Annotated in this window: 43 protein-coding genes and 3 tRNA genes; 35 read left to right on the forward strand and 11 right to left on the reverse strand. The window is 23.7% G+C overall.

Translation table 4 applies throughout. The features are described from left to right. The first annotated feature begins 181 nt into the window (after positions 1-181). The 7 genes from dcm (at position 182) to ACXX87_RS01615 (ending at position 4,343) form a co-directional block, all read left to right on the forward strand. The gene (gene dcm, locus ACXX87_RS01585) at positions 182-1,702 is read left to right on the forward strand and encodes a DNA (cytosine-5-)-methyltransferase (RefSeq protein ID WP_458573143.1); all 1,521 of its coding nucleotides are present in this window, start codon (positions 182-184) and stop codon (positions 1,700-1,702) included. Further along, on the forward strand, positions 1,699-1,956 hold the full coding sequence (locus ACXX87_RS01590) for a DNA-methyltransferase (RefSeq protein WP_458573161.1): 258 nt from the start codon (positions 1,699-1,701) through the stop codon (positions 1,954-1,956). The genes dcm and ACXX87_RS01590 overlap by 4 nt, the downstream gene beginning before the upstream one ends. Before the next feature lie 6 nt (positions 1,957-1,962). Further along, positions 1,963-2,036, forward strand: a tRNA-Trp gene (locus ACXX87_RS01595). 26 nt (positions 2,037-2,062) lie between these two features. Then, a complete protein-coding gene (locus ACXX87_RS01600; RefSeq protein ID WP_458559475.1) occupies positions 2,063-3,466 on the forward strand; it encodes a hypothetical protein in 1,404 nt (467 codons plus the stop codon). Beyond that, positions 3,450-3,947: a redoxin domain-containing protein gene (locus ACXX87_RS01605; RefSeq protein ID WP_458557732.1), complete on the forward strand. Its 498-nt coding sequence runs from the start codon at positions 3,450-3,452 to the stop codon at positions 3,945-3,947. Before ACXX87_RS01600 ends, ACXX87_RS01605 begins: the two co-directional genes overlap by 17 nt. Positions 3,948-4,178: 231 nt before the next feature. Continuing rightward, positions 4,179-4,265 (forward strand) — tRNA-Leu (locus ACXX87_RS01610). Between the two features lie 2 nt (positions 4,266-4,267). Next, positions 4,268-4,343: transfer RNA gene (locus ACXX87_RS01615), tRNA-Lys, on the forward strand. A gap of 130 nt (positions 4,344-4,473) precedes the next feature. Here ACXX87_RS01615 and ACXX87_RS01620 read toward each other — a convergent pair. Together ACXX87_RS01620 and ACXX87_RS01625 are read right to left on the reverse strand one after the other, a co-directional pair. Next, positions 4,474-4,764 carry a YneF family protein gene (locus ACXX87_RS01620; protein ID WP_458560670.1) on the reverse strand — a complete coding sequence of 97 codons (291 nt, stop codon included), beginning with the start codon at positions 4,762-4,764 and terminating at the stop codon, positions 4,474-4,476. Between the two features lie 103 nt (positions 4,765-4,867). Beyond that, on the reverse strand, positions 4,868-5,200 hold the full coding sequence (locus ACXX87_RS01625; protein ID WP_458573144.1) for a hypothetical protein: 333 nt from the start codon (positions 5,198-5,200) through the stop codon (positions 4,868-4,870). A gap of 66 nt (positions 5,201-5,266) precedes the next feature. On the opposite strand from ACXX87_RS01625, the gene efp reads away from it, so the two are divergent. The 4 genes from efp (at position 5,267) to ACXX87_RS01645 (ending at position 8,919) form a co-directional block, all read left to right on the forward strand. After that, positions 5,267-5,830, forward strand: a complete 564-nt coding sequence (efp, locus tag ACXX87_RS01630; RefSeq protein ID WP_436358442.1) for an elongation factor P — start codon at positions 5,267-5,269, stop codon at positions 5,828-5,830. 2 nt (positions 5,831-5,832) lie between these two features. After that, positions 5,833-6,147 carry an MMB_0454 family protein gene (locus tag ACXX87_RS01635; protein WP_436358441.1) on the forward strand — a complete coding sequence of 105 codons (315 nt, stop codon included), beginning with the start codon at positions 5,833-5,835 and terminating at the stop codon, positions 6,145-6,147. 15 nt (positions 6,148-6,162) lie between these two features. Beyond that, positions 6,163-8,019 carry a transketolase gene (locus ACXX87_RS01640; protein ID WP_458573145.1) on the forward strand — a complete coding sequence of 619 codons (1,857 nt, stop codon included), beginning with the start codon at positions 6,163-6,165 and terminating at the stop codon, positions 8,017-8,019. A gap of 309 nt (positions 8,020-8,328) precedes the next feature. Then, complete coding sequence (locus tag ACXX87_RS01645) at positions 8,329-8,919, forward strand: hypothetical protein (protein ID WP_458559473.1); 591 nt, start codon at positions 8,329-8,331, stop codon at positions 8,917-8,919. Between the two features lie 30 nt (positions 8,920-8,949). On the opposite strand, the gene ACXX87_RS01650 is transcribed toward ACXX87_RS01645, so the two are convergent. Then, positions 8,950-9,792: a MurR/RpiR family transcriptional regulator gene (locus ACXX87_RS01650; protein ID WP_436358435.1), complete on the reverse strand. Its 843-nt coding sequence runs from the start codon at positions 9,790-9,792 to the stop codon at positions 8,950-8,952. Positions 9,793-9,901: 109 nt separating this feature from the next. On the opposite strand from ACXX87_RS01650, the gene ACXX87_RS01655 reads away from it, so the two are divergent. Genes ACXX87_RS01655 through ACXX87_RS01690 form a run of 8 tightly spaced genes read left to right on the forward strand, consistent with a single transcriptional unit; the run spans position 9,902 to position 16,350 of the window. Continuing rightward, positions 9,902-10,549 (forward strand): hypothetical protein, encoded by a 648-nt coding sequence (locus ACXX87_RS01655; RefSeq protein WP_458573146.1) that lies wholly within the window; start codon positions 9,902-9,904, stop codon positions 10,547-10,549. Next, positions 10,539-11,171, forward strand: coding sequence for a hypothetical protein (locus tag ACXX87_RS01660; protein WP_458573147.1), 633 nt, complete (start codon positions 10,539-10,541; stop codon positions 11,169-11,171). The genes ACXX87_RS01655 and ACXX87_RS01660 overlap by 11 nt, the downstream gene beginning before the upstream one ends. Beyond that, positions 11,171-11,842, forward strand: coding sequence for a hypothetical protein (locus ACXX87_RS01665; RefSeq protein WP_458573148.1), 672 nt, complete (start codon positions 11,171-11,173; stop codon positions 11,840-11,842). The genes ACXX87_RS01660 and ACXX87_RS01665 overlap by 1 nt, the downstream gene beginning before the upstream one ends. Further along, entirely contained in the window at positions 11,835-12,137 is a 303-nt protein-coding gene (locus tag ACXX87_RS01670; RefSeq protein ID WP_436358431.1) for a hypothetical protein, read from the forward strand. Before ACXX87_RS01665 ends, ACXX87_RS01670 begins: the two co-directional genes overlap by 8 nt. A 13-nt stretch (positions 12,138-12,150) precedes the next feature. Next, complete coding sequence (locus tag ACXX87_RS01675; RefSeq protein ID WP_436358430.1) at positions 12,151-12,597, forward strand: PTS sugar transporter subunit IIA; 447 nt, start codon at positions 12,151-12,153, stop codon at positions 12,595-12,597. Further along, positions 12,597-12,869, forward strand: a complete 273-nt coding sequence (locus ACXX87_RS01680; protein WP_436358429.1) for a PTS sugar transporter subunit IIB — start codon at positions 12,597-12,599, stop codon at positions 12,867-12,869. The genes ACXX87_RS01675 and ACXX87_RS01680 overlap by 1 nt, the downstream gene beginning before the upstream one ends. An 18-nt stretch (positions 12,870-12,887) precedes the next feature. Continuing rightward, positions 12,888-14,417 (forward strand): PTS ascorbate transporter subunit IIC, encoded by a 1,530-nt coding sequence (locus ACXX87_RS01685; protein ID WP_436358428.1) that lies wholly within the window; start codon positions 12,888-12,890, stop codon positions 14,415-14,417. After that, on the forward strand, positions 14,410-16,350 hold the full coding sequence (locus ACXX87_RS01690; protein WP_458561055.1) for a transketolase-like TK C-terminal-containing protein: 1,941 nt from the start codon (positions 14,410-14,412) through the stop codon (positions 16,348-16,350). Before ACXX87_RS01685 ends, ACXX87_RS01690 begins: the two co-directional genes overlap by 8 nt. Positions 16,351-16,397: 47 nt before the next feature. Here the strand turns inward: ACXX87_RS01690 and ACXX87_RS01695 are convergent, their stop codons facing one another. Further along, positions 16,398-18,557 carry a phenylalanine--tRNA ligase subunit beta gene (locus ACXX87_RS01695; protein WP_458561056.1) on the reverse strand — a complete coding sequence of 720 codons (2,160 nt, stop codon included), beginning with the start codon at positions 18,555-18,557 and terminating at the stop codon, positions 16,398-16,400. Continuing rightward, complete coding sequence (pheS, locus tag ACXX87_RS01700) at positions 18,557-19,504, reverse strand: phenylalanine--tRNA ligase subunit alpha (protein ID WP_458573149.1); 948 nt, start codon at positions 19,502-19,504, stop codon at positions 18,557-18,559. The genes ACXX87_RS01695 and pheS overlap by 1 nt, the downstream gene beginning before the upstream one ends. A gap of 90 nt (positions 19,505-19,594) precedes the next feature. Here pheS and ACXX87_RS01705 point away from each other — a divergent pair, with 90 nt between their 5' ends. Both ACXX87_RS01705 and ACXX87_RS01710 read left to right on the forward strand, forming a co-directional pair. Next, positions 19,595-20,431 (forward strand): hypothetical protein, encoded by an 837-nt coding sequence (locus ACXX87_RS01705; RefSeq protein ID WP_458573150.1) that lies wholly within the window; start codon positions 19,595-19,597, stop codon positions 20,429-20,431. Between the two features lie 227 nt (positions 20,432-20,658). Next, positions 20,659-24,585 (forward strand): MGA_1079 family surface serine endopeptidase, encoded by a 3,927-nt coding sequence (locus ACXX87_RS01710; protein WP_458573151.1) that lies wholly within the window; start codon positions 20,659-20,661, stop codon positions 24,583-24,585. 109 nt (positions 24,586-24,694) lie between these two features. Here the strand turns inward: ACXX87_RS01710 and ACXX87_RS01715 are convergent, their stop codons facing one another. Then, entirely contained in the window at positions 24,695-24,928 is a 234-nt protein-coding gene (locus ACXX87_RS01715; protein ID WP_458573152.1) for a hypothetical protein, read from the reverse strand. 26 nt (positions 24,929-24,954) lie between these two features. After that, entirely contained in the window at positions 24,955-25,887 is a 933-nt protein-coding gene (locus ACXX87_RS01720; RefSeq protein WP_458573153.1) for a hypothetical protein, read from the reverse strand. 37 nt (positions 25,888-25,924) lie between these two features. On the opposite strand from ACXX87_RS01720, the gene ACXX87_RS01725 reads away from it, so the two are divergent. The 6 genes from ACXX87_RS01725 to ACXX87_RS01750 all read left to right on the forward strand — a co-directional run bounded on the left by ACXX87_RS01725 (position 25,925) and on the right by ACXX87_RS01750 (position 36,122). Beyond that, entirely contained in the window at positions 25,925-26,410 is a 486-nt protein-coding gene (locus ACXX87_RS01725; RefSeq protein WP_458573154.1) for a hypothetical protein, read from the forward strand. A 17-nt stretch (positions 26,411-26,427) separates the two neighbouring features. Then, positions 26,428-26,637 (forward strand): R.Pab1 family restriction endonuclease, encoded by a 210-nt coding sequence (locus ACXX87_RS01730; protein ID WP_458573155.1) that lies wholly within the window; start codon positions 26,428-26,430, stop codon positions 26,635-26,637. Between the two features lie 107 nt (positions 26,638-26,744). Further along, complete coding sequence (gene ffh / locus ACXX87_RS01735; protein WP_458560580.1) at positions 26,745-28,079, forward strand: signal recognition particle protein; 1,335 nt, start codon at positions 26,745-26,747, stop codon at positions 28,077-28,079. A 15-nt stretch (positions 28,080-28,094) separates the two neighbouring features. Continuing rightward, positions 28,095-29,819 carry a Na/Pi cotransporter family protein gene (locus ACXX87_RS01740; RefSeq protein ID WP_458573156.1) on the forward strand — a complete coding sequence of 575 codons (1,725 nt, stop codon included), beginning with the start codon at positions 28,095-28,097 and terminating at the stop codon, positions 29,817-29,819. 8 nt (positions 29,820-29,827) lie between these two features. Continuing rightward, the gene (locus tag ACXX87_RS01745) at positions 29,828-31,135 is read left to right on the forward strand and encodes a discoidin domain-containing protein (RefSeq protein WP_458573157.1); all 1,308 of its coding nucleotides are present in this window, start codon (positions 29,828-29,830) and stop codon (positions 31,133-31,135) included. Between the two features lie 7 nt (positions 31,136-31,142). After that, a complete protein-coding gene (locus tag ACXX87_RS01750; RefSeq protein ID WP_458573158.1) occupies positions 31,143-36,122 on the forward strand; it encodes an MGA_1079 family surface serine endopeptidase in 4,980 nt (1,659 codons plus the stop codon). A 60-nt stretch (positions 36,123-36,182) separates the two neighbouring features. On the opposite strand, the gene ACXX87_RS01755 is transcribed toward ACXX87_RS01750, so the two are convergent. After that, complete coding sequence (locus ACXX87_RS01755; RefSeq protein ID WP_436358417.1) at positions 36,183-37,169, reverse strand: hypothetical protein; 987 nt, start codon at positions 37,167-37,169, stop codon at positions 36,183-36,185. Between the two features lie 382 nt (positions 37,170-37,551). Further along, entirely contained in the window at positions 37,552-38,175 is a 624-nt protein-coding gene (locus ACXX87_RS01760) for a hypothetical protein (protein WP_436358416.1), read from the reverse strand. 129 nt (positions 38,176-38,304) lie between these two features. Between ACXX87_RS01760 and ACXX87_RS01765 the strand changes: the two genes are divergently transcribed. Both ACXX87_RS01765 and ACXX87_RS01770 read left to right on the forward strand, forming a co-directional pair. After that, complete coding sequence (locus ACXX87_RS01765; protein ID WP_436358415.1) at positions 38,305-40,065, forward strand: site-specific DNA-methyltransferase; 1,761 nt, start codon at positions 38,305-38,307, stop codon at positions 40,063-40,065. A 2-nt stretch (positions 40,066-40,067) separates the two neighbouring features. Further along, the gene (locus ACXX87_RS01770; protein ID WP_436358414.1) at positions 40,068-42,353 is read left to right on the forward strand and encodes a DEAD/DEAH box helicase; all 2,286 of its coding nucleotides are present in this window, start codon (positions 40,068-40,070) and stop codon (positions 42,351-42,353) included. A gap of 15 nt (positions 42,354-42,368) precedes the next feature. Here the strand turns inward: ACXX87_RS01770 and ACXX87_RS01775 are convergent, their stop codons facing one another. Then, on the reverse strand, positions 42,369-43,289 hold the full coding sequence (locus ACXX87_RS01775; protein WP_436358412.1) for an aromatic motif membrane protein: 921 nt from the start codon (positions 43,287-43,289) through the stop codon (positions 42,369-42,371). Next, the gene (locus ACXX87_RS01780) at positions 43,279-45,141 is read right to left on the reverse strand and encodes an aromatic motif membrane protein (RefSeq protein ID WP_436358411.1); all 1,863 of its coding nucleotides are present in this window, start codon (positions 45,139-45,141) and stop codon (positions 43,279-43,281) included. Before ACXX87_RS01780 ends, ACXX87_RS01775 begins: the two co-directional genes overlap by 11 nt. Before the next feature lie 253 nt (positions 45,142-45,394). On the opposite strand from ACXX87_RS01780, the gene ACXX87_RS01785 reads away from it, so the two are divergent. The 6 genes from ACXX87_RS01785 (at position 45,395) to rplL (ending at position 51,205) form a co-directional block, all read left to right on the forward strand. After that, positions 45,395-47,194 carry a hypothetical protein gene (locus tag ACXX87_RS01785; protein WP_458573159.1) on the forward strand — a complete coding sequence of 600 codons (1,800 nt, stop codon included), beginning with the start codon at positions 45,395-45,397 and terminating at the stop codon, positions 47,192-47,194. After that, the gene (locus ACXX87_RS01790) at positions 47,194-47,904 is read left to right on the forward strand and encodes an ABC transporter ATP-binding protein (protein WP_458573160.1); all 711 of its coding nucleotides are present in this window, start codon (positions 47,194-47,196) and stop codon (positions 47,902-47,904) included. Before ACXX87_RS01785 ends, ACXX87_RS01790 begins: the two co-directional genes overlap by 1 nt. Continuing rightward, positions 47,876-48,382 carry a hypothetical protein gene (locus tag ACXX87_RS01795; RefSeq protein WP_458557673.1) on the forward strand — a complete coding sequence of 169 codons (507 nt, stop codon included), beginning with the start codon at positions 47,876-47,878 and terminating at the stop codon, positions 48,380-48,382. The genes ACXX87_RS01790 and ACXX87_RS01795 overlap by 29 nt, the downstream gene beginning before the upstream one ends. Before the next feature lie 123 nt (positions 48,383-48,505). Then, entirely contained in the window at positions 48,506-50,182 is a 1,677-nt protein-coding gene (locus tag ACXX87_RS01800; protein WP_458572740.1) for a hypothetical protein, read from the forward strand. Between the two features lie 143 nt (positions 50,183-50,325). Beyond that, positions 50,326-50,835 carry a 50S ribosomal protein L10 gene (gene rplJ / locus ACXX87_RS01805; protein ID WP_436358406.1) on the forward strand — a complete coding sequence of 170 codons (510 nt, stop codon included), beginning with the start codon at positions 50,326-50,328 and terminating at the stop codon, positions 50,833-50,835. A 1-nt stretch (position 50,836) separates the two neighbouring features. Next, positions 50,837-51,205 (forward strand): 50S ribosomal protein L7/L12, encoded by a 369-nt coding sequence (gene rplL, locus ACXX87_RS01810; RefSeq protein WP_436358405.1) that lies wholly within the window; start codon positions 50,837-50,839, stop codon positions 51,203-51,205.

Consider the following 51,205-nt stretch of genomic DNA (forward strand, 5'->3'; position numbering starts at 1 on the left):
AGGTATTTAATTTAATTTGAGAAGTAATTTGCTATTCAGTTTTGAAAGAACTATTCGCTCCTGATTAGGAGTTTTTTTATTATTTAAATACTTAAATAATAAACTTTTTAATGAAAAAATTTTTATTAAAAAAAGCAAAAAAATGTTTATAATTTAATGGTAGCAACGTAGAAGGAGAGGGATGGAATTTAAAATTTTAGATTTATTTTCAGGTGCTGGTGGTTTTTCATCAGGTTTTGAACAACATAAAGATTTTAAAACTAGTATTGCTGTAGATTTTGATCAAAATGCCTTAAAAACCTTTAAATTTAACTTTCCTAACACTAAAATAATTTGTGGTGATTTAACTTCAAAAGAAGTAAAGTCGCAAATTATTGAAACTGCTAAACAAGAAAAAATAAATATGATAATAGGTGGACCACCTTGTCAAGGTTTTAGTTTAAAAGGAAAACTTAAAGGTTTAGATGATCCAAGGAATTTTTTATTTTTAGAATATTATAATTTAGTCAAAGAATTAAAACCAGAAGTTTTTGTTATTGAAAATGTTAAAAACCTTTTAAATACATTAGATGGTTATTTCATTAAGCAAATATATGACAAATTTACTAATCTTGGTTATCAAATTAATTATGGAATTTTAAATGCTAAAGACTTTGGAGTACCGCAAAAAAGAGAAAGAGCAATTATTATTGGTTCTTTATCTAAAAACATTAATTTGCCTATTAAAAATACAGAAAAAATAGTTACTGTTAAAGACGCTATTTCTGATTTAAATTATTTAGAATCTTCAGAAGGTTCTTTTGAAAGTAAATATTTATTCAAGTCTCAAAGTGAATACCAACAGATGTTAAGAGGAAATAAATTATTTAATCATCAAGCAACAAATCATTCACAAATTGCTTTAGAAAAGTTAAAAATGATACCTTCAGAAGGTGATAAAAATCACCTTCCAAAAGAGCTATGAGGAAAGCAAAAATTTAGTACAACTTGATCAAGATTAAAATGAAATGAAGTAAGTCCTACTATTGATACAAGATTTGATACCCCTTCTAATGGAAAAAATTCTCATCCTGTTTTACATAGATCAATAACTCCAAGAGAAGCAGCAAGATTACAAAGTTTTCACGATAGTTTTGTTTTTTTAGGACCAAAAACCAGTGTTTGCAAACAAATAGGAAATGCTGTGCCACCACTACTTGCAAAAGAAATAGCAAAGCAAATTGCAGATGCTTACAATAATGATGAAAATACAGTAAAAACAGAATTATTCAATGCTGATGCAATTAAAATTATTGATAAATTAATAGAGAGCAAAAAGAAGGCTGATCATATTATTTGTGATCCACCTTATAATATTTCAAAAGAAAATAATTTTTCAACTCTAAACTCACCAAGAAAAGGAATTTTATTTGGACAATGAGATCAAAATTTTGATTTATTTAGTTGAATTCCAAAGTATGTCCAACTTTTAGATGATAACGGTTCAATAATTATTTTTTGTTCTTATAAATATATAAGTTTTATAATAAAAGAACTAGAAAATAATAAAATAGAAATTAAAGATGTTTTAGTTTGACAAAAAAGCAATCCAATGCCAAGAAATATAAATAGAAGATATGTGCAAGATATGGAATTTGCAATATGAGGTGTTAAACAAAAAGCAAAATGAATATTTAATAAACCAAAAAAAAATCATATTTAAGATCACTTTTTGAATTTCCTGTTGTTTCAGGAAAAGAGAAAGTTGATCATCCTACTCAAAAAAGTTTAAAATTAATGGAAGAAATTATCAAAATTCATACAAATGAAGGGGATTTAATTTTAGATCCTTTTATGGGTAGTGGAACTACAGGAGTTGCCGCATTAAAATTAAAAAGAAATTTTATTGGAATAGAAAAAGATGAAAAATATTTTAAAATAGCAAAAGAAAGAATTGAAAAAATAAACATAAAATAATTTTATGGAGGTTTAGTATAATGGCAGTACAATGGATTCCAAACCCATTGGTAAGGGTTCGATTCCTTTAACCTCCGCCATATGTAAAAACACCAAATGGAGTAAAATGGAAAAAGAAAAAAACATATTTAATTATTTAATAAAAAATACGTCAAAATTTAATTTATCAAGTACAAATTTCTTTGAATTTTTAGATTTAAATGGAGCTAAAAAACTGATTTATGCTTTTGAAAAATTAATTTTTCAAGAAAATAAAAAACAAAAAATTTTTATTGCAAATCAAAATAGCGAAAAAGCAGATAAAATTAGTGAAATTTTTATTTCTTTATTTGAATTTAAAGATACTAATCAAATTACAACATTAAGAAAAAAAGATTCTATTTTTTTTCCTTTGTTTGCTTTTGCTTCTAGAAAAGTAGGTTTTGATTATTCTATTTATATTAGCGAAAATCCTTTAAGCAAAGAAATAAGTATTAGCTTTTATAAAGGAAATATGCAGTTTTTGAGCAAAGAGGAAATTGAAAAAATGAAATTTTATTTTGAATATGAAACAAATTTAGAATTTGAGAACATTCAAAAAAATAATAGTTTTTCAATTTTGAAAATTGACAATATTGTTGAAAATTTTGCAACCACTTTAATTAATGATTTTATGCTACGAAAAAATGATTCTAAAATTCTTAATATAGGTTTTTTAAATAAAAATAATGACATTAAATTATTACAACAAAAGATAGTTGGAAAAATGGATTTAAAATTTAATTATTCTCCTTTTAGCATAATTAAAAGTAAAATGATTAATAAACTTTACTTTAATTTATTTAAAAAATCTGATGTTTTAATAGATTATGAAAATGACTTTAATAACATTATTTTTTATGTTAAAAATAAAAATAAATATATAAAAATAAGTGATATTGAACTATTTATTACTATATGTCATTTTTTAAATACTGAATTAAATACTACCAAAATTTTAATGAATAATGAATTATTTAAAATAATAGATTTAGAAGTAATTAAACAGAGACTTTTAAATAAAGAGGGCAGTAACTTAATTAATGTCAATTTGGATTCTAAAATGAATATTACTATAGAACAAAAAACTTCTTTAGTTTTTGACAATCCTTTTAAAAACCTTATTTTGTTTTTAAATTTTCTAAATTATTGCAAAACACAAAATTTAAATTTTGAAAAAATACGTGACTTTTTAAAGAAAATTTATAAATACAACGAATTAGAATTTAATTCCTTAACAAGTAAAATTAATCTAGAAAAAACAAAAAATATTTTCTTTGAAAAAGGATATAAACTGATTTTTGAACATCAAAATGATTCTATGCAAACATTTTATTGTTATTTTGAAAACAAAATGAGTGAAAAAATTTGATTTTTTTATAATTTTTCTTTTTGTAATGCAAAAATTATGTATGAATCCAAAAAAAATGTAAAATATAATTATTTTATGCATAAATTAATAAAAAGGATTAAAAATGACAACAAAATTTAAACAAAAAGAATATAGATTATTAAATAATGGAAAATCCCTTGAAAAAGGAGATGTAATTTCTTTTAAAGCAACTAACACAATGTTTGAAGATGTAGAAATCAAAAATTTTGATAAATTAACAATTATCTCTATTTTCCCTTCTTTAAACACTAGAGTTTGTGATGAACAAACAAAAGAAATTTCTAAATTAGCATCAGAATTTAAAGAAGTAAGATTTATTTCTATTTCACTTGATTTACCAAGTGCTATTGCTGAGTGAAAATCAGTAAATTTATTACCTAATATTGAAATCTATTCAGACTACAAACATAGAGAATTTGGACTAAAATACGGATTTTTAATTGATCAAGTATTTTTACTAAATCGTGGTTATATAGTGTTAAACAATCAAAATAAAGTTATAGATTTTTCATACAACACAGATGTACATGAACAAATAAATTTTGAAAAAATTAGAGAAATTATCAACGAAAATATTTAAATTCAAAATATTAACTTTAAACCGCACCAAGCGGTTTTTATTTTCTTCTATCATTGTAAAAATTTCACTTTTTTCTTAAAATATTTAAAATTTTTATTATAATTTATATACTTTTATGATAATTACTAAATAATAAATAATATCAAATAAAAAATTTTAAAAAAATCTCAAAAAAATTTGGTTTTTTTAAAAAAAATAGTATAATTATAAAAGTATGTTAATACGAGACAAGCTCGAGTGGCGGAATAGGTAGACGCAAGGGACTTAAAATCCCTCGGTGGCAACACCGTGCTGGTTCAAGTCCAGTTTCGAGCACCAGTGCGCCCTTAGCTCAGCAGGTAGAGCAAATGGCTTTTAACCATTGGGTCAGAGGTTCGAATCCTCTAGGGCGTACCATTTCAATATATTGTCCAAAGAAAATACCTTTATGGGTATTTTTTTATTTTTTAATTTATGAAAATAATTAACTAAAATAAAGGAAAAATAGATGTTTTCAAAAAAATGAAAAAAAACTTAGTTTCCTAAGTTAGTTATTTTTAGCATTTTTCATTGAACGCATAACAGCTTTAATTTGTGTTTCAGAAGCTTTTCTTCCCATTTGTAGGAACATAGCTCTAATCATTTTTTCAGTAATTGGAGGATTTTCTTTTATTTGTTTTTCAAACATTTTCTTAGATACTAAAACTCCGATGATACCACCAACAATAAATAAAATTACTGCAACAGCAATAACAATACCTATTCAACCACCAAGACCTACTCCCCCAGCTGTTTCCACAACTTTTACATTAGTTGCTTCATTAAAAATCTTTAACATAAATTTCCTCCTATGATTTTTCTCCTTATATTATACCAATCAATTAATAATTTTCGGTGAAAACTATTAATTTTATTAATTATTATTATATTGCTTTTTTGTTTTATAAAACAACGGTTCCTCCAATAATTCAGGAAACTCCGATAATACAAAAAACAAGACCAAAAAATAACGGACTAACTAATTTTATTTTTTCTCAAACTGGTAAATACATCCCAGTGCTTTCATAGTCGATGTTTTTTACACTCTTTATGTTGTTTTTTTCTCTATATTTAATTAATTGCTTTTCTTTGTACTCTTGTGCTTTTCTTTTTGTTCTTGGATAATAAAAAAATAAAATAATTCCAAGAACAATAAAAAGAGATCCAAATAAAATGGTTGCTCATAAAGGTAAACCATCTAATTTTTTATTTTCTAGTGATCCTATTTGATTCATAATATTAAATTATAAAACTTTTTAAAAATATATTATAATTAAAATAATATTTAATTAGGAGGAATAATGTTTAATGTTAATGATTTTAAACCAGGGATAACTTATCAAGAAGATGGTGAACTTTTTATTGTTTTAGAGTCCCAACACTCAAAACAAGGTAGAGGTCAAGCAACAGTTAAAGCAAAAGTAAAAAACTTAAGAACAGGAGCTACAACAATTAAATCCTACACAGGTGGAGATAAAGTTGAAAAAGCTCATATAGAAAAAACAGGTATGAATTATCTATATAACGACGGAAACGAAATTATTTTAATGGATGAAGAAACCTATGAACAAATTGGAATTGATGTTTCTAAACTTCAATGAGAATTAAACTTTTTAAAAGACGGATTAAAAGTTATTGTTAGAAAATTCGAACAAGAAATTTTAGATATTGAATTACCTATCAATATTGAATTAAAAGTAATTGAAGCTCCAGAAGCTGTTAAAGGAAATACTACAACAAACCCACAAAAAAAAGTTATTGTGGAAACAGGTTTTGAAGTTGAAACACCTATGTTTATTAAAGAAGGTGAAATTATTATTGTTTCAAGTGAAACAGGAAAATACGTTGGAAGAGCTGGTAAATAAATATGAATTATGTTATTGTTAATTACGGTCTTAATCAAATTTATACTGTTTATGAACAATCATTTTTACAAACAGTAAAATCTGTATTTTCTAAAACTGATTTTGTAAAACTAGATGGTGATGTTAAGATAAAATTTAACAATTCCAATACCAATATTAGTATAGAAGCTCAATTTTACATTTATGAAAACAAACATGAATTTAGCGATATTATCAATAACTTAATTAACTCTTTAAGAGAATCAATTAAGTTACTTATAGGGATAGATGCTGAAAATATTTCATTGTTTTATAAAGGAAAAATAAATAAAAAATAAAATTAAAGGATAAAAATGAACTACAATAAAAATTTAGATCAACTTTCCATTAATACTTTAAAAATTAATGGAACAGCAGCAATAAATAAAGCAAATTCAGGTCACCCAGGGATTGTTTTAGGTGCTGCAACAATTATGCACACTTTATTTTCAAGACATTTAGTTTTTAACCCAATGTCTCCAGAATGAATTAATAGAGATAGATTTATCTTATCAGCAGGACACGGTTCAGCATTATTATATGCTCAATTAAGAGTTTTAGGATTAATTAAAAAAGAAGATTTAATGAACTTTAGACAAATGGATTCTTTAACACCAGGTCACCCAGAATTTGGACATACAATAGGAGTTGAAGCAACAACTGGACCACTTGGTCAAGGAATTGGAATGGGAGTAGGACTTGCACTTGCAGAAAGTCATTTAAATTCTAAATTTTCTGAAATTAACCACTATACATATGTTTTATGTGGTGATGGAGACCTTCAAGAAGGAGTTGCTAATGAAGCTTTATCTCTTGCAGGAAAATGAGAATTAAACAAATTAATTATTTTACACGATTCAAATGATGTGCAACTTGATACAAAAGTTGAAGCAGTAAATGCAGATGATTTAAGACTAAAAATGGAATCACTTGGATTTTTCTACCAACAAGTAAAAAATGATGTAGAAAAAATTTCTAAAGCAATTGAAAAAGCAAAATCATCTAAAAAACCTTCATTTATAGAAGTAAAAACAATCATTGGTGAAGGTGCAACAAAACAAGGAACAAGCGATGTGCACGGTGCTCCACTTGGTAAAGACTTTGAAAACCTAAAAACCAAATTAAACTGAACAATGGATGATTTTGAATTACCACAAGAAGTTGAACAATATTACAGAGAAACTCTGTTTAAACGTGGAGAAGATGCACAAAATTCTTTTGTAGAATCAGAAGAATTAAAAAATTATTTAGAAAATGCTAATAAAGAAATTTCTATTAATTTAACATTAAAAGAAAATGATGCTACTAGAAATTCTTCAGGTGCTGTTATTAAATATTTAAACGAAAATACACAACACTGAATTGGTGGATCAGCAGACTTAGTTGCTTCTACAAAAGTTGGTGGAGCTGATGGGGTATTTTCAGTTGAAAACAGACAAGGAAGAAACCTATTATTTGGAGTTAGAGAATTTGCAATGGGAGCAATTGCAAACGGACTCGCACTTCACTCAGTTCTAAAACCTTTCGTTTCAACATTCTTTGTATTTTCAGATTATGTAAAACCAGCAATGAGACTTTCAGCATTAATGAAATTGCCTGTAACTTATGTATTTACACACGATTCAGTGTTTGTTGGGGAAGATGGACCAACTCACCAACCAATTGAACAATTAGCTATGCTTAGATCATTGCCTGGAATTAAAGTTTTAAGACCTGCTGATGAAAAAGAAGTAATTGCTTCATATGAATTAGCAATTAATTCAGTAAATAAACCACACGTTATAGTTCTAACAAGACAAAACATTACTTCACTTGCTTCAACAAATAAAGACTTATTTAAACAAGGAAGTTACTTTGTGAATAAAACAAATTCTAAATACGCTTTAGTTGCAACAGGAAGTGAACTAGCAACAGCACTAAAAATTGGTAAAGAATTTGATTTAAACGTTATTTCAGCATCTAACTGAGATAATAAAGTGCTTTGAAACCCTATGAACACTATTTCTATTGAAGCGGCTTCTACTTTTGGATGAGCTAAATTAGCAAGACACAATATTGGACATGATGATTTTGGTTATTCAGCTCCAGGTGATCTAGTTTATAAAAAAATAAAACTTGATTATGAATCAGTAAAACAATACGTTTTAAAACACTTTAAATTAAATAAATAAAGAAGGTGTATTACAAAAACAACAAATTTACAACCAAATACACCATCAACTGATTCCAAGTATTTTACTAAATCAAAAATTTTTAAAATTACAATTTCCGATATAGTTTTAAGTGGAATTTTAATTGCTATTTATTTAATAATTACTTCTATTTTAAGATTAACGATTTTTACAAGTAAATTAAACATTAGTTTTGAAATACCTTTTAGTATTATTTTAGGTTTAGTTTTTGGACCTTTTAAAGGTGCTTTTCTTGCAATAATTGCAGATACTTTTACTTTGCTAATAGTTGGAAGTATAGCAACTTGAATGATTGAATATGCAATTGTACCACCACTTATCGCTATAGTTTCTTGATCTTTGTTATATATTTACCAATTAAAAAATAAATGAAGTTTTATAGTTATAATCACTTCATTTGCTTTGGTAATAGTTACAATGCTTTTAATTTACTTTTTAGAAGTTTTAAATACTACCAAAAATGTTAGAATTGAAAATATTAATAAAGACTGAAGAAGTTTTTTTACAAAAGAAATAGTATTAACTTTTATTTCTATTTTTTCAATAGTAAGTATTGCAGTTTTTAGTTTCTTTATTTTTAAATATTTTAAGACTAAAAAAGAAATTTATTACCTTTTAACCTTTATTTTCGCAACTATTTGCATTATAATAATCATTTTCCGTTGACTTTGAGGACCGATTGCTTTTATTAATTATTACAATCGTTTTATCGCTGTTAAAACAAATAAAGGAAGAGAAATTAGTGGATATTTCTACTTCTATCTTACTCCAATAATTTTAAAAGGTTTAATTACAATTCCAATTTATACAACAATATTAACGTTATTAGTTCCTATCTTATTAAAACTCAAAAAGAAATACGATCAACCAAAATATTAATAATAAAACTCATTCGTTTGAATGAGTTTTTTATCTTTCTTTCTTTAAAAAATCTTGTCAAGAATTTAAAACATTATTAGTGTTTATTAATTTTTGTTTGTATTTTTGATTTGAATTGGTGATGTAATCAAAAAAGTAATCTAAAATAACAAGGTGAGAAATTTTTGAAGCAATAGGAACTAATTTATCTAAATTATTGATTTTGGCATAAGTTATTTTTATATCAATTAATTCAGAAAATATTTTTTCAATATTCGAAGTAATAACTATTGTTTTTGCTCCAAATTCTTTTGCTTTTTTAAGAGCAAAATAAATTTCATTATTTCTAAAATTATTACTCAAACAAATGATTGCATCATCTTTTTCAAGAGTTCCTAGTAATGGAAACATAGTGTGAAAATCTAGTTCAAAAGTTGCATCAAATCCTATCTTCTTTAGATTTGCACAAAATTCAGAAAGAATTTTTCCACTTGAACCTAGTCCAAATAATAGCACCTTTTTTGCTTTATTTAAATAGTTAGTAGCAAGTTTGATTTTATATATATTTTCTTTTTGCACAGCAGAATTTATTGCATATTGTTGAGTTTTGTAAATATTAAGAAAGTTCTTTTCAGTTTTTAAGAATTTGGTAGAAATATCTAAAATATCTAACTCTTTTATTCTTTTGTTAATAAAAATGGTTAGTGCTCTATAGTTGTTAAAACCATATTTCTTGGCAAATCTTGAAATAGAAGCCTCGGAGCAATAAATTATCTGTGATAATTCTTGCTGAGTTAGGTCAAATTCCTTTTCATGGAATAAATTAATAAACTCAAGAATCTTTAATTCTACGTTAGTTAAAGAGTTAATTTTGGTCAAAATATTGTTAGTCATATTAATAATATTTTAATATATTAAATAATAAATGAAAGAAACTTTCAAAAATTTATTTTTTTCTTTCATTTATAATAAAATTATTTATGGATAATATAAAGGAGATTTTATGAAATATTCACAAAGTGTTTGTGCTATAAATAGTTTTGAATCACTTAAAATATTAGATGAACTTTCAAATTCTGGTATGACTCATATTCATATTGATTTTATGGATAGTTTTTATGTTCCAAGTTTCGGTTTTTCTTTTGAACAAGCAAAATTTTTAATTGAAAGATTCAAACATATAAATTTTGATGCTCATTTAATGGCGAAAAAACCTTTAAGATTAATTGAAAAATTAATCCAAGTAGGATTCAAAACAATTTTTATGCCAGCAAATGAAATATCACTCGAAGATTTTGTAGATGCTACTAAAAATTATCCAAATATTTGCTTTGGAATAATGTTAGAAGCAAATAATAATCCAGAAGACTTTAGAAATATAATATTAAATTCAAAAAAAATTCTTTTGATGACTATTGATAAAATAGGTGGTACTGGACAAAAATTAAATAATTTATTATTTTCAAAAGTTAATACAATTAAACAAATAAATAAATCAATTGAAATTTATTCAGATGGTGGTTTAAGAGTGACAAATAGTGATGAATTTTATCAAAATAATATAGATGTAGCTGTTGGTGGTTCTATAATATATTCTTTTGATAGTGCTAATAAATTTATGAAATGATGAATAGAGAAATATGATTCTTAATATAGCAGTGATTGTTTTAGGTTCACTTCTGGGTTTTATACTTTTAATAGTCATTATTTGACGTTTATACGAGAAAATTAAAGGTAAAACAAGAAATTTTAACTCTTCTAAAATTGGAAATACTTCTAAAAAAACGCTTGAAAAACTTTTAATTTTTGATTCGTTAAATGATTCATTAACTTTAAGTAATATTCTAGTAAAAAATAATTTTTCTAAAAAAGGTTATTCCCTTTTTAGTGGAGTTGTTCTTACAAAAGAAAAAATTTATTTAATTTCTGATTATGTTTCACTTGACAACTATGAAAAAATTTTAATTGATGAAAAAGGTGTTTTTTTACAAAAAAATAATAAATCATTTAAAAAAGATCTTTGAGAAACCTATTGATTAAATGAGTCATCAAGATGACTTGAGAAAAGATTCAAAGATAAATACGAAATTTTAATTCTTGTTGATGAAAATGTTAATAGTGATTTAATTGAAAATAAAACAAAATACAGATTTATAGATATTTATTCATTAAATAAAGAAATAGAAACTCAAAGTCAAACTCTAATGAACCCGAAAAAGGTAAGTGAAATATTTTTAAAAAACAATTTATTTAAAAAGGAAGATTCAAAGTAATGAAATTTAATATTTTAGGGATTTTTCTTTTAGTTTGTATTTTGATTATTCAAATTTTTATTGTTTTTGTTTATAAAATAAATTTAAAAATAAAATATCAAAAAATTGGTTTAAATTTAGTAGAAAAACCAACAGTAATTGTTCAGAAAAATTTAAGTACTAAATTCAATAAAACATTTAATTTAAGTTTAAATATCAGTTGATTTAAAACTCAAATTAACATAAAAAAATCCTTGTTCTTTATCTCTAAAGAAAACTTAGGTTCAAATATTTTTTCACTTGTTAATCTACTTCACTTTAATTTTTATTCTTCAAATATAAAGAAAAATACAGAAAAAACAACTCTTGTCTTTAAATATTTAATGATTTTATTATTTAGTGCGAGTTGAATTTTACTTACTATGGATTTATGAATTTGATCACTTTGTGCATTATCTTTATTTGTTTTACTATTTGTATTTGAATTTGTTTTTAGTTATAAAATTTCTAAAATAGCATATATACAAACGAAAAATTATATTATTGAAAAATATCATAATCAAAATCTAAACTTAATTTTAAGTTATTTAAAATACAAAAGATTTTCACTTTTAGAAAAATATTTAACTTTTTATATTACTATCATTCAAGAATTAACTATTAAGTTTAAAAATTGGGGAAAAAATGAATAAAAAAACTAAACAAGAGTTAATTGAACATTTAGTTTATAAATATGCACTAGATGAAAAATATTTATCACAATTGTCATTAGAACAACTTGAAGAACTTTATCAAGAAAAAGAAAAAGAATCGTTATTAATTGCTAAAAACCCAAATAAATTCTTTTATATTAAAAGTTTACCTGTTCCAAAAGAAGTGGAAACAAAAACTTCTACAAAAGGTGGTTGAATAATATTTGGAGCATTTATTACAGTAATTATTTTTGCAATTGTTTTGTTTTTATTATTAGCTTTCTTAAAAAATTAAAATAAGGAGAAAAATGAAGTTATTTGACAAAAAAATGATGGAATGACAAGAAAATTGTCATGATTGAAAGGAAGTTGTACACAAAGGTGTAGAACTACTTGTAAAAGAAAATAAAGCTACATGAGAATTAGAGACAAAAATTTTAGATTCAACTGCACAATACGGAGCTTACTATGTTTTAGAAAAAGGAATAGCACTACTCCACGGACCTGCAGGAGATCATTGTTTAGAAGCTGCAACTTCCACACTTATTTTAAAAGATGAAGTAGTATTTAATAATCAGGAAGACAAAAGTGCAAGAATTATTATAACTCTTTCAGCACCAGATAATACTTCTCACATTGGTTTTATTCAAGAATTTGGAAATTACTTTATGAATGAAGAATTTAAACAAAAAGTTTTAAAAGTTAAAAATATGCAAGAGTTTTTGGATTTAATAGAAAAATACGAGGTGAAATAATGAACATTAGATGTGTTTGTGGTTCTGGTTTAGGTTCAAGTCTTTTATTAGAAATGAATGTCAAATCAGTTTTAGATAAATTGGGAGTAGATTACGAATCTGTTGAACATACTAACATTTCATCATTTTCAAAAAATGGTGTTGATTATGTAGTTGTTGGTGCAGATGTTGCTCCTACATTGGATTTTCCAAAAGAAAAAATGGTTGTTTTAACCAACATTTTATCAAAAGATGAATTAGAAAAAAAATTAAAAGAATTATTAAAAATATAATTTTAGAAAGGAATTAAAATGGCTTTTCTTTTATGAATGCTTAATTTTTTAAAAGCCTTTGTAGCAGTACCTGCTTTATTAGTTGGTATTTTTACAATGATTGGAGCCCTTGTTTTAAGAAAAAAGGGTTCACAAGTTGTAGTAAGTACTTTTAAAGTTATTGTAGGTTTCTTAATTATGGGTGGTGGAGCTGGAGTTCTTGTTGGTTCACTAAACAAGTTCCAACCAGTTTTCCAAGCTGTTTATAGTTTAAATGGTATTATACCTAATAATGATGGTTTTGTTGGAGCTTTAGCAAAAGCATTACCAGAAATTGCTACTTTAGGTTCAATTATAATGTTAGTTGCAATGTTGTTAAACATTTTATTAGCACTAACTTCAAGATTTAAATATGTTTATTTATCAGGACACGTTTTATACTATACTTCCTTAATGTTAGCAGCAGTAATGTATGTAATCGGTTTTGATTTTCAAAATAGTGTTGCAGACTTTGTTTTAGCAATGTTTGCAGGAGCTGCTCTTTTAGCAGTTTATATGGTTATTTCACCAGCAGTTCAACAAAGATACATGAGACAAATTGTTGGGAGTGATGAAATCGCTTTAGGACACACTGGTGGATTTGGTTATGCTTTATCTGGATTAATCGGTGAAGCAGTTTATAAACTTAAAAAAGGAAAAGTTCTTTCAACAGAAGAAATTAAATTTCCACAATCACTATATTTCTTTAGAAACACACTAGTTTCTATTTCAATTACAGTATTTATTTTCTATCTTGCAGCATTTTTACCAGGTGGAATTTTATTTGAACTTGGAAAAATAACAAATAAAGAAGCTTTAGCTGTTTTAAGCGATGGAAACTGAGTTATCACAATGATAGTTCAAGCATTTACATTCACAGCTGGAGTAGAAATTGTTTTAGCTGGTGTTAGATTATTTATTGGTGAATTAGTGCCAATGTATAAAGGATTTAGCGATAAATTAATTAAAAATTCTAAAGCAGCTGTTGACTGTCCTGTAGTATTCCCTTATGCTCCTAATGCAGTTATTATTGGATTTATTTCTTCTTTTGCTGCTGGACTTGTAGGAATGGCTATTACTATTGGTTTAGGAGCTGCAAGTTTAATTCCTGCAGTTGTATTACCAGGATTAGTTCCTCACTTCTTCTTAGGAGCAACTTCTGGAGTATTTGGAAACGTTAAAGGTGGAATAATTGGTGCAATAGTTGGTCCATTTGTAGTTGGATTAATTATTACATTTATTCCTGTATTCTTTGTGCTTGGAAATTGAACTCCAACTAACACAAATGCTTTAGGAAAATTACTTGAAGCATCTAACTCAGTAAAAGCAGATTCATTAATTTCACTAAACTGAGGAGATACTGATTACTTTATTGGTTACATTCCAGGAATTATAGGATTAATCCCTAAAGCAGGAAAATATGTTGCTTTTGGTACAATCATTGCAACTTACTTAGCATTAGTTACTGATGGACTTGTTAAAAGATTTGTTTTTGACAAAAAAAATAAAGGTGAAGTAAAAAATGCGTAAAAAACATTTGGACTACACTGCAAATGAATTTATTGCAACAATGCGTGCAGTTGCTATTGACGGAATAAATAATGCAAAACAAGGGCATATTGGAATGGCTCTTGGTGCTTCTGAAATCTTTTATGCACTTGTAGGACAAGTAATGAGATTTAGTCCTTCTGATCCAAAATGAATCGATAGAGATCGTTTAGTTTTATCAGCAGGACATGGTTCAATGGGATTATATTCCATTTACCATTTACTTGGATTATTAAGCATTGATGATATTAAAGCACATAAAGAATATAATTCTAAAACTCCTTCACATCCAGAAATTGATAAATTAGAATTTGTCGATGCTTCTACCGGTCCATTAGGACAAGGTGTTGCAATGGCAACGGGAATGGCACTAAGTGCTAAACACTTAATAAAAAGATTTAATAAAGATCGTTTAAATATTTTTAACCACAACATTTTTGTAGTTTGTGGAGATGGGGATTTACAAGAAGGAGTAGCTTTAGAAGCAATCCAATTTGCTGGTACAAATAAACTATCTAAACTTGTAATCATTCACGATTATAACAATATGCAAATTGATTCAGCATCTTCTGAAGTAAATAACATAAATTTTGAACTATTTTTCAAATCTCAAAATTTCAATGTTATTATTTTAAGAGATAATGATCCAGTTGAAATTCAAAAAGCATTAGAAAGAATTAAAGACACAGTAAAACCTACTTATATTCAAGTTCCTACCACAATCGCTTATGGAACAGATGTTGCAAACTCTCCAAAAGGACACAATGGAATTTTAAGTCCAGAAGCAACTGTTAGTTACAAAAAAAGACTTGGTTTAAAAGAAACTAAACCTTTTGAATACAATGAGCAAGCTTATGAATTTGGAAGACAAATGATTATTTCCAAATCAACAGCTTACACAAGATGAGTTAATAATTTTGAAAAATTAAAAACAAGATATCCAAAATTAGGAAGAGAACTTGAAGCGTTAATTAAAAGGGAAAAATCCTTTGATTTTAAAGATTTTAAATTTAAACAAACTAATGTTGCTACAAGAAATTATGTTGCTGAAATAATGCAATATTTAGATGGAAATTATGAAGATTTTATGGGTGGTTCTGCAGACCTTAGAAGTGCTACTAAAGTAGGTTTTGATTCTAATAGAAATATCAAATATGGAATTAGAGAATTTGCAATGACTGCTATCAACAACGGAATAAATTTACACTCAGGATACACTACTTTTGGTTCAACTTTCTTAGTTTTTGCAGACTATGCAAAACCAGCTCTTAGATTAGGTGCACTAATGGAAATCCCTTCTATTTCTGTATTTAGTCACGATTCTTATCAAGTAGGAGGAGATGGTCCAACTCATCAACCGGTTGAACAAATTGGGATGCTCCGTTCTATACCTAATTATTTAGTATTTAGACCAGCAGATGAAAATGAAATGCTAAATTCTTTTAAATATGCATTAAATAGCAAAAAAACACCTTGTGCTATAATTACATGTCGCCAAGAAGTGAAATCATTTAATTTACAAAAAAATGAATTTAAAGCAGCTTATTTCATTGATAAACAAGAAAGTGCAAATATTACACTTCTTGCTTCTGGTTCAGAGGTGAGTTTAGCTGAGCAAGTAGCTAATGAATTGAAAAAAATTAATATTAAAGCAAGTGTAATTTCTGTTCCATCCTTGCAATTATTGCTCGATGATGAAAAACTTATAAGTCAGTTAGAACTTGCTAAACAACCATTATTTGCAATCGAAGCTTCTAACGATCATTTATGATACAAACTTTCTAAATATTCTAAATTTGATGCTCATTTAGCAAAAGACTTTGGACACTCAGCACCAGGACAATTTGTTTATGAGTTAAATGGATTTAATAAAGAATTTTTAGTAGAAAAAATCAAATTATTTTTAGAAAAATAATAAAGAAAAAAACAAAAAAAGCATTCATTAATTGAGTGCTTTTTTCTTTAATTGTACTTTTGATCAATTAGTTTCATTCCAATTTCATCACAAAGAATATTTAAGGTAATTTTTACTTCTATCTCAGTTTCAAATTTATCTTTAATTTTTATTGAAAAAATATTTTGATATAAAGCATATAGTTCATTTATGACGTTTTCTATACTTTCTCTTTTAGTTAATGAAAAGGTAATGTCTCTTGATTTTAATGGTGAATTATCATACTCTTTAAATATTACTTTCTCTTTTTCAATAGCATCTAAATTGATTTCAGCAAACAAAGCATCACTGATATTTAGATATGGAGAAATTTTTCCAATTCACCCTACAAGAGTGTTGTTGTGGTATATTAAAGCGGTTGTTCCTGTGTGAAAATTATTAATATCTTCTGCTCTTTTGAAAGTTAAATTTTCTGAAACATTGTTTAAAATCACTTCTTTTAATTGATTGAAAGGATAAGAAGTTGAAGCTAAAGCTAAAACATTCTTAAATTCATTAACCATTCCTACTTCAAAAATAGAAATATCTGTGATTTTTCTTTTTTGATTATATTCAATCACTTCTGCTAAAGAAATTGCTAAAGAGTTTCTAATTTCTTCTCTTTCTTTGGAAACGAAAGTTTCTAAAGTTATATTTTGTTTGAAATCAAAAGGATTAAAAACATTACGTTCTTTTGAAATTAAAGAATAAGTTCAAACTTCTTGAAAACCACTAGAAGAGATTTTTTCTTTAATAATATTTGGTCTATTAATTAAAAATGAGTTAATTTTTGGTTGATTTAAAATCAAATTATTAAATCCATAAAATCTTAAAACTTCTTCAAGAATATCATCTATATCTTCAATATCATGTCTATAGTTAGGAACAATAATTTGTTCACCTTTAAACTCAAAACTAAGAATTTCTAGTGATTTTTTAACTGTTGCAAATCTTTCGGTTTTTGAAATTTCACTTCCTGCAATTCTATTAATGTAATTGATATCAAAATAAATAGATTTTTGCTCTATTTTTGGTAGATTGATTATTTGTGAAAATTCAGTTAAATAATTAGATAAAAAATGATGACCTAAAAGCATTGTACCTAATGAAACTTTTTTGGATGATTGTTTATAGGAATTAGAATCAATTTTGAGTTGCTTTGCTGTATGTCTTACATCTTTAATAGAGAAATTACCAATTTCAAAAATAATTTCTTTAGTATCTTTAGTTATAGAAGTTTTTTCTGCTCCCATAACTCCAGCAAGAGAAACTGCTTGATTATTTCCATCATAAATGGCAAGTGCGTTTGTAAAATCTACAATTTTATTACCAAGTGCTTCAAATTTTCCAGAAAAAATTTGTGGTTGTAAAGGACTTTTAATAGTATTTTTATTATATGCATGAGTGGGCATTCCGCTCATAATCAAGGTTAAATTAGTTAAATCAACTATAGGGGAAACTAATTTAATTCCTGATTTTAAAAGTAAAAATGAATCTTGTATATTTAGTTTAAAGTTACCATATTTTTTAGCTTCAATACCTGTTAAAAGATTGTTTTCATTATTTTTTATAATAAAGTTGCTATTAAATGTTGGATTTTTATAATTTATATTTAGAGGTTCTGAAAGGAAAAAGGCAGCTAATTCTTTTGCCATTATTAAATAAGAGTTAGCATCAGAACGATTGCTTAGAATTTTAATATCAATTAAATAATCATCAAGATCAAGCAAATCTAAAGGATTTTCCTGTAAATTTACTTTTTGAAAAGTAAAAATACCTTCTTTAAATTCGTCTCAAACTAAGTTAGTATCAAAACCAAGTTCATTTAAAGAAACAAGCATCCCTTCTGAATTAATACCTTGTAATTTTTTTTCAGCAAAAATCATTTTTCCATTGGTAGAACCAGGAACAAATGCCATTACGTAATCATTTTGCTTAACATTTGTTGCTACAGTTTGAATAACTCTATCTTTATCAGCAAATTCGATTTCACAAACATTCAATTTATCAGCATTTGGATTTTTATAGATGTTTTTGATTCTACCAAATTTAACACCTTCAATGTTATTAAATTTTTGATAACTTTCAACTTCAAAACCTATGGAATTTATTGCTTCTAAAACATTTTCAAGTGTAATTTTAGCATCAAGATTAGCTAATTGTCTTAATTTTTTATATGAAAAAATCATTAGTTTTCCTTTCTAAATTGATTTAAAAATCTTAAATCATTTTTGTAAAATTCTCTAATATCCTGAATTTGGTATTTTATCATTGCAATTCTTTCAAGACCAATTCCTGCTGCAAAACCATTCATATCATTTGTATATCCTGCTTGCTTTAGCACATTTTTATGTAGCATTCCTGCACCTAAAATTTCTATTCATTTATTTTTGTAAAAAACATCTACTTCTACTGAAGGTTCAGTGAATGGAAAATAAGATGGTCTCATTCTAATTTGAACTTCTTCTTCTAAAACATAAGATAAAAAAGATTTTAATGTTCAGATTAAATTTGGAAAATTAACATTACCTACACTAATAAAATCTACTTGTGTAAATTGATGAGAATGTGTTTGATCATCTTCGTCATTTCTATAAACTTTTCCAATTGAAAATTGACTAAAAGACTGATTTTTAAACATTTCTAAAGTTTTTGCACTTATTCCTGTGTTATGAGTTCTTAAAAGTAGATTTTGATTAATATACAGAGAATCTTGCATTTCTCTTGCCGGATGATCTTTTGCAATATTTAGTCTTTCAAAATTATATTCATCACTAACAATTTCTGAATCTGTGTATTCTAAATATCCATTTTGTGAAAATCACTCTCTTATTTTTTTAGAAACTAAAGTTATAGGGTGTAATGAACTTTTTGATTCCAAAGGTTCATTAACATCAATTCATTCGTTTTGAATTTTAGATTTAATTCTATGTTTTTCTATATTTTCAGCAGCTTTTTGAAAAAAAAGTTCAGCTTTTTCTTTTAATTCCTTTATTTTTTTTCCAATTTGTGCCTTTTTATCGTTAGTAGTTTGTTTTAATTCTTTAGTTAATTTTGCTATTTCACCTTCAGGTCCAAATACTTTATTTTTAGCTTGTTTTAAATCTTCGAGATTTTTTATTTTATCTAATTCCATTTTTCCCTTTCTAATATGTAAAATTATATATAAAAATATGTTTTTAACAACATTTTTTGCATTATAATATATTTAAAATTATTAAAATAAATGATTAAGAATAAGGTTTGTATGATGAAAATTAATAAAAAAACAATAATGGTATTTTCTGTTCCTATAATTGCTCTAACTTTAGGGATTACAACAACTTCCATTTTAATTACTAAAAAAATTAATAATGAAAAAATAAACAAACAAAATAATCAATTGAAATCATTTATTTATAATCAACCAAACAGTGAATTAGATTCACTATTAGAAAAATTTTATTTTAAATTTATCAATAATAATGATTTAAATTTATATCAAAAAGAAAAGTTATCTTTAAACTTGCAAAAATTCGTTTCAGAATATAATGCTTTTTTAAGCAAACCTTTGACATTATTAAACTCAAGGATAGAAAAAAAATATCCTGATTTATTAAAAAAATCAAATGAATTAATTGAATTTAAAAACAAAATTAAGAAAATTGTTTCAAACATTAATTTAAATAATTTCAATTTTAAAGATAACACAAGCCAATTAATAGAAAAGAATAAAGATATAGTTTATATAAATCAGCAAAATAAAAATCTAAATGATGAATTAAATATTTTTTCTACTAAAATAACCTCCACAAATTTTCATAATAATTTTATTTTAAAAATAGTAGATAAAAATTTTTTAAATGACATTATGGATGCAAATTTTGCTTATTCTAACTATTTTCAAAAAATAAAAAATTTAGATTTAGAGATAAAAGAAATTAAGGATACAATTTCTTTTTTAGATTTTTACTTTGAAAAATCTGATAGTAATTTAAAAAATGAAATAAATCAAATTACAAACAAATATAAAGAAAAAATACAGGAAAAAAGCGTCTTCTCTCTCTCTCTCTCTCGAATTTAACCCAAGTTAATAAATATATAAATATTATTTTAAATGACTTAAATTCTTTTATAAGTTTAAATAATCTTTTTAGTGATTATTTAATTTATAAAAAAGAAGAATTTTTAATAAAAATAAATAATAGTTCTTTTTTAAGCAAAGAGCAAAAAAAGACTTTTACTAGCAAATTAAAAGAAGTAAATACAATTATAAAAGAACAATATTTAGAAATTGAATTCAATAATGAATTGGAAAATTTTCAATTATCTAAATCTAACTTAATAACAGAAATAAATCAATCCATTATTAATGAAAAAAGCAAGTCTGAATTAATAAATAATGTAAAATCTCTAAAATCCAAAACTGAAATTCTTGATTTTAAAAATACTTTAGAAGAACTCTTTTCTAAAATAGAAAATTTAAAAATACTAATTTTAGAATTTGAAAATGGAATTTTAAATAACAATTTATCAGGACAAAAACAATTTAATTTTTTAAAAGAAAAAATAAAACTTGATTCATTTATTAAAAATAATGAATTATTAGATGTAGATATTTTTGATCTCACCAAATCAATAGATAAAGTAGATCAATTTATTTCAAAATTGAATGAAATAAAAAACGGAACTGATGCAACTAATGATGGATTGCAAACTATTTTTGATAGAGAAGCCACTGCAAATTTAAGTAATTTTCAATTAAATTCTAATACAGAAAAGTTTGATTTGAAACAATATTTATACTCTGGTTCTATTAATTTAAAAAATTCTAATTTATATTTTGGAACATTGGATACAGATTTTATCGATTACACAATTTCTGATTTACAACTAAAAGAAAATAATAGAAATATTCTTGTTGTAACAATAGATGCTGTTGCAAAAACTAACTCTAATTTGCACACAACAATAAGAAAAGAAATTGATTTTTCTACTAAAGATATTACACCTATTATAAATAATATATCTATTGCTAATTTAGATGAAATTTATGACATTAACTATTTTGAATTATCTAAAATTAAATTTAGAGAATTTCTTGAAAATGAAACATATAAAAAGTATTTAATAAAGAAAAAACAGGGTATTTCTAATTTCTTTAGTTATGATATATTACCTAATTTTAGTCTAGAAAATAACACAAATAAATTACAAGCAACAGTAAATATTTTATTTAATAAACAAGTTATAAAAATTTTTAATCTTGCTTCTTTAAAAGCAATAGAATTTGAAAACGAAAACATAGAAAAAGATGATGAAGTAAATAAAAATAAAATTTTACAACTTTTAAGTGGACCAGTTGGTGATTTATTAGAAGAATTCAAATTTAAAGATGATGTAAGAAAAACTCACACAGACTATTATTCAAAAGATGCAAAAATAGCAATTGAAAGTTCCTATATTTTACCAAAATACGGTAGATATGAAATTTATGTAGAAAATGTTGAAAGCTATAATAATATAAAACAAATTAGAGATACTGCTAAAGGAGGAGATGCAAATGTTTTCTTTTGATACAAAATAGATGGACAAAAAGCACCTTTACCTGAAAATAAATCACAATACATAAAAACAGTTGATTTCTTTAGACATTTTACTTATGAAGCAATAAAGCCAATCAATGGTAAACAATTTACAGCAGTTGATTTTAAAGGAAATTACAGTGAAATAGAAGAAAATTTCAAAACTGAAATTAATAAAATTAATGAAACTAATTTTCAACATAGAAAAGTTCAAGGAAAAGCTATTAAACAAGGGGAAGTTACCTTATATAGAGCATTTAATATAAAAGATTTTCTTTTCCAAAATCATCTAGAAAAAATTAATTATTTTTTCAAATTAGCAAATGCAACTGATGATTCTTCTTCAGTTGGACAAAGTTATGATAACGACTGATTTGTTCCTTTAGATGCTAAATTAATTACTAAAACCGGAATCACTAAAAGTGCTGCAAGTTTAAATGATTTATTATCTAAATATTTTTATTATTTCTATGATATAAAACAAATAAATAAGTGATCATTATCGTTTAAAATCGGTTTTATTAATATTTTAGATAATAACAAAAGATTTACAAATGAACAAGAATATGTGTTAGATAATGTTGTAAATGATTACCAGCAAGAACTTTACCCTGCAGTTATTTTAAATAAAATAACTTTATCAGATATCAATGTTAATAAAGAGCAATTAAAAGAACATGACGCAACTTATTATAGAAATAATTTAGATGAATTAAATAGAATTATTACTTTAAATTATCCTGATGATGAAATAGAATATAATAATTTTTCTTTACCTAAAAATCGCTTTAAAATTTCAGAAATTCAAAATGCAAATGATGATTTTGCATTTGTTAGATTTGCTTTTTATAGAAAAGATGATTCAGTTATTAAAAGTGATGTTTGATATAAAATTAATGGATTTAAAAAGATTTCCACCAATGAAGGAATTAATAAACTTACATTTGATAATAACAAATTAAATACAGTCTTTTATTCAGAAAATGAAATCGAAAGAGAAAGGGAACTTGAACCTTTTTGAAAAGACTTAATTTGAACTTTAGATTCTAAAACCAATGTTGCATCTTGAGTGCTAAAAAAACAGTACATTGAAAAAACTTTTCTTACATCAGGAATTAAAAACCGAAGTTTTAAATTAACTTTATTTGGAAATGTTTTATCAGTTGATAATGATAAAGATGATCGAATAAGAAATGAAACTAAGGTTCCTAAGTTTTATTTTGATTTTGAAGAGTTAGTAACAGGTAAACTAGTTACCAAAGAAGGTGTTGTTGGTGGTTATAAATTTCCAAAAGGGAACACTTGAATTCAAGTGCCTCCAGTTGAATATATTTTAAGTGCCAAATATGACGAAAATACGGGAATTTCCTTTACTTTAAAACTAAAAAACCCTGAATATAAGATTATTATTGATACAACTTATACCCAACTAAATGATGTTAATTTTTCTCCATCAAGAGCTTTTATTTTAATTTTTGCACCAGCAAAAATTGTAATGAAATATACAAATAGTGAGCAAAATGAACATTTTAGTGATTACAAAACTAATCAATATAATTATGAACATGTAAATTACGATTTACAACAACAACCAATCTTACACTATAATGATGAAAATGTTGATTCAGATTATAGTGTTTATAATCCAAATCAAAATGTGATTTATAAAATTCATGAAGGATATAAACCAGATAGAGAGTGAATTAGAAGTGAGTGACATAATTGAGAACTTGTAAATACAGTAAAATCAAGAGCAATTAAATATGTTCCCAATATTAACCAAACTCTTTGAAATGGTTCTGCAACAATAATAGCTAAAGTTAATGATGACATTAATGATCATAGATTTTATGTTTTAACTAATCACCATGTTGAAAAAGAAGTTGATAAACTTTCTAAAATTTCAGGAGAAAACTTGCCATATACACCAATAAGTCATAGAAATATTTTTATTGAAAGTGATAAATATAGAAATGATATAAATGATGGTTTTGGTTATCCTTCAACACGAAATGAAGTAGGTTTTGGTCAAATTCCTACCAAAATTTTATGGGTAGGAACAGGAGAAAGAAATCAAATTTCTAAAGATAGCAAACAAAAAGGAAATTATGATGCTGCTGTTTCAATTATTGATTGAGGAGATTATGTTAAAGAAGCAAAACGAGAAGGTAGAATGGGTATTGTTAAACATTTTCAAAATTTACAAACATTAGAAAATGTTAAATTGGATGTTGACTATAAAACAGCAGAAATTTTTGTACCAAATATAACAGATATGGCACATTTAGGTTTCCCTTATTGAGGTTCTAAAACTGGTTATATAAATCACCGCCCTGATTTAAGAAAAAATAGTGTAATTTTTGCACAGTCACCAAATTTTTCACCTTTATATTTTGGTTCAGGTAACTCTGGTTCCGGGATGTTTGTTGATAAAAATAGTTTAGTTGGTTTGTGAACATCAGGAAATGGCGGGGGAACTTCAGAAATTTTTAGATATGACACTGATGAATATAACTTTTTTGGAATTAATTGAAATAATGAAAATCCATTAAATTTAAAAAATACCGGTTCTTTTGGTGCTCAAATCATTAGAGCAAATGCTAAAAATCCAAATGATTTCTCATTACCTTGGTTTTGAAAAGAAATTAAATAGCAAATTAATTAATAGTTAATAATATATCAAACTTTATAAAAGGAAGACTTGTTTTGTTAAGTCTAATGACTTTTCTTAATATTTACAGTCTATTAAAAGAAAATAAATCTTACAAAGTTAAAGTAGATTTAAATATGTTATCTAATTTTTTAAAATTAATTTCTAAACTATTGATATTATAAAATTTTTTAATTTTATCTTCTAAATTATTATTTTGAACAAATTCTTTAAATGTTTGATTATTTAATAAACTTCAAGAAACTAACATTTTTTTTATTGAATCATTTTCAATCATTTCTGTATATAAAGGACTAAGATTAGAGTATAAAAATTTATTTTTCAAATTAGAATAATTATTTTTACAAAAATCTAATCAGCAGTATTTATATAAATTTCTATAGAAACTGCTATTGCATTGTTTATTTTTTTACTTAAAAAGGTTTTATTTCTAATTAATGAGTTTATGTCTCTTAATGTATAAAAATATAAAATGTCTTTTTCTTCGGTTTTAAAAGGATATTTATGTATTTTTGAATCAATTGTATTGAAATTATTTAAGATAAAAAAATCTTGATGATTAAAAATATTAAATTTGAATTTTAAGATATCTTCATAATTTGTTTCGATATTGTTTTGTCTTTTATATAAAGATAAAATTAAAGGAAATTCATTAGTTTTTCTATTTTTTAGTTGTTCAAATTCTTTGCTTGAAAAAATCATAGATTTTTCAAGTTTATAGTTTCGAAAAAAAGATTTTAATTTATTAAAATTTTGTTTTTTTATAAGAAAAGAAAGTGGGTGAATTACACAAATTAAATCTGCTTTAAGTTCATTATACATTTTTAAAAATGATAAACCTAAATCATTTGAAACAAGATTTTCATCCATTTCAAAAGAACCTTTTTTATTTTTTTGGTATTGACTTAAAGTGTCATTATATGGTGGATTCCCAATTATAAGAATTTTTTCATTCTCTTCTATTTTATATTTTCTTCTATTTACTTTTATAAGCGAATTTTCTTTATAAATGGAAATATTAGGGAAATTTTCTTTTATAAAATTAACACTGAATTCATCAATATCAGTTGCAATAAAATTGCTTTCTAAATCTAGAAAGTCATTAATGAAAGAACCATAACCTACACCTAAATCCAAAATGTGGTCAAATGGATTATTTTTAATTTCATCCATAACCCATTTTTTAGCTATTTGAACTATTTTTTTAGGACTATAATAACTTCCGAGTTGAATTTTTTGTTTTTCAACTAAGTGTATATTTTTTTCAAGATTAATTTGCTTCATTACTTTATTTTATCACATTATGTAATATAATTTAATTATGAAAATTAAAAATAATAGTGGAATTTTAGAATTATTTTTTTCTTCCAAAAATAAAGGAAAATTTCGTTGAAAAATCAAAGAAAGTGAAATAGATTTTCCTAAAACATTTGTTACAACAAAAGAATTTTTTCAAGATAATTGTTTTCTTGAGTGACAAATTAGTTATGATAAAGATGCTGAACAAAACAAAAAATTTGAATTTGTTAATTATAAAAATAAAAAGAAAAATCTTTTTGAATTATCATGAATATTAAAAGAATTAATAGAAAATAAAATGATTAGTACAATCGATATTAACAAATTAATTGAAAAAATAAAAAAATATAACTTTTATTTTGAAGAAAAGAACATTCAATATCAAAAATCCGAAGAAATATTAATTGAAGAAATAAATTTTAGTCAAAAAAATATAGTTTTACCTACTTTTTTACATTCTTTTGATAATGGAATTAATATTGAAATATCAATTCAAAAACAACAATAGCATCCGGTTTCCAACCAATGGTTTATTTAAATATTCCTATTTCATTATTTAGCAATTCTATGTTATTACTTGGTCAAACTTCTAAACATTTAACAGAATTAAAACTAATTTTAAATAAAGAAATAGTTACAGTTTTCATGACTGTAGTAAAAATATTTGCTTTATGCTCAACAAAACATAAAACAGATATTTTGAATATTTTGTCATTCTTAAAAGAAAACATTTAATTTTGAAAATATGAATTTTTGATTAAAAAAACAAATAAAAAATAAAATTTTAAAATATTTTATCAATATTACTAAAAACGGTATTAATTATTATATAATTAAGCAATATGTTAGATTTTTTAGGGAAAAGATTACAAAAAGCTATGCAAAAAGCTAGCTCAAAAACAATTTTAAAAGAAGAAGATTTATTAGAAATTACAAGAGAAATTAAATTAGCACTTTTAGAAGCTGACGTTAACTTGCTTGTTGTAAAAGATTTTATTAAAGAAGTTAAAGAAAAAGCAATTGGTTCTGAAATAATTGGTAAATTAAATCCAGGACAACAAATGATTAAAATTGTTAATGATGAATTAACTAAAATCCTTGGTGGAAAAACAAAAGAAATAAAATTAGATCAAACAAGAACAATCATAATGATGACTGGGTTACAAGGATCTGGTAAAACTACTTCTACAGCAAAATTAGTTAGTTATTTTTTAAGAAAAAAAATGATTAAAAAACCACTAATGATTGCTGCAGATATTTATCGTCCTGCTGCTATAGAACAATTAAAAGTTCTTGGTAAACAATTGAATGTTGATGTTTATTTTGAAAATGATACTAATGTTCAAAATATAGTAAAAAACGGAATTCAGAAAGCTAAGGATGAATATTATGATTTTATAGTTATAGATACAGCTGGACGTTTATCTATTGATGAAAATTTAATGAACGAACTTGTTGATGTTAAAGAAATAGCAAAACCAAATGAAATATTTTTTGTTGCAGATGCCTTATCTGGACAAGATATTATTAATGTTGCCCAAACATTTAATGATTATTTAAAATTAACAGGTTCCATTATAACTAAATTAGACTCAGATGCTAGAGGTGGTGCTGCATTTTCATTAACAAAATTATTAAACTTACCTATTGTTTTTATAGGAACAGGTGAAAAAACTAATAATTTTGATTTATTCCATCCTGATAGAATGGCAGATAGAATTTTAGGAATGGGAGATGTTTTATCTTTAATTGAAAAAGCAGAAGAAGTTATTGATAAAGAAAAAGCAGAAAAATTAGGTAAAAGAATGCTTGCTGGTAATTTCAATTTAGATGATTTACTAAATTCATTACATCAAATGAAAAAAATGGGAAAATTTTCTAAATTAATAAAATTAATACCAGGTTTACCTAAAAATATTGATCTTTCTCAAGTTGAAGGAGTTGATGAAAAAATTAAATTATATGAAATTATCATTTCTTCAATGACTATGGAAGAAAGGAAGAATCCTAAACTATTAAAAATGCCATCAAGAAAAAATAGAATTTTAAAAGGTTGTGGCAAGAGTGTTCAAGATTATAACAAACTTTTAACTGAATTTGAAATGCTTTCAAAAAGAATGAAAGAAATGTCAAAAAATGGAATGGGAGGACTAGGAAATATATTTAATAAATTTTAATTAATTTCCTAATATATGATTTTTGAAACAACTACTTTAGCAATTATATTTGCATTAGCCAGTTTGTCTTTGTTTATTTTTGCGACTAAAAAACTATCAACTACATTAAAAAATATTGGAGACAGTAAATTCAAAAAAATAATTAAAGTTATTTCCAAAAATAATTTTATCGCACTTATGGTAGGCGTACTTATTACCACTTTAATTCAGTCTTCGGATGGTGCGATTGCTCTAATTATGGGGTTATTAGCTGCTAAATTTATCGGATTAAGAGTTGCAATTGCTTTTCTTTTAGGAGCAAATATCGGTACTGCTACTACTTCACTGATTGTTTCATTTCAATCGAGTTTTCAATTTACTGAATACTTTGTTCTTTTTATGTTTCTTGGAGTTTTTGGTTCCCTTTTAACAAAAAAAGAAAAAGCTGTAAATATCTTTTTAATTTTAGTTTCGATAGGAATGGTATTCTTTTCTTTAAAAATAATGTCAGGTGCAGCAAAACAAATAGTAAAGGAAGATTTCTTTAAAGAAACTTTAAGAATTGCAGGAATTAATCCTTGATTATCTTTTCTATTTTCCTTTGTTTTAACTGGTTTATTGCAATCATCAAGCGCAACAGTTACTTTATATCAAGTTGTTTTCAATGAATCAAATTCCTTATTACAACTGCCTTCCGCAATTGCTCTTGTTTTTGGTGCTAATTTAGGTACAACAATAACAGGATTGATTGTTTCATTTACATCAAAAAATAATAATTCTAAAAAAATAGCATTAATTTGAGGATTCACTAACTTCACAATTTCCTTAATTTTATTACCATTTTTATCGCCTTTTACCTTTTATTCAGATTTTATTCAGTTAATTGTTCCAAATCAAAAAGCTCTTCAATTATCAATTGCACATTTACTTTTTAATTTCATTTTAGTTTCTATATTTTTCTGATTAATAAAATATTTAGAAAAGTTAGTAAATTTTCTTATCAAAGAGAAAAGGGTTGGAGCCGAATTTGATATTTATCTTCCAGAAGAATTAATAGGACAAAATGCTTCTTTAGCTTTAAAAGCTGCGAAAAATGCTTTATTTTCACAAGCTAAAATTTCAGAAGCAGGAATTGAATTGTTAAATAAATATATTGAAACTGGTGATACAAAATTACTTAGAAGATATTCTGAACTTGAAGAAGTAATTGATAACACTAGAACTTTAATTTACAATTATTTAGTTCAAATAAGTTCTAATAATTTAACTAAAAATGAAGCCAAAACACATTTATCTTTAATTTTATCTTCCCGTTCTATTGATAAAATTATGGGTTTAGGTCGAAGTGTAATTATTGAATTAAATAGAATTTATGACTCGAAAAACGAACTTTTCTTTGACATAGAACCAGAAATTGTTGCAGAAATTAAAGAACTTGTTTCTTTAGTGCTTGTTTTAATTAAAAATGCCGCTTCTCAACTTGAAGAACAAACAAAAGAGCGTAGTGAATTTATCGACAAAATGTCTAATAATTTAAATATTTTAACTTTAGAATTTGCAAAATCCAATGTTGAAAGATTAAAAACAGAAGAAGGCAGAAAACAATTAGAAAAAGACTTTGATTATAGCGTTTTACTCAGAACAATAGAAAGAATGGCACATCACTGCCAAAGAATTAGTCACTACATTAAAAATTCAAGATTTAAAATGAAAAGAATTTCCGAACAAGAACGAACCAATTTTATAGATTTAAATAACTAGGAATATTTATGAATAAAAAATACAAAAAAATCTTTTTTCCTTTATTATTAGCAACTTTATCAACATCTTTGATTGTTGTTTCATGTAATTCTAACAATAACAATGACAATATAAATTCAGAACAATTTCCACCTAAAAATCCTAATCCAAATTTTAAAGAAGGAATTTACACAAAAGTAAATTCAGATATTTTTAAAATAAAAGAAACAGTAAATGATGTTAGTAGAGAAACTAATTTTATTGTTCAAGAACCAATTCTTTATTTTAATAAAGGAAAAGTTATTACTAAACAAGATTTGCCAAAAACTGTTTTAATTATAAATAATACAGATTTTAGTTTTGAAAAAGAAGTTGTTTGAGACACTGATTTTGAAGAAAAAATACTCATTGATTACTCCACAACAATTCAGGGGCACATTAAGGATTATCCATCTTTAACTACTCAATTAACAATTTATACAAGAACTCAAGTAGATGGAGATGAATACGTAAGAAGTGTTTTACCTGCTATTGATGAATTAAGTGCCAGAAAAGAAATTGATTATGACAAATCAACAAAAATTTCTAATCAAGCAAATTATGATTTTTGAAAAATTCTTGATAGCGATCAAGGAATAGAGTCTAGATGAGATAATAGAGATATCCACAATAGACATACTTCCATTTCAGACAGAACAATAGTTTTTAAATGAGATGAAAGAAAATCTATTTCTCAAATTAGAATCAATTGATTTAAAAATGGTTGGGGAGGAAGCACATTGCCAGAAACATTTTATTTTTTTTATTCTAATGATGGGGAAAATTGAACAGAAGTTACAAATTTAGACAAAAACAAAGGAAATCAATTTGATATAACTCCAGCAAACCCACTTTATGGAACTAACGTGTCTAATCAAACCATTTTTAATTTTGATCCTATTAATACAAGATGATTTAAATTTTCATGAGATTCAGCTAAAACAGCAAATGGAGGTGATTCAATGATAGGGATTACAGATTTTCAATTTTGAGTAAAAAATAGTTTAAAAATTTTAACTCAAAATTCTAACTTTAGTTTTTTAAAATCTCTTTTAATAAATAATAAACCTATCGAAAATTTTAATTCTTTTAAAACTAGTTATGATATCGAATTACCCAATTTAGAACAATCAAATATTTCAGTTCCTAATCAAGAAAATTTAAGAATTCAAATTAAGGAAGTTTTATCTGAAGTCAACATTAAAAACAATACAAAAATTAAATCTGTATTTAAAATTTTAGTTATAGATGAAAACAATAATATAACAATATATAAATTAAATTTATCTAAAAAATAAGGCAAATATGAAAAATAATAAAAAAAAGAAAGCAGCAATTTTCTGAATAAGCGCTTCTCTTATTGGTTCAAGTATTATAATAGGAACTGCAACATCACTTATTTTATATAATAACAACAATATTGAAGCTAAAGATTATAATAGAAAATATAATGAACAAAATCTAAATTTAAAAACTTTTATTCTTAAACAATCCAATTATAAAATAGATGAACCATTAAGAAATTTTTATAGTTGATTTTTACATACAAAAGAAAGAGATTTAACTAAAAGAGAAGAGCAAATTAATGAACTTAAATCTTTTGTTAATGAGTATAATAAATTCGCCCAAATGCCTTTTGAAGAGTTAAATCATCTTTTTTCTGTCAAAAAAGAAATATTATTTAATAAAAACAACAAAATTATTAATTTTAAGGATGAAATCTTTAAAGAAATTTTAAAAAGTAAGTTTGAAAATTTTAATTTTAAAGAAAAAACTAATGAACTAAAAAGTATAATTCAAAATTTACCTATAATTGATGATGAAAATAAAAAACTAAATAGTGAAATTACTAATTTTGCTACAAAAATAAATGATACAAATTTCAACAATTCTTCCATTTATAGATTTAACAATAAGAATTTTAAATTTGAATTTAATAAGGAAAATTTTGATTATCAAGAATACTATAATAAGTTAGAAAAAGTTGATAAAAATATTAAAGAACTATTGGATAATTTCTCTTTTTATAAAGAAAATTGATCTTTAAGAATCGAAGATTGATCCACTTTTTCAAGCACTGTTGAACAAGGACTTTCTGAAGAGAAAATCTTGTCTTTTAAAACAATAGATGAATTGCAAAATTACATTGATTATTTATCATTGAATTTTAAAAATTATATAAAATCAAAAAATTTAAATGAGTCATATTTACATCATAAGAAAAGCAAATTTACAGAAGAAATAAAAGAATTTGCTTTTTTAACAGATGATCAAAAACAATTTTTTATCAACAGAAATAATGAAATTCAAACTCTTGAAGATTATGAAAAATTATTAGATAAAATCAATTCTCTAAAAAATGATTTTGATATTTCAAAAGAGAAATTAATCGAATATTTAAATGATTCCAAAATTGAAAATAATTTTAAAAAAGAGTTAATTCAAAATGTAAAATTAATAAAAACTAAGCAAGAAATAGATAATTTTAAAAATACTTTAGAACAACTTTTTTCTAAAATAGAAAATTTAAAAACACTAATTTTAGAATTTGAAAATGGAATTTTAAATAACAATCTATCAGGACAAAAACAATTTAATTTTTTAAAAGAAAAAATAAAACTTGATTCATTTATTAAAAATAATGAATTATTAGATGTAGATATTTTTGATCTCACCAAATCAATAGATAAAGTAGATCAATTTATTTCAAAATTAAATGAAATAAAAAACACAACTGATGCAACTAATGATGGATTGCAAACTATTTTTGATAGAGAAGCCACTGCAAATTTAAGTAATTTTCAATTAAATTCTAATACAGAAAAGTTTGATTTGAAACAATATTTATATTCTGGTTCTATTAATTTAAAAAATGCAAATTTATATTTTGGAGCATTGGATACAGATTTTATCGATTACACAATTTCTGATTTACAACTAAAAGAAAATAATAGAAATATTCTTGTTGTAACAATAGATGCTGTTGCAAAAACTAACTCTAATTTGCACACAACAATAAGAAAAGAAATTGATTTTTCTACCAAAGATATTACACCTATTATAAATAATATATCTATTGCTAATTTAGATGAAATTTATGACATTAACTATTTTGAATTATCTAAAATTAAATTTAGAGAATTTCTTGAAAATGAAACATATAAAAAGTATTTAATAAAGAAAAAACAGGGTATTTCTAATTTCTTTAGTTATGATATATTACCTAATTTTAGTATAGAAAATAACACAAATAAATTACAAGCAACAGTGAATATTTTATTTAATAAACAAGTTATAAAAATTTTTAATCTTACTTCTTTAAAAGCAATAGAATTTGAAAATGAAAACATAGAAAAAGATGATGAAGTAAATAAAAATAAAATTTTACAACTTTTAAGTGGACCAGTTGGTGATTTATTAGAAGAATTCAAATTTAAAGATGGTGTAAGAAAAACTCACACAGACTACTATTCAAAAGATGCAAAAATAGCAATTGAAAGCTCCTATATTTTACCAAAATACGGTAGATATGAAATTTATGTAGAAAATGTTGAAAGTTATAATAATATAAAACAAATTAGAGATACTGCTAAAGGAGGAGATGCAAATGTTTTCTTTTGATACAAAATAGATGGACAAAAAGCACCTTTACCTGAAAATAAATCAAGATACATAAAAACAGTTGATTTCTTTAGACATTTTACTTATGAAGCAATAAAACCAATCAATGGTAAACAATTTACAGCAGCCGATTTTAAAGGAAATTACAGTGAAATAGAAGAAAATTTCAAAACAGAAATCAATAAAATTAATGAAACTAATTTTCAACATAGAAAAGTTCAAGGAAAAGCAGTTAGACAAGGAGATGTTACCTTGTATAGAGCATTTAATATAAAAGATTTTCTTTTCCAAAATCATCTAGAAAAAATGAATTACTTTTTCAAATTAGCAAATGCAACTGATGATTCTGCTTTAGTTGGACAAAGTTATGATAATGACTGATTTGTACCTTTAGATGCTAAATTAATTACTAAAAGTGGAATTGTTAAAAGTACTGCAAACTTAAATGATTTATTAACTAAATACTTTTATTATTTTTATGATATAAAACAAATAAATAAGTGATCATTATCATTTAAAATTGGATTTATTAATATTTTAGATAATACCAAAAGATTTACTAATGAACAGGAATATGTGTTAGATAATGTTGTAAATGATTATCAACAGGAACTTTATCCTGCAGTTATTTTAAACAAAATAACTTTATCAGATATCAACGTTAATAAAGAGCAATTAAAAGAACATGATGTAACTTATTATAGAAATAATTTGGATGAATTAAATAGAATTGTTACTTTAAACTATCCTGGCGATGAAATAGAATATAATAATTTTTCTTTACCTAAAAATCGCTTTAAAATTTCAGAAATTCAAAATGCAAATGATGATTTCGCATTTGTTAGATTTGCCTTTTATAAAAAAGATGATTCAGTTATTAACAGTGATGTTTGATACAAAATTAGCGGATTTAAAAAGATTATCACTAATGAAGGAACTAATAAACTTACATTTGATAATAACAAACTAAATACAGTCTTTTATTCAGAAAATGAAGTTGAAAGAGAAAGAGAATTAGAACCTTTTTGAAAAGATTTAATTTGAACTTTAGATCCTAAAACCAACGTTGCATCTTGAGTACTAAAAAAACAGTATATTGAAAAAACTTTTCTTGCATCAGGAGCAAAAAACAGAAGTTTTAAATTAACTTTATTTGGAAATGTTTTATCAGTTGATAATGACAAAGATGATAGAGTAAGAAATGAATCTAAAGTTCCTAAGTTTGATTTTGATTTTGAAGAGTTAGTAATAGGTAAATTAGTTATTAAAGAAGGTGTTGTTGGTGGTTATAAATTTCCAAAAGGAAGAACTTGAATTCAAGTGCCACCAGTGGAATATATTTTAAGTGCTCAGTATGACGAAAATACAGGAATTTCCTTTACTTTAAAACTAAAAAATCCTGAATACAAAATTATTATTGATACAACTTATACACAACCAAATGATGTTAACTTTTCTCCTTCAAGAGCTTTTATTTTAAATTTTGCACCAGCAAAAATAGTAATGAAATATACAAATAGCAATCAAAAGGAACATTTTAGCGATTACAAAACTAATCAATATAATTATGAACATGTAAATTATGATTTACAGCAACAACCAATTTTACATTATAATGATGAAAATATTGATTCAGATTACAGTGTTTATAATCCAAATCAAAATGTAATTTATAAAATTCATGAAGGATATAAACCAGATAAAGAATGAATTAGACACGAATGATATGATTGAAAACTTGTGAATACTGTAAAATCAAGAGTTGTAAAGTATGCTGCAGATATTGCAGGTAAATATTATTTTGCTTCTGGTTCAATTATAGGAAAAGTTAATAATGATCCAAATGATGCTAGATTTTATGTGTTAACAAATCAACACGTAGATAGAGAAGTAGGTAGTTTAAGTCAAATTACAGGTGATAACCTTCCTTATCAACCTAAAATAAATAGAACTTTCTTAATTGCAAGTGATAAATACAAAAATGATATTAATCCAGGATATAGATATAATGCCACCGAAAATGATGTTGGATTTAGTAAAGTTCCATCCAAAATTATATGAGTTGGTGGATGAGATAAAAGTCAAATAGGTAAAAATGGTACATCTAAAGCCGCATATGATGCAGCAGTAACTATTATTGATTTAAAAGCACTTTTAAAACAAACAAAAAGAGATGGAAGAATGGGACTTGCGAAACATTTAGAAAATCTTTTTAAAATTCCTGATTTAAAATTTGATGCAAATTATAAACAAAGTGAAATGTTTGTTCCTACAATTAGAGATACAGCTCATTTAGGTTTTCCTGTTTGAGGAACTAAAACAGGATATGTAAATCATAGACCGACAATAGGTAGAGATAATGTTAGATTTACACAAACACCTAATTTTGCACCTTTATATTTTGGAACAGGGAATTCTGGTTCTGGAATATTCACAGACGACAATAGTTTTATAGCACTTTGAACATCTGGTTCTGGTGGAGCATGATCTGATGGGTTCCGTTATGATACAACAGATTTTAATTATTTTGGTATTAACTGAAATAACGAAAATCCATTAAGCTTAAAGAACACAGGTTCTTTTGGTGCTCAAATAGCAAGAGCAAATGCTAAAGATCCTAATTCTTTTGCACTCCCTTGATTCTGAAAAGAAATAAAAGAATAAATGCAATGAAGAAAAACTTCATTGCTTTTTATAAATGATTTTTAGGTTAAATATTCAAAATTAAAAATTTTCAATTAGTTGTTTAATAATTAATTTATTTTCAATAAATACAGCATTATTTAAAGTTTTTAAAAGCATTTTTTTGTTATTTTCCTGTAAATTTTCCGTATTTTTATAATTTTTAGATAGTTTGAGTTTGTTAAAAGTTTCATCTAGAATATCTTTTTCAAATTCAATAGAAAAAATAAAATTATCAATGGTTTTTAATAGTTTAAAAGATTCTTTTTCACTTTGAATTTTTTGTTTATATATTAAATTAAAAATGTTTTCAAAAAGATTTCAATATTTATTTGAAATTATAAAACCATTACTTTTTGTTTGAAATTCTTTAATAGTATCATTATTAAAGATAATTTCAATATTGACTTTATTTATTATTCCTCGAATTGTTTCATTATCTTTATATAGAATTTTATTAAAATTTTGTTCTAATTTTAATTCATTAATAGGGACTGTGGATATTAAACTTATTTTGTTAATTAAGGAGTAGTCATTTGTTAGTATATATTCTGCTAGATCATTGATAATAACTAAATTTTTATTTTTTAGTTTTTCAATTATAAATGAAATTTTTTGAAAATTAAAATAAATTTGAATCAATTTAAAACTTTTAAAAAAATTAAGTTTAGAAATATTTATAATTATTAAAAATATCATACAATAATTCATAACAAAATAGTTGTTATAATAATATAGTAAATAATATTCCGAAATATTCTTAACTAGTTTTAATGAAAAATAAACGGAAAAAATAATAAATAAAATTTTTAAGTAAAATAAAATTTTTTCAATTGTTTCTTGGTTTTGATAGTATTTTGAAATTTTGTCATAAATGAAAGAAAAATTTAGTGATAAGGCAGAAGATATTAAAATACAATAACTTGTAATTAGAAAAGAAAATAAGATTTTAATAATAAGATATTTAAAGGAAGTAATTGCACTTATTTTTTCTATTTCTCTTTTTATAAAGTATTTTGTTTTGTTCATAAAAGTTGTCTCCCATTTTTAAATTTAAAATGTAAAAAAAAGTAATATTTAGTCAAAAGAAATATTTTAAAATTACTAAATTTTTTATTTCTTTTTAGCATTAATTTGATAATAATAATGTTTAAAGATCTTAAAAAACCAAGAATGAAAAATAAAAATAAAATAATTCCACTAAAATAACTGAATAAAAAAATTAAGTTATAGACAATTCCAAAAAACAAATTATTGTAAATAAAATCAATATAAAAAAAAGAAATTAAGGTAAAAATAATTAAATAAAGGTAAATCAAAAATTTGGCTATAACTTTTAAAAAACTGTTATTTTCATTAATTATTTCTGTATAAAATAAATAACCATTCTTTTTATCAAAATAGATTTTCATTATTCAATGAATTTTCTTTCTGTTCCATTTATTTTGTTTATATATCTTTTAATTGCAGTTTCTTTTATTGAGTTAATTGAATTGATCATATTTTTAATCTTATTATACATTATTGGTCCATTTGGTCCTGTTCTGTGATAGAAAGGCAAACTATCAATTATATTTAATAAGTCACTTAAATCATTTTTAATTTTGTCTAAATCACCATTAGTTGAGATTAAAAAAGAAATTTCATATACTTTTTCTCTTGTTCTTTCATCTATAAAATTAGATGCTTCTATTATTTGACTTATTCCTTCAAAAACTCCACTAAGAATTCCTGAAAAAATTTTAGTTTTATCTCATATAGGATCTCCGGGTATTACTGATTCTGAAAATCAACCTATATTATCAGATGAAGTTGAAAAAAAGATAGCAACTTTTTCTCTGTTATAATCTGCTTTTAATATCATATCTGATAAATAATCGGATAAATCTCTTTTTAGAGAATTTCATTCTCAAAATTCTATTTCATCTTTATATTGATAAAATTTATAATCATTTAAAACTTTTTTAATATAAATTAGCGGTAAGTCTGGTCCATTTTTATTTATTAAATCTATTATTTGTGTTGGTATAAACATAGTTTCTCCCTATTTAATAATATTGTTATATTTTAATTATACTCCTTTATTTTATTAGATTTTAAAATAAATAAAATAATACTTATAGTAAAATTTAATTTATAATAAAGAAAATAAAAGGAAGTAAAAATGAGTAATTATTCAAAAACAAAACAAGAAGAATTTGTAGAATTAATAAAAGAAATAAAAAGCGAAACTAGAGATGAAAAAAGATTAATTCAACTGAATTTATTATTAAAAGAAGTAAGTCAAAAAAGATTCGGCTTAATTTGAGAAGAGCAAAAAGAAAAAGTAGATAATGTTTTAAAGTCGAATATTCTTTTTTTGCAGGAAAATAAAGCAAATAAGATAATTAATTCTAAAGAAAAGTCATTAAATTTTTTAATAGAAGGTGAAAACTTATTGACCTTAAATTTACTTTTGAAAACTCATAAAAATAAAATCGAAGTCATTTATATTGATCCACCTTATAACACTAAAAATAAAGATTTTATTTATAACGATAATTATGTTGATGCAAATGATAAATTCCCGCATTCTAAATGATTATCTTTTATGAATAAGAGATTGAAATTAGCTCGCGAATTATTAGCAGATAATGGAGTTATTTTAATTAGCATAGATGAAAATGAGTTTGCTCATTTGAAAATTTTATGCGACCAAATTTTTGGAGAATTTAATTTTATAGAAAATTTTATTTGAATTAAAAATTCAACAAAAAACAATTCTAAAACAACATCAACTAATCATGAATACATTTTGTGTTATAGTAAAAATAGAGAAATTTTAGAAAGAAAAAATTTCTTTAAAATAACTAAACCAGGATTTTTAGAAGTGCAAAATTTACTTCAATATGCTAAAGAAGAAAATTTAGAAATTTCGGAAGTAGAACAACTATTAAAATCTTTTTATAAAGAGAATCCCCAATTAAAAGGAATTTCAAACTATAATAAAGTTGAAAAAGAATATTTAACAAAGACAGATTGAAATTTTAAAGTTTTTGCTTTAGATAATACTTCTTCTCCTGTTTTTAGCGAAAAAAATAATTATAAAATTCTTCATCCAATTACAAAAAAAGAATGTAAAAATCCAAAAACAGGATGAAGATATAGCTTAAAAACTATGGAAGAACATTTAAAAAATAATCGAATTTATTTTTATGATGATGAAACTAAAACACCACGTTTCAAAAGGTTTTTATCAGATTCTGAAATGGAAGTAGCGAAATCGGTAATTGAAAATACTAAAGAAGGTATAAAAGAAATAAATAAAATATTGATTAATAAAAACTTTAATAATCCAAAACCTGTTAGTTTAATAAAATATATATTAAGATTTTTTAATAAAAATTCAATAGTTTTAGATTTTTTTGCCGGTAGTGGAACTACTGCACAAGCAGTAATGGAATTAAATAAAGAGGATAATGGCAAAAGACAATTTATTTTGTGCACAAATAATGAAAATAACATATCTAGAAATATAACTTTTTCAAGAATAAAAACTGTTATAACAGGATTCAAAGATAATGGCGAAAAATATTCAAATGGTTCAGAGTTTAATTTAAAGTATTTAGAAGTTAAAACTATAAATTTTGCACAAGCAGAAAAAGAAGATTTTGAAATAGAAGAAATATTAATCAATAGTTCTAAATTGCTTGCAGAACTAGAGTATTTAAATGAAATTAACAATGAAAAAATTTATTTTATAAATAATGAAGAAGAAATAGAAACTGCTTTAAAAATAATCAAAAATAAAGGAAAATTGTTTATAAATACAGAAGTAGAGTTAAACTTAGAACAACAAAAAGAAATTGAAAAAAAAGAAATATCGCTTTTCAAAATCCCTTACAAATATTACTTTAAAGAACTTAAAAAGATAAGAGGTTATTAATTATGAAACTAAAAGAATTTCAAGTAAAAGCTGCTCAAAAAATATTTGAAAAAACATTTTCAACCATCGATGACAGCGCAATAAATAAAATTATTTTACAAGCACCTACCGGTTCAGGTAAAACAATAATTTTATTTGAATATATTAATCAGTTTATTTCAAATACTGATAATTATATTTTCATTTGATTAACACCTGGAAAAGGGGAATTGGAAGTGCAATCTTTTAATAAAATGAGAAAAAGTTTTCCAGCAATGATTTCTGGAGATTTGGATGATGTGTTACTAAATGGTTTTGAAAATAAAGGAATATATTTTATAAATTGAGAAAAAATTACAAATAAAACGAATATTGCTATTGCACAAACAGAAAAAAATAATTTTTTTGATAGAATAAACGAAGCTAAGTTGAAAAACTATAATTTTATAGTTATTATAGATGAAGAGCACAATAATAACACAATAAAAGCTAATTTTATTATTGAATCAATTTCTCCAAAAAGTGAAATTAGAGTTTCAGCAACGCCTATAAAAAAATCAAATAATTATCAAGAAATAATTATTAGTGAAAGTGATGTTATTGAAGAAGGATTAATAACAAAAGGAATTTTTATAAATAAAGATCTTGAAAAAAATAAAGGCAATAATATATCTTTTGAAACAAAATATTTAATTGAAAATTCAAATCAAATAAGAAAAAATATAATTACAGAATATCAAAAAATAAATCTTGACATTAATCCATTAGTGTTAATACAATTTCCTAATTTAAATGATAATTTAATTTCACAAGTAGAAGAAATTTTAAATAACTTAGGTTTTAATTATGAAAATGGAAAAGTAGCTTCTTGATTTTCAGAAAGAGATTTAGAAACCGAAGGAACTAAGAAAATAAAAAAACTTAGTAAAATCAATTTAGTTCCTGATGAAATAGTTAAAAATAATAATGAAGTTTCTTTTTTATTATTCAAGCAAGCAATAGCAACAGGTTGAGACTGTCCAAGGGCAAAAATTTTAGTTAAATTGCGTGATAATATGAGTGAAAAATTTGAAATTCAAACACTTGGACGAATTAGAAGAATGCCAGAAGTCCATCATTATAATAATGAAATATTAGATTATTCCTATTTATTTACATATGATGAAAAGTTTAAGAATGAAGCGATTTTAGTTGGTGGATTTGAAGCTGAAAAATTATTTTTAAGAGAAGGTGCAAAGGATATTACATTATTAAAACAAATTCCAAACAAAAATTATGCTTACAATGAAAATAAAACATTATTAGAAGAAATCAGAGAGTATTTCTTAATAAAATATAACCTTAAAATCAATGAATTTGAAAAAAATAAAGAAATTTTAAAACAAAATGGTTTTATAATAAATGAAAAAATAATTACAAGTTTTCTACAAGGAAAGATTAATAATTTACAGGAAAATCCTTTTGAAAATGTTAGTGAACATACTAATGAAGTAGATGTAAGCACAAGTAATCATGGAAGAATTTTAATGAAAAGTATAGATCAATTAAAAAACCCTCTTAATCTTTCCTATGAAGATTTAAAAGAAACTATTTTGCATAAGTTATTTAAAAAATCTTCATTATTTAGGTTAAAAAGCAAAAAAGATAAAAAAATATTATCTTTAAATAATAAAGAATTCTATTCATTTATAATTAATAATTTTGAAAAATTACTGGAAATATTTAAAAGATTTGAAGAAACTAAAATATTACAAAATTCCCTTTTAGAAGTTAAAGAAGTTGAATTTAAAATTCCTAAAGAAGAATATTATTCATTTATAAACTATGAAAAAGAAAATAAAATATTAACAACAAATGTTTATAAAAATTATTCATTAGCTATGATTGATAGTGAAAAACTGCGTTCAAGAGCAGAAATGAATTTTGAAATTTGGTGTGAAAATAATCAAAATTTTATAAAAGATGTTTATAGAGTAGGAAATAAAGGTTATTCTAATTTTTCAATAATTTATTATAATTCATCTCATAAGAAAAAAATTTTACATATTGATTATATAATTAGAACTCAAAACAAAAACATTTATTTAATAAAAATAGAAAAAGATAATTTCAATAAAGAAGAAGATTCAAAAGCAATGTTTAATCAATTAAAAAAATATTGTTTAAAAAATAAATACAATTTTGCTTTTATAAAGGAAAAACAGCATAAAAACGATTTCAAACTTTTTATTAATAATACTATTTATTCTAGTGACATTAATGATGAATCTTGAATTGAAATTGAAAAAATGATAGAAAAAAATAGATAGTTATGCTATCTATTTTTATAATTTTAAATCAGCAAATGTGTATCTTATGGGTTTTCCGCCTAAATTATCTAGAAAAATTTCTAGAGAAATTGCTGAAGAATTAGAGTTTAAACCTCTTGACTCTTTTTCTTTTACATATTTTTGAATATCAAAATTAGATTTATTATTTTCCACATTTCATTTTTTAATTTTATCTGCTCATAAAATAAAATTCATTTTGTTAGATGTATTATTTTTGTTTTCATCAAATTCTTTGGTTAATTCCATTTCAAAAAGCAATCCATCATAGTTTACAAAATAAAATTTGAAATCTTGTTGATAATCTTCACCTTCTTCTTCTAACTCTTCTTTTGTTAAATTTAAGTTATCTTGAGTTTTTAAAATAGCAAAGTCTAAAATTTTATTATCTTTTGATATATAAAATAAAGGATTAGTTAGTAAGTTTTCTCTAGATTTTTCTGTTTGTTCTTCTTTAGTACCAGCAAACAAATTAGTTGTATCAGCCAGTTGAATAAAAACTATTTTATTTAGATTAAATAGGAAAAACAACCAATTTTTACTAGTTAATTCTTTTATTTTAGCAAGAGATTGACTATAAGGCAATGCTTTTTTTGAAATAAATCCATCATCAGTATTATTTTGAATAGTTGTATAATAATATAATCAATTTTTAATATCTAAAAATGTTGTTTTAATATCTAATTCCTTTTGTTCCTTTATAAATTGATTCTTTTTATCTTCAGAATCGAATGTAACATTTAGAATATTTGTAATAAAGTCAGAATTTATAAATTCATTTCATTCTTTATCTTCTTTTTCATTTTCCTGTATTTTTAGTTGATTAATTTGATTTTGTTGACTATTATTATTTAAATTACAAGAAGACAAAAATAAAGGAAAAACGGTTAAAAAAGGAAATATTTTTTTAATTTTCATTTAGATCCTTTCATATAATTAACATTTCTGCAGGTTGTCCATATCTAAACTTTTTAATTAAATCATTTTCAAAAGCTTGATAATGTTGAAAACTATCATGATAAATAGCATTATGAAAAATAGTTGTGATAGCATTTATCGATATATTATCTGTTTTAGAATTGGCAAAATAGAAAATAAAAGGGTTAAATTCTAGTGTTGTTCCGCTATCTTTTAAACTTATTTTAATATTGAAAATTTGATTATTTCTTTTGATATATAAATCTTTATAAGAATTACTTAATGCAGTAGTATCCCCTTCTTTAATTTCATTTAATAAATTATTAGAAAAGTAAGAGTCACTATAGCTATCTAAATCTTCTAAACTTTCTAAATATTCTTTTGATGGAGATAATTTATTACCATTTTTATCTACTTTATTAGTTATTGGCAGTGTAAATCAATTACTAAATACAGCTTTAAATTTAGTTAAATTTTTTAAAACAAAATATCAATTTTGAGACAAGAAATTTTTATATTGTAAGTAAATAGGGTTTTTTCTAAAATCAAAAGAAGAAGATTTTTTTATTTCTTTAGCAAAGTTTTTAAATCCTTCTTCTATTTGTTTTTCTTTTTCTTGTTGATTTTTAATAAATTTATTTATCATATCTTCATCTTTATTAAATTGAATATTTAAAATTAAAGCTAAAATATTATCTGTATTTTTTTCTTCAATAGTTTTTCCTTTATCAATAATATCTAAAGAAGGATTAATGAATTTTTTAAAATCATTATCAATATAAAATTTATCATTTGTCTCTTGATTATCATTTTCTTCTTTTTTATTGTTAATAAAAGAAGAATTTATATTTTTTAATAAATATTTTTTTAAAGAAAATTCCTTTTCAAGTGCTTTAAAAACTAAAAAATCTAAATTTAAAAAAGTAGTAGAATTTGAAATATTTAGGTTATTTAAATTAGAATATTTCTCTTCAATTTTTTTGTAACCTTCAAGTTTTCTTTGGTTTTTTTCTTCTTCAGTTACATCTTCTTCATCTTCGAGTTCATATTCTAAGTCTTCGTCAAAATCTTTTTTATCTTTTTCTATTTTTTCTTTGATAATTTCTTCTTGTTTGCTTTCGAATTTATTTGCAAACAACTCAATATCTTCTTTTGTTATATTTTCTTTATTTATCTCATATATTTGACTATCTAATCTAAATTTAAATATGTTGTTTTTATAAACAAATTTTTGCAATCTTATAACTTTATTTTTGTCAATAACAATATAAAAAATATCTTTCGATGCTAAAATATTGTCTTCTAATTGTTTATGTACTTTTATAAAAAAATCAATGGATTTTCCTTTCAAATTTAAAAAATTTAAAGAATCAGTTTTAAAATATTCATCTTCTTTTTGTGAATAGAAATTAGAAGTAAATCTATTAACATCGTAAGGATAATGTAAAAATTCTAAGAGATCTAAATTTTTTAAAATTCAATATCAATTGTTGTTTAAATTTTCTTCTAAAATAGATTTTCCTATTTTGACAACTGCTTCATTAGAATTACCGCCTTGAGCTTGATTTGGTCTAAGTGGATTATAAACAAATAAAGAAAATTTTAAATCTTCTAATTTTTTATCACTTATGTTTTCTTGTTCAAGAATGTAATTATTTATTTTTTCTAAATTATTTTCAAAAATATCTTTTAATAAAAGATCAATTTCTTTGTTGGAATAAAAATTTTTTTTATTTTGTACATTTGTTTGATTATGAAAATTTGATTTTGCTTCATTACACGAAACAAAAGAATAAAAAGGCGAAAATAAAACTAAAAAAGGTAGAAATAATCTTACTTTTTTATTTTTCATTTTTATTATCTTTCTACTTATAAACTTAGAATAACTATTAATAATTATAACTTATTTATAAAAAAGCAATAAAAAAATTCCCTAAGGAATAATTTCAATCCGCTGTATAAATAATAGTTATTCTAAGTTGTTGTTAATGTGTTTATTTATTGTTATTTAATTATTTATACTAAAAAATTATACTATTTTTTGGAAAATAATCAATTAAATTGTATAATTTTATGAGTTATTCAGTTGTTGTGTAGAAAGAAATATGAATAAAAATTACTTTTTATTTATAAATAAATTACTTTTAAAGAAAAAAAGCACAATTATTATTCCTGTAATTAATTTATTAATGATTATATTAACTTTAATTTTAAATTTCACTCTTGCTAAAAGTATAGAGAACTTTTTGATTATTTTTTATATCAATATTTTAATTAATGGGATTTTATCTAGTCTCTATGGTTCTATAAAAGCACTAAATATTTTTAAAGATTTACAAAGCGAAGGAATAGAAATAATTGTTTTTTCAAAAAGCATTACAAGACATAAAATAGTTTTTACTAAACTTATAAACTTTGCTTTTTGATCAATGTTATGATCCTTTGTTTCTTATTGAATTTTATCTACAACTCTGTTTTTAAATTTAAATTTCATTAATAGTTTAAATATACCTTTTTTATGAATTTTCTTAAGTCCTCTTTTTATTTATCTATTTTTTGGATTGATATCTATTTTAATTTCATCTAGATTTTCATCAAAAATATCAATAGCATTTCCTTTATTATTCTTTATGCCTTTTACAACTTTAGGGAGTATAATTTCTATATTTTCAACTTCTAGTGAAAACAAATTTGGAGAATATTTAAATATTAATTACCCAAATTATGATTCTGGAAAGTTGCTTGATGTTGAAAAATTTTATTTAAACAATAATAAAGATGAGTTATACATAATTCCTAAAAATGTGGATAATAAAAGTTTTTCACAAAGAGAAAAAGAATTTTTAGAATTAGCAAAGCAAAAATCTAAAAATTCATCAACTTTATGACAAGCATACTCATTACTTTCACTACCTTATCAATTTCTTGATATTTATAATAATAAAGATAAAGATGCTCTTTCTTATGTTTCTAAGAGTCAAATTAATAATTTAGAAAATTATTTAAATTATAAAAATTTAGATTCTGGAGAATACAATTACAAGTTAGAATTAAATAATAACAACTTATTAAAAGTTGCTATACAAGATGATGATAGTTTATTAGAAACAAAATATTCTTATTTAGTTCCTGGTGCATTAAAAAATAGTTCTCATTTTGAGAATGTAAAAAATAGAGAAATAATTTATTCAAGAGAAAATGCTTCCAATTTTGAAGTCTCATTTCCTGAAGATGATAAGATAGTTGCAGTTCCTGAAGATTTAGTTGGAAAACTAAAATGAGAAATAATTGAAGAAGTTTTAAAATCTGCTATTTTTGACAAATATGCCTATAAAACCTTTATAAAAGTTAAAAATTATAATAAAAATGATCTTTTAAAATACTTCGAAAATATACTTTCAAGTAATATTAATAACTCTAACGATGATAATTTTTCTAAAGTTATTGATAATAATACAGAATTATTAAAAGAGATTATTGACACAAATAAAATTAAAAATTTAACTGAAAAGAAAATTTATTTCATTACTTCATTACTTTATTATGCTTATTTTCATCCCAAATTCAATAAAGTCATTTTAACTTTCCTTGAAAAAGAAAATGATGGCAAAAAATATTATAATCCTGACAAATTTGAAATTTCTTTTGATAATAAGAAATATTTTATAGGTGGATATTCTACTTATAGTCCTATTCAACAAATAAAAAATGATAAAATCATTTATCGTTTTAGTTTGGAAGAAAGTAATAATTTCTTATTTCAACCTGTTGATGAAGTATATTCATACAAAGCAATAAATAGAATTGTTTATAACAAAAATATTAATTTAGTAATATGATCTTTAGTTGTAACTATTCTTGCTTTTTCAAGTTATGTAGTGTATAAAAGAAAGGATTATAAATAATGAATAATAATATTTTAGAAATAAAAAATTTAACCAAAATTTATAATAAAACTAATTCTGGTGTCAATAGTATAACATTTAACGTTGAAAAAGGTAGTTTTCATGCATTTATAGGGGAAAATGGAGCAGGAAAAACAACAACTATAAAAAGCATTATAGATGCTTTTAGTGGATATACAGGAGAAATCTTAATTGATAATATAATAAACACCAAAGAAGAAGCAAAATCAAAGATAGGTTATGTTCCTGAAAATACTTTATTTCCAAAAGGATTGACAACTTATGAATATTTATTTTACTTAGCCCAATTGTCTAAAATCCCTAAAAATACAGCACAAAAGAGAATAGATTTATTTTTGCAAAAATTTAAAATCGAAGATTTGAAAAATAAAAAACCTTACGATTTTTCTTCAGGACAAAAAAAGAAAATCCTTTTAATTCAAGCACTTATAAACGAACCAGAATTACTCATTTTAGATGAGCCTGCAGCAAATTTAGATCCTTCCGCTCGTTTTGAATTATTTTCTATATTAAAAGAATTAAATCAAGAAGGAAAAACAATTTTTATTAGTTCACATATTTTAAAAGAAATAGATGAATTTACTACTTATGTTACTTTAATCCATGAAGGAAAAATTTATTATCATGGACTAAAAGAAAAAAGTTTAGAAGATATTTTTTATGAAAAAGTCATTAATAAAGAAAATTAAGTTGTTTTCAACTTCATTTATCATTACAAGTCCTATTATTTTTGTTGCAAGTTGCAATCAAAAAACAGATAATATTTCAGAACAAGAAACAGAAATTAATTTCAAAGAAGGAGAAAATTTTGTTTATAAAAAATTTTATTCTTGAAGTTACTACAAAAGTGAAGATTTTGAAAAATTCAATATTTCTATAAAAAATCCAAATCAAAAAATAAAAGAGATATTAGATTTTATTAATACTTTAAAAGCAGAAAATAAAAATGATTTAGAAATTTTTAAAGAATTAATAACTCAAAACTATATTATCACTTCAAATACAGCTTATTTTTTAGATCAAGAAAATAAAATAACAATTAAATTTGAAAGTAAAAATACTGAAAAAGTAAAAGCTTTAGCTTGAAAAATTAATTTACAAGTTAAACACATAAATCATTATGATGATAAAGGCACTTTAAAAATAATAATTTATTTTAAAAACTAGTTATAACAGGAATTAATTCCTGTTTTTATTTTTCAAAAACTTAAAAATTGTTTATTTTTTTATGAAAAAATTCATTTTTTAATAATTTTCTTGGGTTTCATATATATATATAATGAAATAGCAATGAAAAAGAAGTTATCAAGAAAAAATAAATTAATAATTTTTAGTATTTTAGGTATTTCATCCGCTATTTCTATCTCAAGTTTAGTAACATATTTTGCAACTAAATATCATCATAGAATTGAAAATAAAATAACTAATGATGAATTTTCAAGAGTTGAATTTAAGGAAACTGAAAAATATACTAATATTTTAGATGAACAAGATAGTGCTGATATTAATATTTATTATTCATCTTATGGAGTGCAAACCTTTTATAACTTAATAAGAATGGCGATGTTATCTAAAAAATCAGTTATTTTTTATCATTCTAAAAATAATGTAGAAATTCAGCAGCAATTAAATACAAATGAATTGCGAAAATTTTTACAAAACGAAAGAAATACAGATGAAATTTATTTAGAAGACTCAAAAGTTATTGAAGTAAAAGGAGAAGAAAATAAGTTTTTTGAGCAAGCTTATTATCAAGCCTATTTAAATCCAACAAAAAAAGTTAATGTTTGGTTCAACTCAGATCATATTGCTTCAGCAGGAAGTTATTTTGAGAAGATTAAAAACCTTAAAAATGTTAAACTTCAAGCTATTGAGGATTCTAATGTGTTAGGTGAATATCACATTGAACATTTTTATTCGCAAGAAGAATTTAAATCTAAATACTATGATTTTTCAAAAAATGAATGAAAAACAAATTTAGGAAGTTATGATAGATTAACTCAGTACTTTAGATCTGCTGAAATGAACAACTTAAAAATTTATTGATCTGACAAGATTGTGTCTAATAAATATTCAATTTTAAATTTCAAAAATCACTTACCATTTTTTGAAAATAACAATAATTTAAAAGACTTAATCTTTACTACAAGAACTAAAGAAAATAAAAGATTTAGTTCGTTTTGATCTAAAATTACTGGTCTTGATTGAGAAAAAGAAAGAGATAAAGTTAATGAATTGAAATCTAAATTCAATAAACCAAGTTTAATAATTTTAGGTAGTGGTTATGATGAAGATTTTGATTATGTTATGACTATTATTGCTAAATTGAATTCTCAATATAATATTTTTTATAAAGGACATCCAGGAGTGAATAAAACTTCTAATGAACTTCAAAAAGCACTAAAAAGCACAAAAGAAATATCTTATTATGATTATGACCAAAAAGTAAAAAGAACACTAAATACGGCAAAAATACAGAATTTTGATATTTTAGAATCCCAAATTTCTTCTGAAGAATTAACCACTCATCACGCTAATGAAGAAAAGGGATTGTCGTTTGATAAGTGGTTTGCAACCGACTATTCAACAAGTGCACTTTTTGGATTGAAAAACAACAAAAATAATTTTGAAGATTTAATTGGATTTGTTGATTTGCTTTCAAATAAAGAAGACTTAATTTGAAACGATGAAAAGGAATTTACAACTAAATTTGAATCAATAGTTCAAAAAATAGCAACAAAAAATATTTTTGCAACTTTAAAAGAAGAATCTAAAAATAAAAATAAAAACGAACTTCAAAAAGAAGATTTTATCTTGACAACATCTACCAATTCGTTAATAACCAATTTAACCATTAAATCAATAGAAAAAGCAAATCAACAAGTAAAATTACAAATATCTTTTGAATACAATCCAAGAGAAGTAGATAATCACAATAGTTACACTGTAGAAATTGTTTACATTTAGTTCTAAAATTAATCTAACAAAAAACGATTTTGTGCTATAATTTAAAAGCAATATATGGAGATAATAACTGTATGAAAATACTTAATTTGTTATTTGAATATATTTTCCTCTATAAATTTGCATTACATTAATAAGGAGGTTCAATGAATTCTTTTAGACAAGAAAAAGAAAATATTGTTGCTGAAGTTAAAAATAACATTCAAAATTCTTCTTCATTAGTTATTGCTGAATATCGTGGATTACATGTTTCAGATTTTGAAGAATTAAGAAAAGAATTAAAATCAGCAGGTGTTAAAATTAAAGTTTATAAAAATAGACTTTTCAAAATTGCATCTAATGATTTAGGTTATTCAGAATTAGAGTCAACTTTAGTAGGTCCAAATGTTTTCGCATTTGGTGGAGATGACGCTATTGCACCAGCAAAAATAATTTCTAAATTTAGCAAAAAACACCCAGAAGTTGTTTTAAAAGGTGGAATTTACGAAAATCAAGTTATTGATGCAGCTGAAGTTCAAAAAGTTGCTTCATTACCAAGTTACGAAGAAGCTCTTACAATGCTTGCTTCATCATTGATGGGTTCATTAAGACAATTATCAGTTGGACTAAAAATGTTAGTCGATGAAAATAAATTAGTATCAGAAGGAGAAAAATAAAATGGCAAAATTAACAAAAGAAGCTTTTATTGAAGCTTTAAAAGAAATGAATATTAAAGAAGTTATGGAATTAGTAGATGCAATGAAAGAAGAATTCGGAATTGATCCATCTGCTGTTGCTGTAGCTGCTGCTCCAGCTGCTGAAGCTGCTGAAGCAAAATCAGAAGTAAACATTACATTAAAAGGTGATGGTGGACAAAAAGTTAATGTTATTAAAGTAGTTAAAGAAGTTTTAGGATTAGGATTAATGGAAGCTAAAAAATTAGTAGATTCTATTCCTGTAGTTCTAAAAGAAAACGTTAAAGTTGCTGAAGCAGAAGACATCAAAGCTAAATTAGAAGCTGCTGGTGCTGAAGTTTCATTAGGATAA

The sequence above is a fragment of the Mycoplasma sp. 613B genome (assembly GCF_054343485.1).